The sequence below is a fragment of the Bacillus sp. Xin1 genome (genome assembly GCF_013314535.1).
Lineage (GTDB): Bacteria > Bacillota > Bacilli > Bacillales > Bacillaceae_G > Bacillus_A.
Genome location: NZ_JABUAE010000013.1, coordinates 57,672 through 115,342, shown reverse-complemented (window position 1 = coordinate 115,342; position 57,671 = coordinate 57,672). Strand labels below are relative to the sequence as shown.

General features: G+C 35.6%; 50 protein-coding genes, 1 riboswitch and 2 other annotated features (1 of these 53 only partly in view). Of the genes, 38 read left to right on the top strand and 12 right to left on the bottom strand.

Annotated features, from left to right (window positions below):
• Positions 1 to 219 precede the first annotated feature (219 nt).
• The 3 genes from HRG09_RS14085 (at position 220) to cysK (ending at position 4,523) form a co-directional block, all read left to right on the top strand.
• Positions 220 to 1,794: a Vga family ABC-F type ribosomal protection protein gene (locus tag HRG09_RS14085; protein ID WP_174101389.1), complete on the top strand. Its 1,575-nt coding sequence runs from the start codon at positions 220 to 222 to the stop codon at positions 1,792 to 1,794.
• Between the two features lie 395 nt (positions 1,795 to 2,189).
• Complete coding sequence (locus tag HRG09_RS14080) at positions 2,190 to 3,395, top strand: MFS transporter (protein ID WP_174101388.1); 1,206 nt, start codon at positions 2,190 to 2,192, stop codon at positions 3,393 to 3,395.
• Positions 3,396 to 3,605: 210 nt separating this feature from the next.
• The gene (cysK, locus tag HRG09_RS14075; RefSeq protein WP_174101387.1) at positions 3,606 to 4,523 is read left to right on the top strand and encodes a cysteine synthase A; all 918 of its coding nucleotides are present in this window, start codon (positions 3,606 to 3,608) and stop codon (positions 4,521 to 4,523) included.
• 195 nt (positions 4,524 to 4,718) lie between these two features.
• Here cysK and HRG09_RS14070 read toward each other — a convergent pair whose 3' ends face one another.
• Positions 4,719 to 6,353 carry a putative polysaccharide biosynthesis protein gene (locus HRG09_RS14070; RefSeq protein WP_174101386.1) on the bottom strand — a complete coding sequence of 545 codons (1,635 nt, stop codon included), beginning with the start codon at positions 6,351 to 6,353 and terminating at the stop codon, positions 4,719 to 4,721.
• A gap of 228 nt (positions 6,354 to 6,581) precedes the next feature.
• Positions 6,582 to 6,806 (top strand) — a binding site (T-box leader).
• Positions 6,807 to 7,111: 305 nt separating this feature from the next.
• On the opposite strand from HRG09_RS14070, the gene HRG09_RS14065 reads away from it, so the two are divergent.
• Entirely contained in the window at positions 7,112 to 8,449 is a 1,338-nt protein-coding gene (locus HRG09_RS14065; RefSeq protein WP_174101385.1) for a sodium-dependent transporter, read from the top strand.
• A gap of 51 nt (positions 8,450 to 8,500) precedes the next feature.
• Here the strand turns inward: HRG09_RS14065 and HRG09_RS14060 are convergent, their stop codons facing one another.
• Positions 8,501 to 9,199 (bottom strand): polysaccharide deacetylase family protein, encoded by a 699-nt coding sequence (locus HRG09_RS14060; protein WP_174101384.1) that lies wholly within the window; start codon positions 9,197 to 9,199, stop codon positions 8,501 to 8,503.
• A gap of 330 nt (positions 9,200 to 9,529) precedes the next feature.
• Between HRG09_RS14060 and HRG09_RS14055 the strand changes: the two genes are divergently transcribed.
• From HRG09_RS14055 to speB, 3 genes are all read left to right on the top strand, one after another.
• The gene (locus HRG09_RS14055; RefSeq protein WP_174101383.1) at positions 9,530 to 9,793 is read left to right on the top strand and encodes a CD3324 family protein; all 264 of its coding nucleotides are present in this window, start codon (positions 9,530 to 9,532) and stop codon (positions 9,791 to 9,793) included.
• A gap of 142 nt (positions 9,794 to 9,935) precedes the next feature.
• The gene (locus tag HRG09_RS14050; RefSeq protein WP_174101382.1) at positions 9,936 to 10,574 is read left to right on the top strand and encodes a FusB/FusC family EF-G-binding protein; all 639 of its coding nucleotides are present in this window, start codon (positions 9,936 to 9,938) and stop codon (positions 10,572 to 10,574) included.
• Positions 10,575 to 10,785: 211 nt separating this feature from the next.
• Complete coding sequence (speB, locus tag HRG09_RS14045; RefSeq protein WP_174101381.1) at positions 10,786 to 11,727, top strand: agmatinase; 942 nt, start codon at positions 10,786 to 10,788, stop codon at positions 11,725 to 11,727.
• Positions 11,728 to 12,157: 430 nt separating this feature from the next.
• On the opposite strand, the gene msrA is transcribed toward speB, so the two are convergent.
• Together msrA and HRG09_RS14035 are read right to left on the bottom strand one after the other, a co-directional pair.
• Positions 12,158 to 12,694: a peptide-methionine (S)-S-oxide reductase MsrA gene (gene msrA / locus HRG09_RS14040; RefSeq protein ID WP_174101380.1), complete on the bottom strand. Its 537-nt coding sequence runs from the start codon at positions 12,692 to 12,694 to the stop codon at positions 12,158 to 12,160.
• Positions 12,695 to 12,937: 243 nt separating this feature from the next.
• Positions 12,938 to 13,696: an SDR family oxidoreductase gene (locus HRG09_RS14035; protein ID WP_174101379.1), complete on the bottom strand. Its 759-nt coding sequence runs from the start codon at positions 13,694 to 13,696 to the stop codon at positions 12,938 to 12,940.
• 239 nt (positions 13,697 to 13,935) lie between these two features.
• Positions 13,936 to 14,181, top strand: a binding site (T-box leader).
• A 463-nt stretch (positions 14,182 to 14,644) separates the two neighbouring features.
• Here HRG09_RS14035 and ilvE point away from each other — a divergent pair.
• The 6 genes from ilvE to ilvA are packed head-to-tail and all read left to right on the top strand — an operon-like array spanning position 14,645 to position 21,557.
• On the top strand, positions 14,645 to 15,544 hold the full coding sequence (ilvE, locus tag HRG09_RS14030) for a branched-chain-amino-acid transaminase (protein ID WP_174101378.1): 900 nt from the start codon (positions 14,645 to 14,647) through the stop codon (positions 15,542 to 15,544).
• Between the two features lie 24 nt (positions 15,545 to 15,568).
• Positions 15,569 to 17,293: an acetolactate synthase large subunit gene (gene ilvB / locus HRG09_RS14025; RefSeq protein WP_174101377.1), complete on the top strand. Its 1,725-nt coding sequence runs from the start codon at positions 15,569 to 15,571 to the stop codon at positions 17,291 to 17,293.
• The gene (locus tag HRG09_RS14020) at positions 17,290 to 17,520 is read left to right on the top strand and encodes an ACT domain-containing protein (protein WP_174101376.1); all 231 of its coding nucleotides are present in this window, start codon (positions 17,290 to 17,292) and stop codon (positions 17,518 to 17,520) included. The genes ilvB and HRG09_RS14020 overlap by 4 nt, the downstream gene beginning before the upstream one ends.
• 15 nt (positions 17,521 to 17,535) lie before the next feature.
• Complete coding sequence (locus HRG09_RS14015; protein WP_174101375.1) at positions 17,536 to 18,549, top strand: ketol-acid reductoisomerase; 1,014 nt, start codon at positions 17,536 to 17,538, stop codon at positions 18,547 to 18,549.
• 45 nt (positions 18,550 to 18,594) lie between these two features.
• Positions 18,595 to 20,268, top strand: a complete 1,674-nt coding sequence (gene ilvD / locus HRG09_RS14010) for a dihydroxy-acid dehydratase (protein ID WP_174101374.1) — start codon at positions 18,595 to 18,597, stop codon at positions 20,266 to 20,268.
• 26 nt (positions 20,269 to 20,294) lie between these two features.
• A complete protein-coding gene (gene ilvA / locus HRG09_RS14005) occupies positions 20,295 to 21,557 on the top strand; it encodes a threonine ammonia-lyase IlvA (RefSeq protein WP_174101373.1) in 1,263 nt (420 codons plus the stop codon).
• 45 nt (positions 21,558 to 21,602) lie between these two features.
• Here ilvA and HRG09_RS14000 read toward each other — a convergent pair whose 3' ends face one another.
• Positions 21,603 to 22,697: a CapA family protein gene (locus HRG09_RS14000; RefSeq protein WP_174101372.1), complete on the bottom strand. Its 1,095-nt coding sequence runs from the start codon at positions 22,695 to 22,697 to the stop codon at positions 21,603 to 21,605.
• Between the two features lie 336 nt (positions 22,698 to 23,033).
• On the opposite strand from HRG09_RS14000, the gene HRG09_RS13995 reads away from it, so the two are divergent.
• Positions 23,034 to 23,747, top strand: coding sequence for a DUF554 domain-containing protein (locus tag HRG09_RS13995; RefSeq protein ID WP_174101371.1), 714 nt, complete (start codon positions 23,034 to 23,036; stop codon positions 23,745 to 23,747).
• A gap of 58 nt (positions 23,748 to 23,805) precedes the next feature.
• On the opposite strand, the gene HRG09_RS13990 is transcribed toward HRG09_RS13995, so the two are convergent.
• Both HRG09_RS13990 and HRG09_RS13985 read right to left on the bottom strand, forming a co-directional pair.
• Complete coding sequence (locus HRG09_RS13990) at positions 23,806 to 24,534, bottom strand: ABC transporter permease (protein WP_174101370.1); 729 nt, start codon at positions 24,532 to 24,534, stop codon at positions 23,806 to 23,808.
• Positions 24,534 to 24,926 carry an ABC-2 family transporter permease gene (locus tag HRG09_RS13985; RefSeq protein ID WP_254610079.1) on the bottom strand — a complete coding sequence of 131 codons (393 nt, stop codon included), beginning with the start codon at positions 24,924 to 24,926 and terminating at the stop codon, positions 24,534 to 24,536. Before HRG09_RS13985 ends, HRG09_RS13990 begins: the two co-directional genes overlap by 1 nt.
• 85 nt (positions 24,927 to 25,011) lie before the next feature.
• Here HRG09_RS13985 and HRG09_RS13980 point away from each other — a divergent pair, with 85 nt between their 5' ends.
• The 4 genes from HRG09_RS13980 to HRG09_RS13965 all read left to right on the top strand — a co-directional run bounded on the left by HRG09_RS13980 (position 25,012) and on the right by HRG09_RS13965 (position 29,244).
• Positions 25,012 to 25,683, top strand: coding sequence for a response regulator transcription factor (locus HRG09_RS13980; RefSeq protein WP_174101369.1), 672 nt, complete (start codon positions 25,012 to 25,014; stop codon positions 25,681 to 25,683).
• Positions 25,683 to 27,029 carry a HAMP domain-containing sensor histidine kinase gene (locus HRG09_RS13975; RefSeq protein WP_254610078.1) on the top strand — a complete coding sequence of 449 codons (1,347 nt, stop codon included), beginning with the start codon at positions 25,683 to 25,685 and terminating at the stop codon, positions 27,027 to 27,029. The genes HRG09_RS13980 and HRG09_RS13975 overlap by 1 nt, the downstream gene beginning before the upstream one ends.
• A gap of 13 nt (positions 27,030 to 27,042) precedes the next feature.
• A complete protein-coding gene (locus HRG09_RS13970; RefSeq protein ID WP_174101368.1) occupies positions 27,043 to 27,903 on the top strand; it encodes a GNAT family N-acetyltransferase in 861 nt (286 codons plus the stop codon).
• 126 nt (positions 27,904 to 28,029) lie between these two features.
• A complete protein-coding gene (locus HRG09_RS13965; protein WP_174101367.1) occupies positions 28,030 to 29,244 on the top strand; it encodes a multidrug efflux MFS transporter in 1,215 nt (404 codons plus the stop codon).
• Between the two features lie 58 nt (positions 29,245 to 29,302).
• Here HRG09_RS13965 and HRG09_RS13960 read toward each other — a convergent pair whose 3' ends face one another.
• The gene (locus tag HRG09_RS13960) at positions 29,303 to 30,064 is read right to left on the bottom strand and encodes a DODA-type extradiol aromatic ring-opening family dioxygenase (RefSeq protein ID WP_174101366.1); all 762 of its coding nucleotides are present in this window, start codon (positions 30,062 to 30,064) and stop codon (positions 29,303 to 29,305) included.
• Between the two features lie 228 nt (positions 30,065 to 30,292).
• Here HRG09_RS13960 and HRG09_RS13955 point away from each other — a divergent pair, with 228 nt between their 5' ends.
• The 6 genes from HRG09_RS13955 (at position 30,293) to HRG09_RS13930 (ending at position 36,065) form a co-directional block, all read left to right on the top strand.
• A complete protein-coding gene (locus tag HRG09_RS13955) occupies positions 30,293 to 31,216 on the top strand; it encodes an alpha/beta hydrolase (protein WP_174101365.1) in 924 nt (307 codons plus the stop codon).
• Between the two features lie 116 nt (positions 31,217 to 31,332).
• Positions 31,333 to 31,938 carry a pentapeptide repeat-containing protein gene (locus HRG09_RS13950; protein ID WP_174101364.1) on the top strand — a complete coding sequence of 202 codons (606 nt, stop codon included), beginning with the start codon at positions 31,333 to 31,335 and terminating at the stop codon, positions 31,936 to 31,938.
• A gap of 78 nt (positions 31,939 to 32,016) precedes the next feature.
• Positions 32,017 to 32,463: a GNAT family N-acetyltransferase gene (locus HRG09_RS13945; RefSeq protein ID WP_174101363.1), complete on the top strand. Its 447-nt coding sequence runs from the start codon at positions 32,017 to 32,019 to the stop codon at positions 32,461 to 32,463.
• A 30-nt stretch (positions 32,464 to 32,493) separates the two neighbouring features.
• Positions 32,494 to 32,838 carry a YunG family protein gene (locus HRG09_RS13940; RefSeq protein WP_174101362.1) on the top strand — a complete coding sequence of 115 codons (345 nt, stop codon included), beginning with the start codon at positions 32,494 to 32,496 and terminating at the stop codon, positions 32,836 to 32,838.
• 110 nt (positions 32,839 to 32,948) lie between these two features.
• Entirely contained in the window at positions 32,949 to 34,256 is a 1,308-nt protein-coding gene (locus HRG09_RS13935) for a bifunctional S-methyl-5'-thioadenosine deaminase/S-adenosylhomocysteine deaminase (RefSeq protein ID WP_174101361.1), read from the top strand.
• A gap of 183 nt (positions 34,257 to 34,439) precedes the next feature.
• Entirely contained in the window at positions 34,440 to 36,065 is a 1,626-nt protein-coding gene (locus HRG09_RS13930; RefSeq protein ID WP_174101360.1) for a peptide ABC transporter substrate-binding protein, read from the top strand.
• Positions 36,066 to 36,342: 277 nt separating this feature from the next.
• Here the strand turns inward: HRG09_RS13930 and HRG09_RS13925 are convergent, their stop codons facing one another.
• Positions 36,343 to 37,641 (bottom strand): Nramp family divalent metal transporter, encoded by a 1,299-nt coding sequence (locus HRG09_RS13925; protein WP_174101359.1) that lies wholly within the window; start codon positions 37,639 to 37,641, stop codon positions 36,343 to 36,345.
• A gap of 522 nt (positions 37,642 to 38,163) precedes the next feature.
• Between HRG09_RS13925 and trhO the strand changes: the two genes are divergently transcribed.
• Positions 38,164 to 39,138 (top strand): oxygen-dependent tRNA uridine(34) hydroxylase TrhO, encoded by a 975-nt coding sequence (gene trhO, locus HRG09_RS13920; protein ID WP_174101358.1) that lies wholly within the window; start codon positions 38,164 to 38,166, stop codon positions 39,136 to 39,138.
• Between the two features lie 61 nt (positions 39,139 to 39,199).
• Here the strand turns inward: trhO and HRG09_RS13915 are convergent, their stop codons facing one another.
• Both HRG09_RS13915 and HRG09_RS13910 read right to left on the bottom strand, forming a co-directional pair.
• The gene (locus HRG09_RS13915; protein WP_174101357.1) at positions 39,200 to 39,661 is read right to left on the bottom strand and encodes a YfbM family protein; all 462 of its coding nucleotides are present in this window, start codon (positions 39,659 to 39,661) and stop codon (positions 39,200 to 39,202) included.
• A gap of 352 nt (positions 39,662 to 40,013) precedes the next feature.
• The gene (locus HRG09_RS13910) at positions 40,014 to 40,559 is read right to left on the bottom strand and encodes a GNAT family N-acetyltransferase (RefSeq protein WP_174101356.1); all 546 of its coding nucleotides are present in this window, start codon (positions 40,557 to 40,559) and stop codon (positions 40,014 to 40,016) included.
• Between the two features lie 234 nt (positions 40,560 to 40,793).
• Here HRG09_RS13910 and panE point away from each other — a divergent pair, with 234 nt between their 5' ends.
• Both panE and HRG09_RS13900 read left to right on the top strand, forming a co-directional pair.
• On the top strand, positions 40,794 to 41,726 hold the full coding sequence (gene panE / locus HRG09_RS13905) for a 2-dehydropantoate 2-reductase (RefSeq protein ID WP_174101355.1): 933 nt from the start codon (positions 40,794 to 40,796) through the stop codon (positions 41,724 to 41,726).
• A 258-nt stretch (positions 41,727 to 41,984) separates the two neighbouring features.
• A complete protein-coding gene (locus tag HRG09_RS13900) occupies positions 41,985 to 42,365 on the top strand; it encodes a hypothetical protein (RefSeq protein ID WP_174101354.1) in 381 nt (126 codons plus the stop codon).
• Positions 42,366 to 42,453: 88 nt separating this feature from the next.
• Here HRG09_RS13900 and HRG09_RS13895 read toward each other — a convergent pair whose 3' ends face one another.
• A complete protein-coding gene (locus HRG09_RS13895; RefSeq protein ID WP_174101353.1) occupies positions 42,454 to 42,582 on the bottom strand; it encodes a hypothetical protein in 129 nt (42 codons plus the stop codon).
• Positions 42,583 to 42,726: 144 nt separating this feature from the next.
• A riboswitch (cyclic di-AMP (ydaO/yuaA leader) is annotated at positions 42,727 to 42,872 on the top strand.
• A 146-nt stretch (positions 42,873 to 43,018) separates the two neighbouring features.
• Here HRG09_RS13895 and HRG09_RS13890 point away from each other — a divergent pair.
• The 11 genes from HRG09_RS13890 to HRG09_RS13840 all read left to right on the top strand — a co-directional run.
• Positions 43,019 to 44,845, top strand: coding sequence for an APC family permease (locus tag HRG09_RS13890; protein ID WP_174101352.1), 1,827 nt, complete (start codon positions 43,019 to 43,021; stop codon positions 44,843 to 44,845).
• Between the two features lie 685 nt (positions 44,846 to 45,530).
• The gene (locus tag HRG09_RS13885) at positions 45,531 to 47,015 is read left to right on the top strand and encodes a sensor histidine kinase (protein WP_254610077.1); all 1,485 of its coding nucleotides are present in this window, start codon (positions 45,531 to 45,533) and stop codon (positions 47,013 to 47,015) included.
• Positions 46,978 to 47,652: a response regulator gene (locus HRG09_RS13880; protein ID WP_174101350.1), complete on the top strand. Its 675-nt coding sequence runs from the start codon at positions 46,978 to 46,980 to the stop codon at positions 47,650 to 47,652. The genes HRG09_RS13885 and HRG09_RS13880 overlap by 38 nt, the downstream gene beginning before the upstream one ends.
• Before the next feature lie 219 nt (positions 47,653 to 47,871).
• Positions 47,872 to 48,978 (top strand): hypothetical protein, encoded by a 1,107-nt coding sequence (locus HRG09_RS13875; RefSeq protein ID WP_174101349.1) that lies wholly within the window; start codon positions 47,872 to 47,874, stop codon positions 48,976 to 48,978.
• Between the two features lie 38 nt (positions 48,979 to 49,016).
• Positions 49,017 to 50,117 carry a hypothetical protein gene (locus tag HRG09_RS13870; RefSeq protein WP_174101395.1) on the top strand — a complete coding sequence of 367 codons (1,101 nt, stop codon included), beginning with the start codon at positions 49,017 to 49,019 and terminating at the stop codon, positions 50,115 to 50,117.
• Between the two features lie 799 nt (positions 50,118 to 50,916).
• The gene (gene nheA, locus HRG09_RS13865; protein WP_174101394.1) at positions 50,917 to 52,077 is read left to right on the top strand and encodes a non-hemolytic enterotoxin subunit A; all 1,161 of its coding nucleotides are present in this window, start codon (positions 50,917 to 50,919) and stop codon (positions 52,075 to 52,077) included.
• A 51-nt stretch (positions 52,078 to 52,128) separates the two neighbouring features.
• Positions 52,129 to 53,337 carry a non-hemolytic enterotoxin subunit B gene (gene nheB / locus HRG09_RS13860; RefSeq protein ID WP_174101348.1) on the top strand — a complete coding sequence of 403 codons (1,209 nt, stop codon included), beginning with the start codon at positions 52,129 to 52,131 and terminating at the stop codon, positions 53,335 to 53,337.
• A 183-nt stretch (positions 53,338 to 53,520) separates the two neighbouring features.
• The gene (nheC, locus tag HRG09_RS13855) at positions 53,521 to 54,609 is read left to right on the top strand and encodes a non-hemolytic enterotoxin subunit C (RefSeq protein ID WP_174101347.1); all 1,089 of its coding nucleotides are present in this window, start codon (positions 53,521 to 53,523) and stop codon (positions 54,607 to 54,609) included.
• A 221-nt stretch (positions 54,610 to 54,830) separates the two neighbouring features.
• Positions 54,831 to 55,778: a DNA-binding transcriptional repressor DeoR gene (locus HRG09_RS13850; RefSeq protein ID WP_174101346.1), complete on the top strand. Its 948-nt coding sequence runs from the start codon at positions 54,831 to 54,833 to the stop codon at positions 55,776 to 55,778.
• A gap of 362 nt (positions 55,779 to 56,140) precedes the next feature.
• Positions 56,141 to 56,812, top strand: coding sequence for a deoxyribose-phosphate aldolase (gene deoC / locus HRG09_RS13845; protein WP_174101345.1), 672 nt, complete (start codon positions 56,141 to 56,143; stop codon positions 56,810 to 56,812).
• Between the two features lie 112 nt (positions 56,813 to 56,924).
• Positions 56,925 to 57,671: the 5' portion of a NupC/NupG family nucleoside CNT transporter gene (locus HRG09_RS13840; RefSeq protein ID WP_174101344.1), read on the top strand. The gene runs 435 nt beyond the window's last position; the window shows 747 of its 1,182 coding nt (coding positions 1-747); it begins with the start codon at positions 56,925 to 56,927; its stop codon lies off the right edge, out of view.

The window sequence follows — 57,671 nt, the reverse complement described above, 5'->3', positions numbered from 1 at the left end:
CGAAAGCGAACAATTGAAGGATATTTTTAAACAGATCATTACTCTGTTATTTGTGATGCCTTCAATTTGTGTTTTCAGAATAGGATTGGCTTTGTATAGTTGGATCTAAAAGGGGTAGTCTCTTTTGGTGTACACCTATATAATGATTTATGCCTCCTATTCTGAATGGATATAGGGGCATTTTTTGTCTCCTAAACTTGATAAAAAGGAGATGTTACTATGTTTTTATTAGAAGCAAATCATATAAAGTACTATGTACAGGATCGTTTATTATTAGATGTGGATCAACTGCAAATTCATCAAAATGCTCGAATTGGGTTAGTTGGGAGAAACGGAAGTGGGAAAACGACGTTATTTCAAATGTTAGCTGGAAAAATTTCTCCAGAAGAAGGAATCGTTATTCAACATACTAGGTGTGAACTTTTACCGCAACTGAAACGAACGGATACAACAAAAAGTGGTGGTGAAGTGACGCAAGAATATATCCAAAAAGCTCTTATAAAAGATGCAGAGCTTTTACTGGCAGATGAACCAACGACAAACCTCGATACAGAACATATCGAATGGTTGGAGAAGAAGCTAAATATGTGGCAAGGAGCATTTATCATTATTTCACATGACCGTGCATTTTTAGATGCTCTTTGTACAACGATATGGGAATTGGATGAAGGAAAGATAAAAGAGTATACAGGCAACTATAGCGATTATGTAAAACAAAGAGAAATAGAGCTCAATCAAGAACAATTAGCGTATGAAAAGTATGAGAAAAAGAAAAGGCAGTTGGAAGAAGCATTGAAGTTAAAGGAGAAAAAAGCGGAAAGAGCAACAAAGACTCCAAAAAAGGTGAGTCAGTCAGAAGCGAAAATTACAGGAGCAAAGCCATACTTCGCAAAAAAGCAAAAGAAGTTACAAAAAACAGCATCGGCCATTGAAACGAGATTAGAAAAGCTTGAAAAGGTAGAAAAAGTAAAAGAAATTCCGCCGCTTAAGATGAACTTGCCGAATGCAGAAACATTTAAAAATCGAATTATTGTTCGTGTAAATGATGTAACTGGAAAAGTTGGTGAGCGTGTACTTTGGAGCAAAACGAGTTTTCATATTCGAGGTGGGGATAAGTTAGCAATTATTGGTTCAAATGGGAGTGGGAAAACGACACTTGTCAAAAAAATTATGAATCAAGAGTACGGTATTAGTCTTTCTCCAGCTGTGAAAATCGGCTATTTTAGTCAAAATTTAAACATATTAGATACGGAAAAATCAATTATCGAAAATGTACAGTCCTCTTCAAAGCAGGATGAAACATTGATTCGAACGGTTCTTGCGAGAATGCATTTCTTCAGAGATGATGTTTATAAACTTGTAGGAGTTTTGAGTGGCGGTGAACGAGTGAAAGTAGCATTAACAAAGCTATTTTTAAGTGATATTAATACGTTAGTTTTAGATGAACCGACAAACTTTCTTGATATGGCAGCTGTTGAAGCGTTAGAATCTCTTTTAAAAGAGTACGAAGGGAGTGTAATCTTTGTTTCACATGATCGCCGGTTCATTGAAAATATCGCTACACGAATTTTAGCGATTCATGATCAAGAAATTAAGTTATTTGATGGAACGTATCAGCAATATAAACTAGGTCAAGCGGAAAAGACGCGAGATACGAAAGAAGATAAGCTTCTTTTACTTGACACAAAAATATCGGAAGTGCTAAGTCGCTTAAGTATTGAACCGTCTGAAGAATTAGAAATAGAATTTCAAAAACTTTTAAAAGAAAAAAGAGAATTGGACATAGCTGAATAAGTTTGAACGGTATTCAAAAATAAAGAGTACATCACGACTAATTGAGTGATGTACTCTTTCATATGATAAGCAATATTGATGAGGGGAGGTCACCATTTATCAGTTGCTAAAGGTATGAAAAAGAAATGTTTTGCATAATTTTTTTAGTTTGTTTCTACATTTTATCTGTATTTCAGTGTAAAAAAGACAGAAGCATCCACGATTAAACCTAATATATATTATTTTGGTATAACAATTATATATATGAATATAAAAACGAAGTTGTGTTACTGGAAAAAGAGATAAAACCATTATAGAATAGGAAATATTTCGAAAATCAGAACTTATTACATATTACAGTAAGTGTACTGTTAATAAGTTATACTTTCTGTTTTGAGGGAAGGAGAGAGGGAACTATGCAGGCGGTGTCAAAGGAAAATACAGTAGCCTCACCTACAATTTATCGCATTTTATTTGCAATTAGTTTCGGTCATTTTTTAAATGACTCGATGCAGGCTGTTGTGCCAGCGCTATTTCCTATTTTGGAAAAATCGATGAATTTGTCTTACATGCAAGTAGGGTGGATTGCATTTGCACTGAATATGATGTCATCAATCATGCAACCGGTATTTGGGATGTATTCAGATAAGAAGCCATCGCCATTTTTACTACCACTAGGTATGTTTTCAAGTATGCTTGGGATGATTGGACTTGCGTTCGCACCAAACTTTATTATCGTTATTATTTCTGTTCTATTTATTGGATTAGGATCAGCGGTCTTTCATCCTGAAGGAGCACGCGTTGCTTATATGGCAGCGGGTGCGAAACGTGGATTAGCGCAGTCCATTTATCAAGTAGGAGGGAATACAGGGAATTCTCTTGCACCCATTTTTACAGCGTTAATTTTTGTTCCGTTTGGGCAAATTGGATCACTGGGATTTACAGCTTTTGCAGCAGTAGGTATTGTGCTATTAACTTTCGTTTCAAACTGGTACAAAAATGAGTTAGTAAATGGTGCAGTACGAAGAAAGAAAAGAGCTGCACTTGAGGCTGAAAATGCAATTGTGAGTACACATATTAAATTTGTAATTGTTCTTCTTGTTTTCTTAACCTTTGTTCGTTCTTGGTATGGAGCTGGCATCGGGAATTTCTATCAATTCTATTTAATAGAGCATTACGGCTTGTCTATTAAAAATGCGCAGTACTTTGTGTTTGCATTTATGATTGCTGGGGTGCTTGGCACATTCTTTGGTGGACCTTTGGCAGATCGATTTGGTAAGAAAAATATTATCGTATTTTCCATGCTAGGTTCTGCACCACTTGCACTTTTATTACCGTATGTTTCTTTAGCATGGGTTGTACCGTTATTTTTATGTATTGGTTTTATTAGTTCTAGTAGCTTTAGTGTTATTGTTGTTTATGCACAAGAGCTTGTTCCTGGAAAAGTTGGAATGGTGTCAGGCTTAATTGTCGGTCTTGCATTTGGGCTTGGAGCATTAGGTGCCGTTGTTCTTGGGAAATTAGCAGACGTGTGTAGTCTACAATTTATTATGATATTATGTAGTTGTTTACCATTAATCGGACTTACATCATGGTTACTGCCAAGTGATCGAAAATCATGATATAAAAAACCAAATTAAAAAACACATCAAACCATTCTTTTTAGGTGGGCGAGAGCATCCGGCCATGCATAGAAGCGGGTGGTGCCTTTTTTAGCTCCATGCCGTGTGAAAACAAAAAGAGGAAATAAGTGGAGCCCTTTTTTTGTTTTCATAGCTGCAGTTAATATGTGGGAAAATCAAAATGGATTAATATAGAATAGGGGATGCGCTATGAAACTATGTCATAATGTTACAGAATTAATTGGAGATACACCAGTCGTGCGATTATCACGATTTGTTCCAGAAGATGCAGCTGATGTATACGTGAAATTAGAAATGTTTAACCCATCTCGGAGTGTGAAAGACCGCGCTGCGTACAATTTAATTTATATGGCAGAAGAGCAAGGTCTCATTAAGCCAGGTGATACAATCATTGAACCGACAAGTGGAAATACAGGGATTGGTTTAGCGATGAATGCAGCTGCAAAAGGATACAAAGCCATTTTAATTATGCCGGATAATATGTCGAAAGAACGGATTAATTTGCTTAAGGCATATGGGGCAGAAGTTGTTTTGACGCCGGCAGAACAAAGAATGCCAGGAGCAATTGCAAAAGCAGTAGAACTGCAAAAAGAAATACCAAATAGCTTTATTCCGCAGCAATTTGAAAATCCAGCAAACCCGAATATTCATCGCTATACAACAGCTCTTGAAATTTATGAACAAATGGATGGGGAATTAGATGCATTTGTAGCAACTGCTGGAACAGGTGGAACGATTACAGGAACGGGAGAAACATTGAAAGAGAAACTACCAAATTTATATATTGCAGTAGTTGAACCGAAAGGATCTCCTGTTTTATCTGGTGGTGTGCCGGGTCCTCATAAATTAGTTGGAACAAGCCCGGGATTTATTCCAAAAAACTTAAATACGGAAATATATAATGAAATCATTCAAATCGCTGATGAAGAAGCGCTTAGTACAATGGGAAATCTAGCAAAACAAGAGGGAATACTAGTAGGACCCTCTTCGGGTGCTTCCGTCTATGCCGCAATTATGATAGCGAAACGATTAGGTGCTGGTAAAAAAGTGTTATGCATCGCACCTGATACAGGAGAGCGTTATTTAAGTATGGGATTGTTTGAATAAGAAACATAATGAAAGAGATTGTATGCGTCATATACAATCTCTTTTTTGTATGCTAAGGATATCATTTTAGTCTGTTTTCTTAAGTACTGTTCCTCCCTGTAAGAAATAATTAAATAAAAGTATCTTTCTAAGCACAATAATTTCATAAACAAAGAAGAGGTGTAACATTAATATAAGTTACACCTCTTCTTTGCTTCATTTTACTAGTTTTTTTAATACGGGTAAACGACTAATTCGATCACCAAGGATATGTGATGCTAGCCCACTTGTTAATACGAAAGCGAAATAAACAAATCCGCCAACCGCACCGCATATGATAACGATGAGTAATGATTCAATATAAGGTTGTCCAGGGATTAGCCATCCGATAATTGCTTTTAATCCTATTACGACAGCGGACATTGCTGCGGAGTAAATGATAATAAGAAATACTGTTTTAGCTGTTTCTGCAATATCAAACTTCGTAAATTTAACAATGCAATATAGCATGATGATATCAGAAACGAGATATCCAAGTATTGTTCCAAGTACTGCACCATGTCCACCTAATAAGTATAGAAGTGGCGTATTTACTACGACTTTTACAAGAATACCAACGGAGAAGGCAATCATTGTTTTTCGCTGATAATCAATACCTTGCAAAATGGCTGCAGAAACAGTGAAAATCGCACTTAATACAGCTGATGGTGCATAAGAAATTAAATATTTAGATCCGCCTAAAGCTGTATCAGGACTCATATACACCATGCGGAATGCATCGTATGCGATACTAGCGAGCCCGAATGTAGCCGGGATTGTGAAGAATAATAGCACCTGGAAAATCTTTGTGATTTGTTCTTGTAATTCTTCTAGTTTTCCGCTTGTAAATGATTTTGTTATCGCTGGAATAATCGTAAGTGAAAATCCAGTTGCGAGTGAAGCAGGAATCATGATTAATTTTTGAGCATAGTTCGTTATATAAGCAAAAATCGCGTTTGCTGTTTCAAGCGGTGTTCCAATTGCTCTTAGTGCATCAGCAACTGTATATTGATCCACTAAAGTATAAAGTGGAATGGCGATCCCCACGAAAACAATAGGGATTGCGTAACGAAGTAGCTCCACATAAATACTTTTTAATGAAACGTTTGAAGCCCTTGTTTTTCGTTCGCCTGCAGGTGGTTTCAAATGATTATATTTTTTCCAATACATGATTAAAATTGAAACGCTGGCAATTGCTCCGATAACCGCGCCAAATGTAGCAACCGCAACGGAAGAAGCAACAGATCCACCTAGTAATTTTGAAACGATGAAACTACCAACCAAAATGAAAACGACACGTGCAATCTGTTCTACAACTTGAGAAACAGCACTTGGTTTCATATGTTGGAACCCTTGGAAGTATCCACGTGTGACGCTCATTGCTGGGACAATAATAAGCGCAAAACTTAGTGCGCGCATTGTCAGTGTTACATCAGCGATAAACTCCGGATCTGGTGTTTTTGAGCGAATAATAAATTGGGATACGTAAGGTGCTCCGATAAATAAGATTAAAAATCCAGCGAATCCCATAAGTAGCATGATTTTCACACTAGAATAATACAGTTTCTTACTTGTATTATAGTCACCTAAAGCATTATATTTAGCAACAAATTTTGAAACGGCAATGGGAATACCAGCTGTTGAAAAGCTAAGCAAGATACCATACCAAGAATATGCATACGCATATAAAGCAACCCCCTGTTCACCAACTAATAGTTGAAAAGGGAAGAAGTATATAAAACCTAAAATACGCGAAATCATTGTGGCGCCACTTAGTAAAGCGGTTCCTTTTAAAACTTTTGAAGTAGACAAAACCTTTCCTCCTACTCGTGCTCTCATGCAACCATCCTATATTACTATAAACCTGCTGATGTATTTAATAAAGTATAAACCATAAGTGATGTAATAGTATTCATGGAAAAGTCAGATTTTGAATTTTTATAGCGAAAAATAGGAGTATAATACATAAACATTCAAAAAAATAGTTGACACTATTTTTAATGTATGATAAAAATGATAGTAATCAATTCGGAAAATAATATTTGGGCAATGAAAGGGTAAAGTAGTGAAAATCTCCCTATATCAGAGAGCTGGTGGTTGGTGTGAATCAGTATATAGATTATTCATGAAGTTCGTCCTGGAGCATCTTTCATAAATCTCATATTGTGAGGAAATGAAAGACGGTAGTGGATACCGTTATCAAATAAAGTGGTGAAGAATTTTTTTCACAACTAGGGTGGTACCGCGATATATATCGTCCCTACGTATTTACGTAGGGGCGTTTTTTATTTAGGTCTTACTTTTGTTGTATCTTCATAACTAGGGTGGTACCGCGATATTTTATCGTCCCTACGTATTTACGTAGGGACATTTTTTATTTCGGTAGTTTCTTAGTATTCTTCACAACTAGGGTGGTACCGCGATATTTTTATCGTCCCTACGTTTACGTAGGGACGATTTTTTATTTCTGAAAGGAAGTGGTCGCATTAGAAAGGGAAGAGGATAGAAAAATAGACATAAGGATGAAATGTCATAAAAAGAAAAAATAGAAGAAGAGAGGAGACAGAAAGATGAATTCACAGCAATGGACATCGAAATTAGGTTTCGTTTTAGCTGCAGCAGGATCAGCGATTGGACTTGGAGCAATTTGGAAGTTTCCATATATGGCCGGTATTGGAGGGGGCGGTGCGTTCTTTCTTATTTTCATCGGTTTTACTTTACTAATTGGTTTACCTTTATTATTAGCGGAATTTGTAATTGGAAGAAGTACACAAAAAGAGGCTGTGGATGCGTATAGGGAAATCGCTCCTAAAACATTATGGCCGTGGCTTGGTAAATTAGGGATTGTAACATGTTTCATATTGCTTTCTTTCTACAGTGTTGTTGGAGGTTGGATTTTATTATATTTATGGAATGCAGTTACAGGGAGACTATGGGAAGGAAATGGTGCATATGAAGCAACATTTGGTGAAATCATTTCCAATCCATATTTAGCAGTTGGATCACAGCTATTATTTATTCTTATTACTATTTTTATCGTAAGCAAAGGCGTTCAAAATGGCGTTGAAAAAGTAAATAAATACTTTATGCCAGCGCTATTTGTTCTGTTTTTTGTATTAATTATTCGTGCACTTACATTAGATGGAGCAGGAGAAGGGGTTCGCTTCTTCTTACAGCCGGATTTCTCGCATGTAACATCTGAAATTGTTTTATATGCGATGGGACAATCATTCTTCTCATTATCGGTCGGGGTAGCAGTAATGGTAACGTATAGCTCGTACTTACCGAAAGAAGAAAGTTTACCACGTTCTGCATTTTCAATTGTTGGTTTGACACTCGTTATTACATTGCTTGCTGGATTAGCGATTTTCCCTGTTGTATTTGCATTTGGAATGGAGCCATCTCAAGGACCAGGATTACTATTTATCGTGTTGCCAGCTATTTTCAGTAAGATGGCATTCGGAAAATTATTCTTTATTGTTTTCTTATTACTATTCTTCTTTGCGACTATTACATCAGCAATTTCTATGTTAGAAATTAGTGTTGCTTCTTTAACAACAAAAGGTAAAGGAAAGCGCGAAAAAATGGCATTGATTGTTGGGTTGTTAATCTTTGTTGTGGGAATTCCTTCAGCATTATCGTATGGTGTATTAAGTGATGTGAAGCTGTTTGGAAAAACAGTATTTGATTTAGCAGACTTTGCAGTAAGTAATGTTCTTATGCCACTTGGTGTATTATTAGTTGCGATTTTTGTTCCATTAAAGATGAAGAAAGATGTATTAATGAGAGAGCTTGGTGTAAGTAAAAATAGAGGATATAAATTATTTGTACTATGGTTATTCTTACTTCGCTATATAGCACCAATTGCAATTATTATCGTATTTTTAAATGTAATTGGAGTGATTTAAAATACAAAAGGTCCTAGCATAACGTTATGCTAGGGCCTTTTCATTGTAGAGTTATCTTTTCTGCAATTCATTTACTGTAACAAATTGATACCCTTTTTTAGATAAAGAATCTAAAATACCTTCAAGAGTCTGTAAATATTTTTCAGAATCATCATACATGGAATGTAACAAGATGATAGATCCAGGTTTTACATTTTTGTTTACATAGTTTATTTTGTCAGAAGGAGAAGTGTAGTATGTATCAGGTTCAAGATCCCATGTGATTGTTTCGATATGATGCTTGTTTAAATAGTAGGGCAAGCCGATTAGTTTTTTTCCATTCGGCGGTCGGAAATCAATTTGACCTGTATATCCTGTTGCGTGAATGAATGTATTTGTTTTTTTAACTTCCACTTTAATAAAAGAAGGTGTTTTGAAAATCATTCGATTGTGGGAATAGGTATGATTTCCAAGTTGATGTCCAGATTTTACGATGGCTCGCCCTAACTTTAAGTTTTTCTCTAATTCATTTCCAATTACAAAAAAAGTAGCTTTCGCATTATATTTATTTAAGAGTGGTAATATTTCCTCTACATTTTTTGTAGGGCCATCATCAAAGGTTAGTGCAACAACCTTTTGATTTGTTTCTACTCGATTTGTTAATTCGCCAAATAATTGATATGTTCGTGAATTCATAAGTTTATAGGCTCCGAATAGTAAGATAAAAAGAACGGTTAGTATAATTAATGATATAATGATTCTTTTTTTCATAAAGCGACCTCACATTATTTTTAATTTCAATCCGTATGTATTATATCAAAACGAATAAATTACTGCTTGTTTAAAAATCATAAGGATGCAAGAAAGAAAAAGTTGTCATATAATAAGAGTCAAAAGGTATATTAGGAGGTGTTGATATGGCGATTACAATACAATTGCCAGACACTGCAGCGTCTCATGCAAAGCCAAGTATGGAAATGGCGATACTTTGCGTGAGGTAGACAAGTAATATACAATCGCCAAAATGAGCTCGTATCATTTTTTTATATTTGGCTTTGCACCTTATTGAAATGAACCAGAAAAAATAAGGGGCGAGCAGAAATGAGATACGTAAAAGCAGCGGCTGTTTTACCAGAAAGCTTAATTGTAGAAATTCAAAAGTATGTACAAGGTGAAACAATTTACATTCCAAAACAAGAAACTGCACATTATAAATGGGGTACACGATCTGGTGGAAGGAAGCAAATTGATGCGCGGAATAGAGAAATTAAAGAGGCTTTTAAAAATGGAACTTCCATTCATCAATTAGCAGAGGAATACTTTCTTTCTGTGGAAACGATAAAAAAAATTGTGTATTCAAAATAATAATGAAAAGCACTGATTATTCGATTAGAAATAATCAGTGCTTTTTATGTATACTTTGTTTATGAATCGTTTTTGGCATTTTATAAAATAAGTGTATTGTATACAATAAAAAGAGATAAACAATTTGTATGGAGTGATAGTAATGGAAGCATTTATTAGAAGTGATCAATATAATTTTATAAAATCACAAACTCATATTCTAGCGCATGGACATGCTACAGCAAATGATAGAGGAGTTATTACTGCTCTGAAGTCTCTTGCGATAGAAAAAGTGTTACATGTTTTTGAAAATCTTATTGATGAACAGAAAGAATTAATTGATACGATTTTGACGGTTGAAAATAGGGAGGACGCAGAAGCGTTTTTACTCAAGTTAAATCCGTATGTTATTCCGTTTCAGGAAGTTACGCTGCAAGCGTTAAAAAAATTATTTCCTAAAGTAAAAAAATTGAAGCTGCCTGATATGGAAGAAATAAATATGAAAGAAATGTCGTATCTAAGTTGGATTGATAAAGGAACAGGCAGAAAATTTATTATAGCAAGGAACGGTAATAAGTTTGTGGGTCTGCAAGGAACGTTTCAAAGTATAAATAAAAAGAGTATTTGTTCATTGTGTCATGGTCACGAAGAAGTAGGTATGTTTTTAGTTGAAATAAAAGGGGATGTGCCAGGTACCTTTGTTAAAAAAGGAAACTATATTTGTAAAGATAGTATAGGGTGTAATCAGAATATGATTTCACTTGACAAGTTACATGATTTTATTGAGAGATTGAGAAAATAAACATGGGCAAGTAAAAAAAGAGCGATTATTTTTCGCTCTTTTTTTATGCGTTATAGCATGATTTATTCAGGTTTGCATAGAACGGAAAGGGATAGGACCAAAATGAATCAACATGTTCTATGGCACAATTTTTGCATTGTAATAAAAGAAAATGTAAGTAAGGGAAGTTTCTTTGGATGTAAAAATTATGTTTAAGAAGGGGAAATGAGAAATGAAATATCCACTCACACCAGATGTAAAACCAGAATTTTGTACGACAGGTTCATTTATGAGATTGCCTTCAAGTCATGATCAAGCTAAGGTCGCTATATTGGGAATGCCATTTGATACGGCAGCTTCATTTCGCGTTGGTGCGCGTTTTGCTCCGCAAGCAATTCGACAAGCATCAATGACGTTGTTTCCGTATCATCCAATTCACCGTGTATACCCGTTTGATGATACAAATGCGATTGATATTGGAGATGTTTCTGTAATTCCACATAATATTCATCGCAGCTATGATTTAATAGAGGAAGCTGTTTTTGGATTAATGAAGCAAGGAATTATTCCAATCGGGCTTGGTGGGGATCATTCAGTTACATTAGCAAGTCTACGTGCAGCAGCAAAAGTTCATGGTCCAGTTGCGATGATTCATTTTGACTCACACACAGATACATGGGATACATATTATGAAGAAAAATATTGGCACGGCTCCCCATTTATTCGTGCACATGAGGAAGGGTTATTACAGCCAGATAAAGTATTCCAAATTGGAATTCGCGGAACATTGAATCATCCTGGTGATATAGATGCTAGTAGTGATTTAGGATATAACGTCATTACAACAGCTGAATTATGTCAGCGTGGTTTTGAAAGCGTTCTTCAGCAAATGAGAGAAACGATTGGCGATACACCATGTTTCTTAACGTTTGATATTGATTTTGTAGATCCATCGTGTGCGCCAGGCACAGGTACGTTAGAGGTAGGGGGATTTAATAGTCGAGAGACACTAAATATGGTACGTTCATTAAGTGGTTTTAATTATATTGGTTTTGATTTAGTAGAAGTATTACCGCCATATGACCAATCGCAAATTACGTCGCTTTTAGCTGCCACACTTGTACATGATTTTGCTAGTTTAATTGCGTTGCAGCTGAAAAATGAGGAGAAGTAAGTGGGGGAGGAATTGCCGTCAGATACGGTATGGTACAGTAAAAATTGTAAGATTTTGTACCATACTAAGTATCTGAAACTTCCGTCTTGCTTCCTCCTTTCAATTTTAGTAAAGTAAGCTATAAGAGAAAACTGTTGCGTAAAAGGCACTCTTACTAGTTATTTAACAATTTAAAGATATAAGATACCGTTTTAACGGTACCATAAAGGTATAGCCTTTATGGTAGGGGCGAAGTCAACCGTCCTTATGTTCCACCACACTAAGGTAGGAGAGCATTGCTCGTTCGCACTACTGGGTAGGAATAAGCGTAGTTGTTCTCTGTGAGAGCAGAAACACTGTCAAACTTTGACAGACGCAAGCCCCCACTTTAATCAGACCGTAAGGTCAGATAAGTAGCGGGTTAGTTGACAGACCTTGAAATATTGATTTGTTATCTCTTATCCCAGTTTTCTTTAATAAAATCTTCACGCCCAGACTCTTTACGTTCTTGTACGTATTTTTCGGGATTCTTTTTATAAAAATGTTGATGATATTCTTCTGCTTCATAAAAAGGAGCTGCTGGACGAATTTCCGTTACGATTGGATCTTTAAACATACCGCTTTCTGCCAGAGCTAGCTTTGATTTTTCAGCTAGCTTTTTTTGCGATTCATTATGGTAAAAAATCGCTGTGCGATAGGATGGACCGCGGTCAAAAAATTGTCCGCCATCATCGGTTGGATCAATTTGTGGCCAATATAAATCTAGCAATTTTTGATAAGGAAAAATAGAAGGATCGAAAGTAATTTGAACGACTTCTAAATGTCCAGATGTTCCGGATTTTACTTGTTCATATGTGGGGTTTTGGATGTGGCCACCAGCATAGCCTGAAATAACTTTTTGAATACCTGGAAGTTCATCAAATGGTTTTACCATACACCAAAAGCAGCCACCTGCAAATGTAGCGAGTTCGTATGTTTTTTCTGTCATTGCTGTAATCCTCCTAAATACATATGTTTTATCTAGTATTATATAAATTATTTTATTGCGCAATAAAAAAGATTTGAAACTATATGTTTTTTTTATCCCGCATTAACGGGCAGTAAGACCTCTACCTCAAGATTCAGAGAGAAACAAAGAATGTAGTTGAGGGATTAACTGCCCGTAAAAGCCCGATTGGTGCGGGCTGATAATCAGTGGTGGATGAAGACCCCCACTGATTAAAGTTTCACTTTATAAGCAAGAACCACCGCTTACATCAATCAATTGACCAGTAACCCAGCGACTGTCAGGAGAAGCAAGAAATGCAGCGGTATCTGCAATATCTTCTACTTCTCCTAAACGGCCGAAAGCAGAAATTTCAGTTGCATATCGTTTCATCATGGGATCACTTAAGAGTTCAGCATTCATATCTGTTTTAATAAAACCTGGGAGTATTGCATTCACTGTTATACCTCTCGCCCCAAGTTGTTTTGCAAGTGTAAAAGTCATTGTGTTGATTGCGCCTTTTGTCATACTATAGGCAATGAAATCAGGTAAAGAAATTCGCGTTGCAGCTGATGAAATGTTGATAATACGGCTATTGTCACGTAAACGTGACAATGCTTGTTGGATAATAAAAAATGGGGCTTTTGCATTCACGGAAATCATTCGGTCAAAAAAGTTTTCAGTTGTTTCTTCAATAAAGGCTCCTGGGCCGATTCCGGCGTTGTTTACTAAAATATCGAAATGAGTCTCCCCAGTACGGTTTTGTAATTCAGAATCTAAAGATTTGTAAAGAGATTCTACGCCATGTAACGATTCGAGGTTACCATTTATAGAAAAAGCTGAACCGCCATTCGATTGAATTTCCTGCACGACTTCTTCTGCAGCACTTTTACGATTCCCATAATGAACGGCGACTAATGCACCATCGTTTGCTAAGCGTTTCGCAATAGCGCGTCCAATTCCACGGCTTGCTCCAGTAACCAATGCAACTTTTCCTTTTAACATATTCACATCATCTCCTTAGTAAATTTACATATGTATGAAGCTGTCTTTTCTTATGTGAATAGACTTAAGTAATATATGAGTGTTGGATTGAGATTCATTCCTTTTTTATTTCGATAAAAATATTCTAATTATAAATTAAAAAATAAATTTTCAAAAAACATATTGACAATGAAAAGATCAAAGACCTATAATACGTGTAACAACAAAAAACAATTTAGAATTTTCTGATTTATATATTTTTATATGCAAAGAAGAGGAAAGTAGATGATTATGATAGTTTTAGAGAGCCGTTCCTTGGCTGGAAGAGCGGTAACGATCGAATCATTGAAGATCACCTTGGAGCATCGCTTGCGAAAGGGGAACCGAGTAGAGAGCGGCGGTATCGTCTCCGGTAAAAGGACGGGAGTCTAATAGGACTTACAGAGCTTATATTTCGTGAGAAGTATAAGGAAGCTGAGTGGTAACGCGAAACTCTCGCCTCAGCAATCAAAGCTACTATGATGTAGTAATTGATTGCTGAGGTGAGAGTTTTTACTTTAGAAAAGAGAATAGCAGAATGCAAAGAAGAGGAGAGTAAACGATATAGATTGTTTTAGAGAGCTGCCCCTTGGCTGGAAGGGTGGTAACAATTGTATCAGTTGAAGATCACCTCGGAGTACTGCACTTGAAAAAATTAAGTAGAGAGCAGCGGAGTTGTTCACGATAAAAGAACAAAAGTCTAATAGGACTTACAGAGCTTGTATTTCGCGAGAAGTATAAGGAAGCTGAGTGGTACCACGATTCCCTCGTCTCAGCAATGGATTGCTACACGTTTGTAGAAAATCGATTGTTGAGGCGAGGATATTTTTATAATCAATTAACAGAAGATTTAGATAAAGCATATTCTTCTCAGCAATCGATACAAAGATAGATTGCACATAAAGAGATAAAAAAGAGGAGCGATGTAGGATGAGAAACCAGTATATCTATATGAATGGAGAATTAGTAGAGAAAGAAAAAGCTGTTGTATCTGTTTATGATCATGGATTTTTGTATGGGGACGGTGTATTTGAGGGGATCCGTAGTTACGGCGGAAATGTATTTTGCTTAAAAGAGCATTTAAAGCGTTTATATGAATCTGCGAAATCCATTTTACTAACGATTCCAATGACAATCGAAGAGATGGAACAAGCAGTTTTACAGACATTGCAAAAAAATGAATATGCAGATGCGTATATTCGATTAATTGTTTCAAGAGGAAAAGGAGATTTAGGCTTAGATCCAAGAAGTTGTACGAAACCAAGTGTCATCATCATTGCTGAACAATTAAAACTGTTCCCGCAAGAGTTCTATGATAACGGCCTTAGTGTTGTGTCGGTTGCGTCTCGCCGAAATACGCCGGATGCGCTTGATCCACGCATTAAGTCGATGAATTATTTAAATAACGTATTAGTAAAGATTGAAGCGGCACAAGCAGGTGTGCTAGAAGCGCTTATGTTAAATCAACAAGGATATGTTTGTGAAGGATCGGGAGATAACGTGTTCGTTGTGAAAGATGGAAAAGTAGTAACGCCACCTGCATACTTAGGTGCTCTTGAAGGGATTACAAGAAATAGTGTCATTGAACTTTGTGAAAGGTTAAATATTCCTTGTGAAGAAAGACCATTTACTCGTCACGATGTGTATGTAGCAGATGAAGTGTTTTTAACAGGAACTGCGGCTGAATTAATTCCAGTTGTAAAAGTGGATTCAAGAGAAATCGGAAATGGAAAACCAGGAGAAGTAACAAAACAGTTAACGGAAGAATTTAAAAAATTAACGAGAGAGCGAGGCGTACGTGTTCCGGGACTAGCAAAAAGTTTAGCTTAACAAACAGGGGAAGGAGTTAGTGAAATGGAAAAGAAACATGCAGTGTGCGAAGAAGCATATCGCAGGGAAGGAAAAACAGTAACAGGTGCCGGACATGTGATTCAATGTTTAAAGAAATTAGGAATAACAACAGTGTTTGGTTATCCGGGTGGAGCGATTTTACCAGTTTATGACGCACTGTATGGCAGTGGCTTAAAACATGTATTAACACGTCATGAACAAGCGGCCATTCACGCTGCGGAAGGATATGCGAGAGCTTCTGGAGAGATCGGGGTAGTATTTGCTACCTCCGGCCCAGGAGCTACAAACTTAGTTACTGGTTTAGCAGATGCGTATATGGATTCGATTCCTTTAGTGGTAATTACAGGTCAAGTAACGACATCTCTCATTGGAAAAGATGGATTTCAAGAAGCAGATGTTGTGGGAATTACAATGCCGGTTACAAAACATAATTATCAAGTACGAGATGTAAATCAGCTATCACGTATATTGCAAGAGGCATATTATATCGCTAAAAGTGGACGGCCAGGTCCGGTATTAATCGATATTCCAAAGGATATTCAAAATGCTATTGTAACGAACTTTTTTGAAGGAGAAGTTCAAGTTCCGGGTTATAAACCACGGATTGAACCAGACAAAATGCAGCTGGAGGGCGTGGCAGAGGCAATTTCAAAAGCAAATCGCCCGCTCCTGTATATCGGAGGCGGTGTCATTCATGCAGATGCATCCGAAGAGCTTCTAACATTTGCAAGAGAAAACCGTATTCCAGTTGTTTCAACTTTAATGGGACTGGGTGCTTATCCACCTGGAGATCCGCTATTTTTAGGGATGCTCGGTATGCATGGGACATATGCTGCAAATATGGCAGTAACGGAATGTGATTTGCTTCTTGCATTTGGAGTCCGTTTCGATGACCGAGTCACAGGAAAGTTAGAACTATTTTCACCTCATTCGAAAAAGGTACATATTGATATTGATCCAGCTGAGCTTCATAAAAATGTAACGGTAGAATATCCGGTTGTAGGGGATGTGAAGCGATCGTTACACATGTTAAGAAATATGAGAGTAGAGTGCCAAACTGATGCATGGATAGAGAGAGTAAGAGTATGGCAAGAAGAATATCCACTGTCATACGAACAACAGGGAGGAAAATTAAAGCCACAACATGTAATTGCTTTACTAAGTGAACTAACAAATGGTGAAGCAATTGTGACTACAGAAGTCGGCCAGCATCAAATGTGGGCAGCGCACTTTTATAAGGCGCAAAAACCGCGAATATTTCTTACATCTGGTGGATTAGGAACAATGGGGTTTGGATTCCCAGCGGCAATCGGTGCTCAGCTTGCCTTTGAGGATAAGCCAGTTATCTGTATTGCGGGAGATGCTTCATTTCAAATGAACATTCAAGAATTGCAAACAATTGCTGAAAATAATATTCCAGTGAAAGTTTTTATTATTAATAACAAGTTTTTAGGTATGGTAAGACAATGGCAAGAGATGTTCTATGAAAATCGTTTATCAGAATCACAGATTGGATCACCTGATTTTGTAAAAGTAGCAGAAGCATATGGAGTAAAAGGTTTGCGTGCTACAAATCCGGTTGAAGCAAAACAAGTCATGTTAGAAGCACTTTGTCATCAAGGTCCAGTTGTTGTTGATTTTTGTGTAGAAGAGGGTGAAAACGTATTTCCGATGGTCCCTCCTAATAAAGGGAATCATGAAATGATTATGAAGAGGTGGGAAGAATGAGTCATACTTTTTCACTTGTTGTTAATAACGACCCTGGAGTTTTACTAAGAGTAAGTGGAATTTTTGCTCGGCGTGGTTATAATATTGCTTCTTTAAATTTAAATGAAGGAGAAAAAAGAGAGGTTTCAGAAATGAAACTTACAGCAGTTTGTACTGAGAATGAAGCGAAACTGCTCGTAAATCAGTTAAAAAAGTTAATTGATGTCTTGCAAGTAAATAAACTATAAGGAGTGTATGAAAAGATGAAAACATATTATGAACAAGATGCAAATTTAGAGGTATTAGCAGGAAAAACAGTGGCAGTAGTTGGTTATGGATCACAAGGTCATGCGCAAGCACAAAATTTACGTGATTCTGGAGTTCGTGTTGTAGTAGGTGTGCGACCAGGGAAATCTTTTGAGGTAGCGAAAGCGGATGGATTTGAAGTAATGCCGGTTTCAGAAGCGGTACGAACTGCAGACGTTGTACAAGTATTATTACCAGATGAACAGCAAGCACATGTATATCGAAATGAAGTAGAAAAGAATCTTCGTGAAGGGCAAATGTTACTTTTCTCACATGGATTTAATATTCATTTTGGACAAATTCAGCCACCAAGTTACGTAGATGTAGCAATGGTTGCACCAAAAAGTCCAGGGCATCTTGTTCGCCGTGTATTTCAAGAAGGAAATGGGGTTCCAGCTTTAGTGGCAGTTCACCAAGATGCGACTGGAAAAGCATTTGATATTGCTCTTGCATATGCAAAAGGAGTTGGTTGTACACGTGCTGGTGTAATTGAAACGTCATTTCAAGAAGAAACCGAGACAGATTTATTTGGAGAACAAGCGGTATTATGTGGCGGGGTAACAGCACTTGTGAAAGCTGGATTTGAAACGTTAACAGAAGGTGGATATCGCCCGGAAATCGCATACTTTGAATGTTTGCATGAACTGAAGCTCATTGTCGATTTAATGTACGAAGGTGGATTGACAAAAATGCGTCATTCTATTTCAGATACAGCGGAATTTGGTGATTATGTAACAGGATCAAGAATTGTTACAGATGAAACAAAGAAAGAAATGAAACGAGTTCTTACGGAAATTCAACAAGGTGAATTTGCAAAGAAATGGATTCTAGAAAATCAAGCAGGACGCCCAACGTATAATGCGATGAAAAAGGCAGAGCAAAATCATCAACTTGAAAAAGTAGGAGCTAATCTTCGCGAAATGATGAGTTGGATTCAGCAACCAGAGGGGAAAGGTTTAGTGAAAAAGTAATTGAAAATAGATAAGGGGAAATGAACAGGAAGGGATTTGGAAAAGATGAGAAGCGATATGATTAAAAAAGGTTTTGATAAAGCACCACATCGGAGTTTATTGAAAGCAACTGGCTTAAAGGATGAGGATTTCGATAAGCCATTTGTAGCGATTTGTAATTCTTTTATTGAAATTATTCCGGGACATAAACATTTAAATGAATTTGGTCGTCTGGTGAAAGAAGCGGTACGTGCGGCAGGGATGGTTCCGTTTGAGTTTAATACAATCGGAGTAGATGATGGGATTGCGATGGGTCATATTGGTATGCGCTATTCGCTTCCAAGCCGTGAGATTATTGCGGATTCTGTTGAAACAGTAGTAAATGCACATTGGTTTGATGGGATGATTTGTATTCCAAACTGTGACAAAATTACACCAGGTATGATGATGGCAGCACTGCGTGTTAATATTCCAACTGTGTTTGTTTCAGGTGGGCCGATGGCTGCTGGAAAAACATCAAAAGGTGAGGTAGTAGACTTAAGCTCTGTTTTTGAAGGAGTGGGAGCCTATCAATCTGGAAGAATTTCAGAAGAAGAGTTAAAAGATATCGAAGATCATGGCTGTCCATCTTGTGGTTCCTGTTCAGGTATGTTTACTGCAAACTCAATGAACTGTTTATGTGAAGTGTTAGGGCTGGCCCTTCCTGGTAATGGAAGTATTTTAGCGATAGACCCAAGGCGTGAGGAACTAATCAAACAAGCAGCTGAAAAATTAAAAGTATTAATTGAACGTGATATTAAACCACGCGATATCGTAACAGAGGAAGCAATTGATGATGCGTTTGCATTAGATATGGCGATGGGGGGATCAACAAATACAGTATTACATACGTTAGCAATTGCCCAAGAAGCGGGACTCGATTATGATATGAGCCGAATTGATGCAGTTTCAAGACGTGTTCCACATTTATGTAAAGTGAGTCCAGCTTCGAATTGGCATATGGAAGATATTGATCGCGCGGGTGGCATTAGTGCTATTTTAAAAGAATTAAGTAGAAAAGAGGGGGTACTTCATCTCGATCGTATTACGGCTACAGGTCAAACATTACGAGAAAACATCGCTCATGCAGAAATTCAGGATAAAGAAGTGATTCACTCCCTTGAAAATCCTCATAGTGAAGAAGGTGGCCTGCGTATATTAAAAGGAAACCTCGCAAAAGATGGGGCTGTCATTAAAAGTGGTGCAACAGAGGTAAAACGATTTGAAGGACCATGTGTTATTTTCGGATCTCAAGACGAGGCTCTTGCTGGGATTATGCTTGGAAAAGTGAAAAAAGGAGATGTTGTTGTTATTCGTTATGAAGGACCAAGAGGTGGACCTGGTATGCCGGAAATGTTAGCGCCAACTTCAGCAATTGCAGGTATGGGATTAGGTGCAGATGTTGCACTATTAACAGATGGTCGCTTTTCCGGCGCATCACGTGGTATTTCTGTAGGTCATATTTCACCAGAAGCTGCTGCTGGAGGAGAAATCGCACTTCTTGAGCAAGGTGATATTGTATGTATTGATGTAGAAGAACGCTTGCTTGAGGTGAAAGTTAGTGATGAAGAGCTAGAAAAGCGTAGGAAAGAATGGAAAAAGCCAGAGTTAAAAGTAAAAACAGGTTGGCTTGGGCGCTATGCACAAATGGTAACATCAGCAAATACAGGTGCGGTATTGAAAATACAAAATTTTAATTAAATCCATATGATAAAGGGTGGTACGAGATGGTGCAAAATGTAAGGGAGAGAGTGAAAATTGAAGATATCCTCGTAGCTCACAATCATATGAAGGATATTGTCAATAAAACAGCGCTGCAGCGAGATTCAGTTTTATCTGAGAAATATGAATGTGACGTATATGTGAAACGAGAAGACTTGCAAGTTATTCGTTCGTTTAAAATTCGAGGTGCTTACAACCTTATTCAAAGTTTATCGAAGAAGCAATTACAAAATGGTGTTGTATGTGCGAGTGCTGGTAATCATGCGCAAGGGGTTGCTTATACGTGTAATTTATTGAAGATTCAGTCTAAAATTTTCATGCCAACAACAACGCCTAAGCAGAAAGTATCTCAAGTACAATTTTTTGGCGGTGTTTATGCAGAAATTGTATTAGTCGGAGACACATTTGATAGCTCTTTCCAAGAAGCACAGCGCTATTGTGAGGAGAATAGTATGACGTTTGTTCATCCGTTTGATGATCCTTATGTAATTGCAGGGCAAGGAACGGTCGCTGTTGAAATGTTACATGATATGGAGAAACCTGTTGATTACGTATTCACAGCAATTGGTGGCGGTGGTTTAGCATCAGGTATTGGTACATATGTAAAAGGAGTGAGCCCCGATACAAAAGTAATCGGTGTGGAACCAAAGGGAGCAGCATCGATGAAAGAAGCCTTTTTACAAAATGAAAACGTCGCCCTAGAAAAAATTGATAGTTTCGTTGATGGTGCAGCAGTTAAAAAAGTGGGAAAATTAACTTTTGAAATTTGTAAAGAAGTGTTGGATGATATTGTATTGATTCCAGAGGGGAAAATTTGTACAACAATTTTAGAATTGTATAAGAAAAATGCAATTGTTGCTGAACCAGCTGGTGCTCTTTCAATTGCGGCACTCGATTTTTATAAGGATGAAATTAAAGGGAAAACCGTTGTTTGTACGTTAAGTGGTGGCAATAACGATATTGATAGAATGCAAGAAATGAAAGAACGCTCTCTCATCTATGAAGGGTTAAAACATTATTTTATTATTGAATTCCCGCAGCGTTCAGGAGCATTACGAGAATTTCTTGATAAAGGTTTAGGACCAGAGGATGACATCACTCGTTTTGAGTATATTAAAAAACACAATAAAGAAAATGGGCCAGCGCTTGTTGGGGTAGAGCTAAAACATAAAGAAGATTATGAACCGTTAATTACCCGTTTTCATGAAAACAATATTCAGTTTATGGAGTTAAATAAAAACCCTGTTTTGTTTGATTTGTTAATTTAATATACAAACAGAAAGGAAGCTTTTTACTAAAAAGCTTCCTTTTTTCTAACTACGTTTGTTTTTAATTGTTCCAGTTTCATCAATTTCTACATCTGTTGAAACAGCTTGTAAATATTGTAATGCTTTTTTCTTTTCTTCAGGAGTGACTGGTGAAACTTGATCATTACGAATGATATAAGGGTTGAATGACATTTGTACGTCTTTTCCTTTAAAGGTAAGGGTTAATACACCAGTTTCAGCACTTTTCCCTTTTACATAGTTAGGGAACAAGAAGTTTCCTAACGAATAAGCGACTGGGACTTTGTTGTAGTATTCAAATCCTTGTAACCAATGTGGGTGACTTCCAACAATTGCATCGGCACCAGCCTCAACCATTTTCGGAACATATTGTTTTTGATAGTCTACAGGTCTATTTGATTTTTCAACGCCCCAATGCATGTATACAATTAGATAATCGGCGTCTTTTTTTTGTTCTTCAATTGTTTTTGTTACGAGATTGATATCATATCCATTTGCAACACCAGGCTTATCTTTACCGGCTACCCAAGTAAAGTCAGGCATAAAGCGAACAAAGGAAAGGAATTTGAATTTTTTTCCCTTTACTGTAATTTCTCTAGCTGTGTATGCGTCATCTGCATTTTTTCCAGCTCCGATATAAGGAAGCTTTAGTTTTTCTACGTGAGAGATTGTATCCATTAAACCATCCTGTCCATAGTCAAGCGTATGGTTATTACCAATATTCACAATGTCATAGCCTGTGTTTTTAATAGCTTGTAAGGTGGAAGGATCACTTTTAATCCAGAATAGCTGACCAGGGGCCTTTTTCTCGCGTGTTGTAAATGCAGATTCCAAGTTTACAAAGGAAATATCAGCTTTTGTTATTTCATCTTTTACATGTTGAAACGGATAATCAGCACCGTTTTTTTGAATAACCGGGCGCAACTGCCAATCGAACATTGTGTCTCCAGAAAATGTAAGTGTAATTTCAGGATCTTCTTTTTTCTTTTTTTCGGTTTTCTTTGTTTTATTTTCTTCTCCAGTTGCATCTTTTGCTTTTGATGTAAAGGAGTTATTTATCAATAAAACAATCGGTGTAATAAGAATTACTATTATAATAAATCGTTTAAATAAAGTTGTCATAGTTATCTTTCCTTTTTTCATTTTATATAATGACTGACTTTTAGAAAATCCACTGATAAGAGTTTCATATAATTATGTAAGAAAATGAGTAAGTGCTTAATCGTTTAAGTATGCTAGACATGATATGTAGGATGAAAGATGATTCTGTTAGATTATAGATATGTATTGAGAGCTCATCTCATAGTGTATGCAATATTACGGTAACATGAAACGATGAAAGAATACAATACATAAGTAAATTTCACTTACGAAGTTTCGAAAATTCTGTTAAAATTTCTTGTATTTTGTTGTATGTTAGATGTGAAAATAATGGTTGAAGAGGATGGAGAAAGCAGAATGGTTATATTAGGAGCAGTCGTGAACGGGATTTGTATCATAATTGGTACTATATTAGGTAAACTATTAAGCAATATTCCAGAAAGTATGAAAGGGACAGTGATGCATACAATTGGTTTAGCTGTTACTATACTTGGTCTTCAAATGGGATTGAAAAGTGAAAACTTTCTTGTTGTCATTATAAGTCTTGTTATTGGTGCAGTGGTTGGAGAATGGCTGGAGTTAGAAGAGAAGTTAAAGAGTTTAGGAGATTGGTTAGAAAAAAAGATTGGCTCAAAAGGAGAAGGGAGTATATCTCTCGGATTTGTGACCGCCACACTTATCTTTGCTATCGGAGCGATGGGGATACTTGGAGCTTTAGATAGCGGTATCCGAGGGAATCATGATGTACTATTTACAAAAGCAATTATTGATGGATTTATTTCAATTATATTAACGACAACGCTTGGAATAGGTGTACTATTTTCAGCAATACCAGTCATTCTATATGAAGGAGGTATTGCGATTTTTGCGACACAAATTAATAGTTTTGTACCAGAGAAGCTAATGAATCAGTTTATCGTAGAAATGACCGCGACTGGTGGGATTATGATTTTTGCAATTGGACTCAATTTGCTTGGGTTTATTAAAATTAAAGTGGCTAATTTATTGCCGGGGATATTGGTAGTCGGAATAATTGTTTCTATAATGTATGGATATCATTTGTATGTGTAGTTACGTTGAATAGCCCGAAACTGTTTTAAATAGTTTTGGGCTATTGGTATGTAAAAGGTTAATATGCTTTTTTCATAAAATGAACGAAGCCGCCTATAAACAAAATAACAAAGCTACCAATTACGACAAATACGAGTGTTTCAAAAGAAATATAAAATAGCTGTGAGTCCTCTTTAGGAAGCATAGCTAAAAATGGTTGGGCCCATGGATAAAAAGGACCGAATCTTTCGGAATTTGCAATCATTAGAGCTGGTATGGAAGCTATAGCATTTAAAGCAATCGGCGCAGCAAAACTAGACCAGATGGTTGACACCCATAATTGTAAAGCAATTAAAGGTAGAGTAGCGATAAAGCCCCCTGTAGTACTTTTAAGTGTGGGAATGAGTGGGAAAGAACCGGACAAATGCAAAAGTTGTCCAACACTAACATAGCTTATGATGAAGAGAAGTTGCATTGTACCCACAAATAAGAGAACAAAGAAAAATTTTATGATATAGGTGTGATACCTTGCTGTCGGTTGTACTAAAAGTTGTTTCCATCCACCGTTTGCATGTTCATATCGGCAAATATATGCAGTGAAAATACCTGTTAATAATGGGAGAAGCAATGTACCATGCACCAGTATCATAATATTATAAATTAGCTCCCAATATTGGTAATCAGGATAGTTTAAGGCATTTGCATAAGCTATGCCTCCTGCCAAAATAGGGCTTAAAAATAGTAATGTCCATATTTTAGTTCTTCTCATTTTATAAAATTCGGCTTGCATAGTTTTAAGCCAAAGCATTATTTATGCACATCCCTTCTAGTAAAATCTGCTGTTTCAATACATAACATACATATACCAACAATTAGGCCTATTGCTACACATAGAAGTGGAGATCCCCAGTCAATACGTAGGCTTGGCCATCTCCATATGAACCAATTGGGAAGAGCTACTGAAAACATTGTGAAAATAGTTCCTAAAAGTCCGATTGTAAATGCGATACTTTGGTTTTGAAATGTGATAGCAATCCATAGTTGTAGAGCTACAATTGGTAGTGCCGCCCAGTAAGGATAGAAACTCAATTCAAATATAGAAAGCCATGGAATGGAATCATCGAATTGTAATGTTAAACCTAATCCAACTATGCCAATTAATAATAAAGAACAAGATACAGTAAGCAGGAAAAATACCAATATGAATTTTACTAGAAAAATATGTCGTTTATGAATAGGTAAGGAATGGAAGAGAAAGGCTAAATTTATATATGAAGGTGAAAGAATGACACACATTTTATATGTTGAGGATGATCACGAGATTGGAGAATGGGTCAAACGAGAATTGCAGAAACAAGGGTATGAAGTGACATGGTTTACTTCAGAGGAGGGTACGAATGAAGTATGTGAAATCGCAGATGTCATTGTTTTAGACGTAATGTTACCAGGGCTGGATGGTTTTACACTTGGTCAACGTTTTAAAAGGGAATATCCAGATACTCCTATTATTATGCTAACGGCAAGAACAACATTAGAAGATAAAATATATGGATTAACATTTGCTGATGATTATATAACAAAGCCATTCCACCCAAAAGAGTTGATGGCACGTATTGAAGTTTTATTAAGACGGTACAACAAAGATGGAGCAGAAGTGCAGCATGTGAAGCATCTAAAAGTATCTATGAAAGAATACCGTATTGTTGATGCAGACACGGATGAAGAAATTGTTTTATCAGGAAAGCAGCATCAAATCTTTTTTTATTTAATGAAAAACATGAATCGTACATTAACGAAAGAACAAATTTTTGAGGCGGTGTGGAATGAATCCTACATAGAAGGGGATAAATCATTGATGGTTCATATCCGGCATTTACGCGAAAAAATAGAGAGAAATCCAAGTAGTCCTCAAATAATAGAAACCATACGTGGAATAGGTTATCGGTGTAAAGTATGATGAAAAGTACATCATTATTGCGAAAGTATTTATTTATCATATTTATAGCAATTATATTGTTACCTCTCATTGTTCCGCTTAGTTCGTTTCTCTTCATTAAATCTATTGAGTGGATAGAGGATTTTAAAGTTGCGTATTCAAGTGTGCAAATAGAAGAGGAATGGAGAAACCAAGCGACAGGTTTAGATGGAAATAATCCCAAAGGAATTGAGCGAACTTTTCAAGAATTTCAAGAAAAATATCCAGAAGGATCAATGTTTTGGGTAGATAATAAAGGGAAAACGAACCTTCAAATTCCTGAAAAACAAAATATTCCACAGGAGTGGAGTGCAAGTGATGCAGTTGCATTTATGAAAAGGAGTTTTGAAGGCGATCCATTTACAGTTGTATCTTACATTGGAAAAGAGACGCAAGGGGCATTTATGGTATTTCAAATTCCGAGGAAATATGTGAAGGCACCAATTGTTCAAATACGTGAAAAATATGAAATTATTTTTGAAGTAGTTATTATTGGATGTTTTACGATGTTTATCATTATCTCTATAATCTTTTTTCTTAAAATTAGAAAAAGATTATTAAATCTACAAAAAGCAATGGAACTTCCGCAAGACCAGACACTTCCGTCAAAAGTTTCTATATCAAAGCAGGACGAGATCGGTTTATTAGAGGAGTCTTTTAATCGTATGGTAGAGGCTTTACAGCAAAGTCGATTGAATGAGGAGGAAGAGGAGCAATTTCGTAGAAAATTAATTGCAGATCTTTCTCATGATTTACGGACACCATTAACGACAATGCGTGCACAAATAGATTCATTGAAAGAGGAAGTTGTTTCGGTAAAAGGGTATCAAACAATGCTGCTAATAGATGAAAAAATTAATTATGTGGCAGAATTAATTGAGAATTTATTATCTTATTCTTTAATATCGGCAAAGAAATATCCATATCACCCAGAACGAACAGATATGACACGTTTAATGAGAAAGCTTGTTGCATCATGGTATGACATATTAGATGAGAAAGGTTTTGAGGTTGATATTGTAATCCCAGAAAAGCAATTATTTTGGAATATCGATGAAAATTGGTTTCAAAGAATTATAGATAATGTAATTCAAAATGTAGTTAGGCATGCAGATGATGGAAAGTTTATAGGAATATATATAAATCATGAGGAGAAAACAATTATAGTTGTTGATCATGGGCCAGGTTTTCAACATGTTCATTCGCCAAATAAAGGTGCAGGGATTGGATTATCCATTATTGCTGTTATGGCGAAAGAGATGGAGATTGAATGGGATATTGATTCTGATGATACGGGAGCTAGGTTTACATTTAAAAAATTACTATAAAGGAAGAATACATATGGAAGAATTTAAATTTACAAAACGAGTAAATAGGATTTTTCAAATTGCAAGCAAAGAAGCTGAATGCCATGAGCATATTATTCAACCACTAGATTTATTTATAGGGACGTGTAAAGAAGGGACAGGAGTTTGTAGTGAATTGTATATGTGTTTATTCCGTTATATGGGAATAGATTTTATGGCGAAATTTATACAATTGCAACAGATGAAAATCCAAGATAAAAGATATGTAGAAGTACAAGGGTATAAAGTGTCTTATAAAACAATGGAAGTATTACAGTTAGCTAAACAAAAGATGGCACGATTTAATCAAGTATTTGTAAATGAAGGCCATATTTTAAGTGTGATTCTTCAGCGAGATAGGGAGGTTCAAAAGGTAATAAGTGAAGATGTGAAACAAAGTATTTTACAAATCGCATCAGTACCAAGAGATATGATTGTAAATTTGAGCAGCTATGAAACATCTACAAGTATGAACAATTGTATTTGTAATGTTAGGCAAGCTGTTCAATCTGATTTGAAAGAGCTGCTTCAATTTGTTATGTGTGAATTTGGTGAAAGGTGGATTGAAGCGGTAAATAAGGGATTTCAAAATTATAAAGAAATACCAATTTTTATCGCAGTAGAGGGTGAGAAAATCATCGGTTTTGCTTGTTATGATATTGTAAGAGGAAAAAAAGGACTGTTTGGACCAATGGGAACAGCTAAAAATCATCGTATAAAAGGTGTGGGGAAAGAGCTGTTACATGGGTGTTTGTCTGATATGAAGCAAATGGGTTATGAATATGTAATTATTGGTCAGGCAGGTCCGATTGAGTTTTATGAACATACATGTAATGCTAAATTAATACATAATTAGAAAAACGCACAATTGATAGGGAATATATTACCTACCAATTGTGCGTTTTATTGCGATTTGGATCGTATTACTAAACTTTTTCAGAGGAAGGGTGTAGAATGGGTATCTAAGAAAGAAGGTGTGAAAATGGCGAGCTGGAAAAGAAATTTAATGATTTGTTGGCTCGGTTGTTTTACTACGGCAGCGGGTATGAGTTTAGTGATACCATTTTTATCTTTTTATATTGAGGATCTAGGCGTGACAGGTACATCCGAGATTGCACAGTGGTCGGGAATTGCATTCGGTGTAACTTTTTTAATGGGCGCGATTGTATCGCCAATATGGGGGAAACTTGGTGATATACATGGCCGGAAATTGATGCTCATTCGTGCGAGTCTTGGAATGGCAATTATTATGACACTCATGGGCTTTGTTACAAATGTGTATCAATTAGTTGCACTTCGTTTTTTGATGGGAGCGGTGTCGGGATTCCTTTCGACTGCAATGACATTCATTGCAGCAGAAACACCGAAAGAGCATTCTGGTTGGGCAATCTCTACGATATCAACTGGTGGTGTAAGTGGTTCATTGCTTGGGCCGATGCTTGGTGGGTACTTGTCTGAACTAATCGGAATGCGTCATGTGTTTTTAGTAACGGGTGCTTTTTTGTTTCTTTCATTTTTAATTGTCTTTTTCTTCTTACATGAATCGAATCATTCTGTTCAAGCGAAAAAAGAGCAGCCGAAAAAAGTGTGGACGATGGTTCCAGCCAAACGTTTTATTATGAGTTTATTTGTAGCAACTTTTATGATTCAACTTGCAAATATGTCCATACAACCTATTGTTACGTTGTATGTAAAACATTTGGCGGGTGCTCATACGGATCATATTGAAATGATTGCGGGAGCGGTGATATCTGCGACAGGTTTAGCCGTCATTTTAGCAGCTCCTAAACTTGGAAGATTATCGGATCATATTGACCCGCAAAAAACGTTAGTTGTAGCATTGTTCGTTGCAGGAATTCTTTTTATCCCACAAGCATTTGTGACAGCTGCTTGGCAATTATTAATACTCCGCTTTCTACTAGGAATCGCACAAGCTGGGTTGTTACCTTCTGTACAGACTCTACTAAAACAACATACACCACAACATGTGACTGGACGTATTTTTGGATATAATCAATCCTTTCAGTTTTTAGGAAATATGATTGGGCCAGTACTCGGGGGACAGATTGCAGCACACGCCGGATTTCACTATGTATTCTTCTCTACATCATCGCTTTTATTTTTGGCTTGTATTTGGGTATATTTCAATAGTAAAAGTATAGAAGTGTCAGAAAAAGAGCATTTGGAAGTTAGTTAATAAGGTGAAAATATAAAGGGGTGAAGTATTAAGTCTTCATCCCTTTATTTGATATCAATTAAAACTGAAAGCAAAGATAACTTAATGTGCCAAGTTCATAGCTGCGGTGAATGACTTTTCCTTCAGCATTACCGCTTCCCATGGAGATGAAAAGGGGAACAAAGTGTTCCGCTCTTGGAACGGCTAAATGTGAATGAGGAGCAGCAGTTTCCCAGTTGAACAGTGAATTTTTATCGTTATGTTGCATATGATTTATAATCCAGTCATCGAATTCGACAGCCCATCGTTCAGGCGTTGTTTGATTCCATTTGAGCGCTCGTAAATTATGGACAGTAACACCGCTACCGATTACTAAAATATCCTCTTGACCAAGTCCTTGAATTGCTTGTCCAATTTCATATTGCTCTTTTACGGGAAGGAATGGATTTACTGAAATTTGAACGACAGGTATATCAGCTTTTGGATACATACGATGTAATAGAGTCCATGAACCATGATCTAATCCTCGAGTTGTATTTTTTTGAACTGGAATCCCTTTATCTTTAAATTTTGTTTCTAACATCTTTGCAACGGCTGAAGAACCTTTTGCTTTGTATTGTATTTCATATAATTCAGGAGGGAATCCGCCAAAATCATAAATTGTTTCATATTCTTCATTTGAAGATGAAATAGTTAATACTTCACTTTCCCAGTGTGCTGTGAAAATAACAATTGCTTTTGGTTTATATGTTTCTCCAAGTCTTTTTAAAAAACGTGTATATTCTGTATCTTGAATAGCAAGCATGGGTGAGCCGTGTGCTAAAAATAATGATGGAATCATAATTGCTACCTCCTAAAAATATAATAATTACTTTATGTAAGTAACTATATAATTATATTCATTGTTCGTCAAGATAATAATTTGAGGATTCGTTTAAAAAATACAGTGTTTGTCATAACGGGAACAATTGCATATAATACATAGTAAGAAGAATGAATGGTGATTCATTTTTGGAGGATATAGATTGTTATTGTTCCGAATAGATTATATAGATTGGGGGCCATTAAAATGAACATACAGGAAAGCTTTGTTACGGTATTAGATGGATCAGAAATTTACTTGCGCAAGTGGCTGCCGGAAAGTGAACCTCGTGGAATTGTACAGATTGCACATGGTATGACGGAACACGCTGGTGTATATACAGAATGCATTGATGCCTTATTGAAAGCTGGGTATGGTGTGTATGCTCATGATCATCGGGGGCATGGGAAAACAGCAAAACAAGAAGAGGATTACGGTCATTTCGAACCCAATGTTGGCTGGAACCAAGCTGTTACTGACATAGTATTTGTATCGGAACTGATTCGTAATGAACATACTTGCCCGCTCTTTTTATTAGGGCATAGTATGGGGTCTTTCTTATCAAGACGTGCTGTGCAACTTCGTGGTGAACTATATGATGGATTCCTTATTTCTGGGACGGGTGGAAATCCTGGATTTTTAGGTGTAGTAGGCCATAAAGTGGCAACAATTGAAATGAAGCTTCGCGGTGCAAAAACGAAAAGTCCAATGTTGAACTTTTTATCATTTGGGAATTTTAATTCGAACTTTAAACCGAATCGGACAAAGTTTGATTGGCTTTCTTCAGATACAAATCAAGTTGATAGATACATAGAAGATCCATTGTGCGGTTTTATTTGTTCAACGAGTTTTTACCGTGAATTATTTAACGGTGTGCTTGAAGTGAATAAACTAGAGGAATATAAGAAAACGCCCAAAGACCTTCCGATACATATTTTTTCTGGAGATCGTGATCCAGTGGGAGACATGGGAAAAGGTGTAAAAGAAGTATACAATATGTATAAAAGATGTGGTGTAAAAGATGTAACACTTCGTCTATATGAGAATGGAAGACATGAAATGTTTCATGAAGTGAATAGGGATGAAGTATTTGAAGATTTGATTTCATGGTTAAATGAGCATAGTGTATAAATGGGAAGTCTCACTTTTTGTAGAAGTGAGACTTTTATCATTTAAACCGAGAAGACCCCCGCCTCTAAACGAAGTGAAGGTGGGGGTAGTTCAATTTAAGAAATTGGAGGAGAATCATGAGGGAATTTATAAATAAAGAATATGTAGAAGTAAATTTTCAAGATATAGTCATAAAAGAAGAGGAATTAAAAAATTGTACATTTATAAAGTGTCGTTTTAGAGGGGGAGATGCATCAGAAATTGTAACGGAAAATTGTAATTTCGTAGAATGTGACTTCACAGGCACTCTTTTTAATGCTTCAATTCACAAGGGAAGTACGTTTGCAAATTGTAAATTTTCTGGAGCAAATTTATTTGTTTCGAAGTTTGAGGAATGTAAAATGACGGGTTCTGATTTTAAAGAGGCTAATTTAGATGGAATAACGATTGTATCTGGCGATTGGTTATATACAAATTTAAGATTTGCGAATTTGAGTAAACAAAAATTAAAGGGTATTCGTTTAGCCGAAGCCGATCTGTATGAATGTAATTTAGAAAAAGCTGATTTACGTAATGCGGATTTAACAGGTGTACAATTAGGAAAAGCAAAACTCACAGGTGCAGATTTAAGAGGAGCGGTAGTTGATAGAATTGACTTTAGAACATTTGATTTAAAAAATGTCAGATTGGATATAACACAGGCAGTTGCTGTAGCGAGGTGTTACGGAGCGAAGGTAGATTAAAATGATGAGAGAACTCTTACTATGATAAAGTACAAGTAAGGGTTCTTTTTGTAATGTAAAAGAAAGGGAGAGGGAGAAATGATAGTGAGGAAAGCATCATTAAATGAGGCAAATGAACTAAGTCATATAGCACTAACATCAAAGGCAACTTGGGATTACAGTGAAGAATTTATACAAGCATGTAAGGAAGACTTAACAATTACGGATGATTATATTGTGAATAACTACGTATATGTTTTAGAAAATGAAGGAATAAAAATTGGTTTTTTCTCATTCCAACGTAAAGAAGAAGATGCTCTTGATTTCTTATATTTACATCCAAATTATAAAGGAAAAGGCTATGGGAAACTTTTGTGGCAAAGCGTTGTAGAAAAAGCAGCTGAATTAGGAATTAAGAGTTTTACAATTGATAGCGATCCTAATGCAAAAGGTTATTATATGAAAATGGGAGCGAAATTAATTGGAGAGACACCTTCAACAGTCTTTAAAGGTCGAGTTTTGCCACTTTTACAATATGATGTATAAAACTGATTATACATAGGGGATGCTGAGAAAATGGATGAGTTAGAGGTTGCAGAGATGTACGAAATTTTAATAAAGTCATGGTCAATTGAAACAAGCTCCAAATGGACGATAGAAAATCCAGCAAAAGGACAATGTGGTGTAACATCGCTTGTTGTACATGATTTGCTTGGAGGAGAAATAAAGAAGACGCCAGTTGGTGAGGCTTGGCATTTTTACAATATGATAAATGGCAAGCGCTATGATTTCACAGCAACACAATTTTTTGAAGAGATAGTTTATATGGATATTACTTCTAATAGAGAAGAAGCATTTGCAGACACAAATCAAAGGCAATATTATGCTTTAAAACAGAAAGTGCATATCTTTATGCAGTAGAATTTGTCTGAAATGAAATATCTTTTGACTCTTAATGTCTAATAAGTTACTATAATGGTGGTAACTTATTAAAGGGAATATACTTCATAGAGTCGAGAGGGGAAATACTTTTGAAAACAGCTTATGTAAGCGCTACGATTGCAACGTTAAATGAACAGAATGAAGTGTTTGAAAATGGATATATCATCGTAGAAGATGGTAAAATTATAGAATTACAAAATGGAGAATTTTCTAACCAAGATCAAGTGGATGAAGTAATCGATTTAAAAGGAAAGTGGTTATTGCCAGGTCTTGTGAATACGCATACACATGTTGTGATGACTCTTTTACGTGGCATTGGTGATGATATGTTACTGCAGCCTTGGCTTGAAACAAGAATTTGGCCACTTGAAAGTCAATTTACTCCAGAGCTTGCAGTTGCAAGTACAGAACTTGGTTTGTTAGAAATGGTGAAAAGCGGAACAACAACTTTTTCTGATATGTTTAATCCAATTGGTGTGGACCAGGATGCGATTATGGAAACAGTTCGTAAGAGCGGAATGCGTGCGGCAGTTTCAAGAACTTTATTCAGCTTTGGAACGAAAGAGGATGAAAAGAAGGCCATTCAAGATGCAGAGAAATATGTAAAACGATATTACAGTGAAGATAGTATGCTAACAACGATGGTTGCTCCTCATAGCCCATATACATGTTCTACAGAAATGTTAGAAGAGTGTGCGAGAATCGCGGTAGAAAATCAGACAATGGTTCATATTCATCTTTCAGAAACAGAGCGTGAAGTACGTGATATTGAAGTGCAATATGGAAAACGTCCAGTAGAGTATGCAGCAAGTTGTGGTTTATTTAAGAGACCAACAGTTATTGCTCACGGTGTTGTGTTAAATGAAAATGAGCGCGTTTTCTTAGCTGAACAAGATGTTCGCGTTGCTCATAATCCAAACAGTAATTTAAAATTAGGGTCTGGTATAGCAGATGTGAAATCGATGTTAGAAGCTGGGATTAAAGTTGGTATTGCAACAGATAGCGTCGCGTCTAATAATAATTTAGATATGTTTGAAGAACTTCGCGTTGCAACCTTGTTACAAAAGGGAATTCATAAAGATGCAACGGCATTACCAGTTGAAACAGCTCTTTCACTTGCAACAAAAGGAGCTGCAGAAGTAATCGGTATGAAACAAACAGGTTCCATTGAAGTAGGAAAGTGTGCGGACTTTATTACAATTGATTCATCCAACAAGCCTCACTTACAACCAGCAGAAGAAGTATTATCGCATCTTGTGTATGCAGCGAGTGGAAAAGATATATCAGATGTTGTTATTAACGGAAAGCATATTGTATGGAATGGTGAATGTAAAACTTTAGATGAAGAACGAATTATTTTTGAAGCAAGTCGCTATAAACGAGGACTGAAGATGTAATTGAAATAGAGAGATTGATAAAGAACGCTCTCCTTTTGAATGAAATACAAGAGGAGAGTGTTTTTTTTGTGAATTTTATGTAAAACGAATAAATATTCAATAGAATATCACGACTTTATACTGGTCTTTCTGCTATAATGTATAGCGTTTTATAATATTATTTGAATTTAAGGAGAAAAATTCATGAAGCAGAAAAACAGCCGTTTACTAGTAATTACACTTGTCACGTCCTTGATTTTATCGGCTTGTAGTGCAGCGAATAAAGTTAATAAAGAGGCTCAAAAACAAGTGTTAAACGTAACAGTATCAGAAGAAATCCCTTCTCTTGATACAGCGAAAGCGATGGATGGTACATCCTCACATGTGATGCAAAATATATTTGAAGGATTGTATGTGATGGATAATCAAGATAACCCCGTACCTGGTGTGGCGAAGTCATGTGAGAAAAGTGAAGATGGGAGAAGATATACATTTCACTTGCGTAAAGATGCAAAATGGTCAAATGGGGAATCAGTAACAGCGCATGATTTTATTTTTTCTTGGCAACGGACATTGAATCCTGAAACAGCATCTCAATATGCATACATGCTATTTTATATAAAAAACGCAAAAGAAATAAATACAGGTACATTGCCTACTGATCGGCTAGGAGTAAAGGCTTTAGACAATTATACGCTAGAAGTACAATTAGAGAAGCCTGTTCCGTATTTATTACAATTATTAGCATTGCCTATTTATTTACCACAGCATGAATCATTTGTGAAAGAACAAGGAAATCGTTATGCATTAGAACCAGATAATCTTATATATAATGGAGCGTTTGTGCTTGAAAAATGGAAGCATGAACAGGAATTTCAATTAAAGAAAAATGATACATATTGGGATAGAGAGAAGGTGAAGCTAGATGAAATAAACTTCCATATTGTAAAAGATACCATGACAGCTGTAAATTTATACGAGTCTGGTACTCTTGACCGTGTGCCTATTAATTCTACATTTGTAGAACGATACAAAAACAACAAGGAGCTACATGTATCAAGTGAGTCAGCTATAGCTATGCTGCGATTTAACGAAAGAAATGCTTCACTAGCAAATAAAAAAGTTCGTCAATCTATTTCTTTAGCACTGAATAAAGAGGAACTTGTAAAGCATTTTATAAATAATGGTGCAACTCCTGCGCGAGGTCTGATTCCAAAAGGATATAAAAATGAAGCAACTGGAACGGATTTTAGAAAGGAGAATGGGAATATTGCTAGATATGATTTGCAAAAAGCAAAAAAACTTTGGGAAGACGCTAAAAAAGAACTTGGCACGGAAAGTGTTACAGTTGAGTTCTTGACATTTGAACAAGATAACGCACAGCGTATAGCAGAGTATATAAAAGGAGATTTAGAAAAGCATTTACAAGGTTTAACGGTACAGATTAAACCGCAACCATTTAAGCAAAAATTACAGCTTGAACAAACTGGGCAATATGATATATCTATGGTAGTATGGGGACCAGATTATAAAGACCCAATAAGTTATTTAGAATTGTTTACGACAGATAATCCGAATAATAAGATGGAGTATTCCAATTTTTATTATGATGACCTTATAAAGAAAGCAAAATATGATATTGTATTAGACCAAAAGAAAAGATGGAAGGCCTTACAAGAGGCGGAGCAAATAGTATTGGAAGATGCTGCAATTGTGCCGCTTTATCATACAGGTTCAGCATATATACAGAAAGAATATGTAAAAGATATTGAGAAGCATCAATTTGGTGGGGTGTATACGTATAAAAATGCTTATTTAAGCGAGAGATAGATGAGATAAAAAAGCTAAGGCGTATGTGTCTTAGCTTTTTTGCTATTAGTTTAGAGATAATACAAGTTATGGAGAATAAATTGTGTATTTCAAAGTTCTAATCCTATAGCCATGTTAATATAAAGTGGTGGAATATATTTCAAATAAACATTAAAGAGGATGAACTATAAATCAAAAATCTATATTAATCGTAGATGACGATAGAGATATTGTTCAATTAATTAACGTACATTTGAAACAAGAAGATCTCATCTACATTTGGATGAGATCTTCTTGTTCATTGACCAGTAAATGTCTGATACAGTAAGAAAATATTTAAGGTAATAACGAGCCCAGCAATTAGCCAAGCAATTACGTTTGTAATGCGATGATTCACTAGCACACCCATAATCTTTTTGCTACTTGTAAACATAATAAGAGGTACTAATGCAAATGCGATACCAAATGATAATACAACTTGACTCATGACAAGAGCATGAGTTGGATTTACTCCTAAAGCAATAATAACAAGAGGCGGGATCATAGTAATAAATCTTCTTAAATATAAAGGAATATGCATACGGATAAATCCTTGCATAATAATATCACCGGACATTGTTCCGACAGAAGAACTGGATAAACCAGCAGCTAACAATCCGATTCCGAAAAGGCTAGCTGAGACAGGGCCAACTAAGTTGCTAAACTCATGAAAAGCAACAGCTAAGTCTTCAACGTGTAATCCGTTTTTGAAGAATAAGGCAGCTGCTACAATTAGCATACTTGCATTAATTGCTCCAGCAATCACCATTGCGATAATAATGTCAATAAACTCAAAACGGAAAATCTTTTTGCGTTGCTCATCAGTTGTGCCTACTACACGACGCTGCGTTAAAGCGGAATGTAAATAAATTGCATGTGGCATAACTGTCGCACCTAATATCCCAGCAGCGAGTAGGATACTATCTACCCCTTGGAAATTAGGGATAAATAATCCTGAAAGTAGAGGGCTTAATTCTGGTTTCGCATAAAATACTTGTACACCAAATGCAACAACAACAATAAAGACCATTCCTGTAATAACAGCTTCTAATGGACGGAAGCCTCTACGTTGAAATTCAAGTATAATGAATGAGCCAACAGCAGTAATGAGAGCAGCCGGCAACATTGGGATACCGAATAGTAAATATAGACCTAAAGCAGCCCCGATAAACTCAGCTAAATCAGTGGCCATGATAACAAGTTCGCCTTGTATCCATAAACCAATTGAAATAGGTTTTGGAAAGTGCTCACGAGCGACTTCAGGAAGGTTTTTTCCGGTAGCAATCCCGAGTTTCGCTGAAAGAGATTGAATTAATACCGCCATTAAATTAGAAGCGAGAATGACCCAAAGTAATAAATAGCCATATTGCGATCCTGCTGCGATATTTGTAGCGAAATTTCCAGGATCAATATAAGCAACGGATGCGATGAATGCTGGGCCGAGAAAAGGTAATAATCTTTTGATTCCTTTCGTTTCACCACTTAAAGTGAGGTGAGCGGATTGGGCTGTAGTACTTTGAAGAGGTGCTTGTTCCTCTTTTGTTGTAGCTTTATTCATAGTAGTTTCCCCTTTTGTTTCTTAGCTTGCTGCAATTATTGTATTTATTCTTATTACTTATTTCAATACATTTAGATATTCTAGTTGATATTTTCATTTGAACACAATTGTTTCCTTGGTGCAAATTATATGCCTGATTGCAATAAAAGGTGTGCTCGAAATAACTATGTAACAAAAATAAATAAACCAGCACATACAGTTATAACTTCTATGGTTGTGGGAGAATAAAGAGAATTTACCTATAATATGGAATGGAAAAACGTATTTTTTAATTGTAAAATAGAGCTCGCAGCATATTAATTGCTGTAAACCAATTTGTATGTTATATAATATATTGGGATTACATTACAACCGTATTGGATTGTTGTGTAATCTCGTTTTTCATTTGCGTTAACTTCTGGGAAAACATTGTAAATAGGAGAAGAGATTTGAACAAATCTTTTCTCATTCTTATATGTTCCGATATGATCGTTAACTTATACATGATTTTAAAATATTGAATGAGATAGGTGGTAAAAATAAATGTTAAATACAAAACCATACAGAGTGTTGCTATATTACATGTACACTACGATTGAGAATCCTGAAGAATTTGCTGCACAGCATTTAGAATTTTGTAATTCACTTGAGTTAAAAGGAAGAATTCTTGTAGCAGAAGAAGGGATTAATGGCACTGCTTCAGGTACTGTTGAACAAACAGAGAAGTACATGGAAGCAATGAAGAATGATCCACGTTTTGACGGTATCGTATTTAAAGTAGATGAAGCAGATGGGCATGCGTTCAAAAAAATGCACGTACGTCCTCGTTCAGAGCTTGTTACACTTCGTTTAGAAGATGATATTAATCCGAAAGAAATGACAGGGAAATATTTAGAGCCAAAAGAGTTTTATGAGGCGATGCAACAAGAAAATACAGTTATCATTGATGCACGAAATGACTATGAGTTCGATTTAGGACATTTTAAAGGTGCAGTTAAACCTGATATTCACTCTTTCCGTGAATTACCAGATTGGATTAGAGAAAATAAAGAAGTTCTTGAAGGTAAAAAAATCTTAACATATTGCACAGGTGGTATTCGCTGCGAGAAGTTTTCAGGCTGGTTAGTCAGAGAAGGTTTTGAAGATGTAAGTCAGCTTCACGGCGGGATTGTAACGTACGGAAAAGACCCTGAAGTACAAGGGGAACTATGGGATGGACAATGTTACGTATTCGATGAGCGTATTGGTGTACCTGTGAACCAAAAAGAACATGTAATTGTTGGTAAAGATCACTTTACAAATGAGCCATGTGAACGATATGTAAATTGTGCAAATCCAGAATGTAACAAACAAATTTTATGTTCTGAAGAAAATGAGGCGAAATATTTACGTGCATGTTCACATGAATGCCGTGTACACCCACGTAACCGTTATGTGAAGGAACATGAGTTAACAGAAGAGCAAGTGGCTATTGCGTTAGCAAAAATCGAAGAAGAAAATCAAGTGAAATTAGGATAATCGTTTACTTTAATAAAAACGGATCTTCTCGTAAAAGAGAGGATCCGTTTTTCATTTTTATTTAGCTAATGAAAAAAATTACACATTGCTTGTTTAATACAGCTTGTTTATATAGACCTTTAATTTCTAAAAAGTAGCTATATGTATATTCGAATATCTCATTGGGGTCATCATCTTCAACAAGTGGATAAAGTTGTTCATCCATCAAATCTTGGAAGTTATACATTTCTTTGAAATCAGGTTCTCTTAAATCTTTTATTGCCAAATAAGCTTCTTCGACTTCACTAGCTGTAAGGTAAAACGTACCGAGAGAATCGTTATTGATGATGGAATCATTAAGAGGTACAACATGTCCAAGTGGTGGTTCGCCGCCGCCAATCTCACCGCATAAAATAAAATGAAGTAGTTGCCAGGACTTATCGATATCTAAATCAGATTCTTTAAAATAAATATCTAACTCTTTATTTTTGATTTTATTCAATTCTTCATCTGTAACTAATATATACTGTCCAACCATCCCCATAATAGCCAGCTCCTCTAAAGGTTTTGAATTTAGTATATCATTTTTTATGTAGGTATTGATTGAGGGATGGATAGAATAAGTACTTTGAAACCAAGGAGAGGAAAGGGTATTTCAACTAATTTATAAAATATGAGGGAATATAGCTTGCTTCTAGTAAATTAAAACAAGGGAAATGTTTAAATAAAAGAGTAGGCCATAAAAATTTGTGGCCTACTCTTTTTATAATCGTTCATTTAGATGTTAAAACGTAATTGTTAACAGGAGGTTTCTGTGTTGTTTCTTCTTGAAATTTTGATTTTTATGGTGGAAGTAAAGTTTTCGTATTATTGATATTTGTTAAAAAGAAGAGCAGCTACTTACTATTGTTATAATCAAATCTTGTTAAACCGTAAACAACAGTATCTTCATACACTCCCCAGTACAAACAACTTTGTTTAAATGTTCCTTCATGTTTCAATCCCAATTTTTGCATGACTTTAGAAGAGGCGGGATTTTTAGTGAAAGCATCAGCAAAAATACGATTGAGCTGTAATTCTTCAAATGCATATGTAACGATGACTTGACCAGCTTCAGTACAGTATCCTTTACCCCAATATGATTTACCTATCCAGTATCCTAATTCTCCTTTATTATGTTTTTTATTGATAAAAAGGTATATGCAACCGATGAGTATATTTTGTTCATTAACCATTGCAAAGTGAAAACTGTCTCCCTTATCCATAGCTGTATGGGTAGAGGGAATCCACTCTTCTGCCCAGCCATCTGGATAAGGGTGAGGAATAATTGTAGTAGTTTTCGCCACCTCTTTATCTCCTGCTAATTCTTGAACTTTAGGAGCATCATTTAATTCAAATGGGCGTATTGTTAATCTCTTAGATAAGAACATTGGATATTGCATTTTTTCTCATCCTTTCTAATTTATACAAGTCTTTACTAAATGTATAATTCATAAATTTGAAAATTGAAATGTTACTAATCTATTTGTAAATAAAATGATGAATAATATTATATAGTCCTTAAAATGAAAATTTGTTTAAAAGTTGAATTTTCTGTTTGTTCGATAGGTCAGATGTATAATATAGTTATGCTACAAAGAAGTAAAATTTTCATGTTTGGAAAAGAGGAATTTTATATGCGTATTTTAGTATTAGGAGCTGGTGGAGTCGGTGGATATTTTGGGGGCCGTTTAGTAGAGAAAGGGGAAGACGTTACTTTTCTCGTTCGTAGTAGACGAAAACAGCAATTAGAAGAAAAAGGTCTCGTAATTCGGAGTGCTAATGGGGATTTTTCATTTCAACCGAAATTAGTAACGAAAGAAGATGTCGTTTCTCCATTTGATGTGATTCTATTTTCAACAAAGGCATATCACTTAAAAGAAGCAATAATAGATTTGAAGCCGTTTGTAGGCGATCATACAATGATAATCCCATTATTAAACGGTATTGCTCATTTATCACATTTGCAACAGGAGTTTGGTGAGGAAAACGTAATGGGTGGCTTATGTTTTATAGAGACAACTTTAAACGATGAAGGGGAAGTTGTACAAACTAGTGCTGCTGATAGACTTGTATTTGGAGAAATAAAACACCATGATTCAGCAAGAGCAAAAAAAATTGCTAAAGTATTAACGGGAACGAAAGCGAGTTTTGTTCTAAGTGAACATATTTTACGAGATATGTGGCATAAATATTTATTTATTTCAGTAATGTCAGGTGTGACGACGTTAATGCATGCACCGATAGGACCGATTCGCGAAAGTGATGGTGGTCGCGATTTTATTCGAAGTTTATTTGAAGAAGCAGCACAGATCATGAGGGGATTTGGAGCTCTGATTCAGGAGAATATTGTTGAGGAACATATGAAGACAATTGATAAAATTTCTTATGATATGAAGTCATCTATGCAGCGTGATATGGAAAAAGGTTCGTTCATTGAAGGGGAACATTTACAAGGATATTTATTAAAATTAGCAAAACAATTTTGTATCGATGCACCGTTATTAAAAGTGGTTTATCAAAACTTAAAAGTATATGAAGAAATGACTTTAAATAAAGAACCGGTATAGTTTTTGTAGTACCGAAATGAGTGAAGGATAGAAAAAGTATAATTACTTTTTCTATCCTTTTTGTATTTGGCGAGTAAAAAATTAGAAAGAGCATGATTTATTAACAGGATATCATTGAGGTACTTAGATGATATAACGTAATGATTTTAATAATACATTTTTGTGGGAATTTGGTATTTTATTTCTTATACGTAGAGAAAATGGGTTCTAAAAGAAGGGTCCCTTGAAATATAAATGTGTTGGAAAGGAGGGAGAGTAATGACTATAAGTACTTTTTTAGGGTTATTTTGGGGATGGCTCATATTAATTGTATCAGGTATTCTTTTCTTGCGTCCATCGGTGTTACGTGAATTGAAAAGGTTAGTAGTGGAAGATAGAGGATCTGGAATTATGTATGGATTTTTATCAATATTTTTAGGGTTAAGTACCGTAATTTTGCATCATGTATGGGAGTTGAATTGGCAAGGATTTGTTACACTTATTGGGTGGCTTTCGCTCTTAAAGGGAATCTATATTATTGCATATCCTGAACCTTCAAAAAAGACGGATTTTGAAGTGCGTGTATTTTCTACTCGTATAGTACTCGCAATCATTTCTGCTTTAGCCATTTGGATGCTTGTCATAATTTATATGCAATAAATTTTGATGTTTTAAAAATAAAAAGTCTGTTTTTTAAAAAAAACAGACTTTTTTTACTTGTTGATTATTGTATATTTGCCTTAATAAATTACTTATTTCTTTTATTTTCTTGTGAACAATTTCGTTCGTCAACTGTGTTTCCATATAACTTATTAATTTCTATTGTAATTTCATCTAAAAATGTATCCGATAAAAGTGGCTTCTTTTCTTCAGACAAATCAATGCCTCCCAATCTATATTGATAAATATATTCTGTTCATTCATGTAGTGATACCATACATAATCATCATAACCTTTCTATTTCTAAAAAATTTTTGTTTACTTTTTTAAAATAAAGGAGTATTATAATCCACAGTTTCAAATTTCTAAATCGCTGAAACCGCATGGTACGGGGGACCCGTTTTTGTGGATTATTGCATAATCCAAGGGGTGAATCCTTGAAAAAGGTAGGGCTACTCATAGGCCCGAATCCGACAGCTAACCTCGTAAGCGTTATATTGAGAAGGAAGGTGGAGCTTGTGCGACAAAAAATTTAATGTCTACAAGTCTATTTGTTATGGCTTGTAGACATTTTTTTATGTTCTGAAAAGATAGTTTATGAGCTTTAGCTAGCAGAGAATTGTTCGTACAAAATTATTGGAGAGTGGACAGCAGTGGTTTCATCTATAAAAAAGTTTTTAATTGGACGACCGTTAAAATCAACCGAATTAGGAGAGCAAAAACTTAATAAAACGAAAGCGTTAGCAATTTTATCCTCTGACGCATTATCATCGGTTGCATATGGTCCAGAGCAAATTTTAATCGCTTTAGCGAGCCTTGGCGCAATAGCGTTTTGGTACTCTATTCCAATTGCGATTGGAGTATTAGTGTTATTAACAGCTCTTATATTATCTTATCGACAAATCATTTTTGCCTATCCTCATGGAGGAGGAGCATATGTAGTATCTAAAGAAAACTTAGGAGTTAATCCAGGATTAATTGCTGGGGGATCTTTATTAGTAGACTACATTTTAACAGTAGCAGTAAGTGTATCGGCAGGTACAGATGCGATTACATCAGCCTTTCCTAGTTTACATGAGCATAATGTAATTATCGCGATTATATTTGTATTACTTATTACAATATTGAATTTAAGAGGAGTAACAGAGTCAGCTTCTGTTTTAGCATATCCAGTTTATTTATTTGTTTTAGCATTATTTATATTAATTGGAGTAGGAATATACAATATTGTAACTGGTCACGTTTCACCAAATTTGCATACGCCAATTGGAACACCAGTTGCTGGTATTAGTTTGTTTTTACTGTTAAGAGCATTTGCATCAGGTAGCTCTGCTTTAACAGGTGTTGAAGCAATTTCTAATGCAATTCCAAACTTTAAAGATCCAGCTCCTAACAATGCAGCAAAAACATTGCTTGCGATGGGGGCTTTACTGGCTATTTTATTTTCAGGGATTGTTTATTTAGCTTATTATTACGGAATTACTCCTAGCAAAGAAGTAACCGTAGTTTCACAAATTGCTGAGCAAACATTTGGACGGAATTTTATGTACTTTTTTATACAAGGTACAACAGCTTTAATATTAATTCTTGCTGCTAACACTGGCTACTCAGCATTTCCTTTATTAGCAGTTAATCTTGCGAAAGATAAGTTTATTCCAAGGATGTTTACGATTAGAGGGGATCGATTAGGTTACTCGAACGGTATTATCATACTTGGTATCGCTTCTATTATTTTAATTATTGCGTTTCAAGGTCAGACAGAACATCTTATCCCGTTATATGCAGTAGGTGTATTCATTCCGTTTACGTTATCTCAAACTGGAATGGTAGTAAAATGGATACGTGAAAAGCCACAAGGGTGGATTTTGAAATTAACGATTAATTTAACAGGTGCAGTTATTAGTTTTATTGTTATGAGTATGTTCTTTTTAACGAAGTTCTCACAAGTTTGGACAGTACTTGTTTTCTTACCAGTTATTATTTTTGTGTTTCATCGAATTAAGAAACATTATGATGCAGTTGGCGATCAATTAAGTCTTAAAACTTGTGAATCAATTGTTCCGATTGAAGGGAATGTAATTATCGTTCCTGTAGCCGGTATGACTCATGTAGTAGAAAATTCATTGAATTACGCAAAGTCTCTTTCACCAGATCAAATTATCGCTGTATATGTTGCATTTGAAAGAGAAGATGAAAAGAAATTTGAAGAGAAGTGGAAGAAATGGCAGCCTGAAGTAAGGCTTGTTACATTGCATTCTCACTATAGAAGCATTATTCAACCGCTAACAAAGTTTATCGATACTGTGCAATATAAAGCAAGTGAGTCAAATTATCGAGTTACGGTAGTCATACCTCAGTTTATACCAAAGAAAGGTTGGCATAACATTCTTCATAATCAATCCAGTTTACTAATTCGTGCGTATTTACTTTATCGAAGAAATGTTGTGATTACGACTGTACCGTACCATTTGAAAAAATAAAGATTATAGAACAAGCAATTTCTAAGGTAGCTTTACTTATGTAGAGCTACCTTTTTTTACAAATAAGTTTTATATCTTATCTTTGTATATCCAATCCTTATGCTAAATTTGGTATTTCGAAACTTTTTACCACTTCAAAAGTTATTCTTTCTAACCTTGTTAAAATTCCTATCTGTTTACTTTCACCAATTCTTTGAACGACCCTGGTTTTTAAAATGATTATCTACATTTTATGAATATCTTTAATACTATTAATACAATAAAGATATATAGTTTTGGATTTTTCTTTAAGGAGATTATTCCAAAATTGCATTTTCTACATCTACATTCTTCATTAGGTAAAAGGATGTAGTTTATATATGCTTCTCCATACCAATCTACATTTTTAAGAAGTAATGATAAGACGGAAAAGAATATGGTTTATAGAAAAGCGAGGAGAGGATATACTTGGGCACAAATAATTTTAAGAGTATGCCAGGAAATCTTTGATTTATCAAGAAAAATTAAATTTAAAATGAATTATATAAAGAAGTCTCTTGAGGGGAGGAATATTAAATTACAAAACATATCATATAGTGGGGAGTAGGTTTTAGTAAATGTTGAACAATACAATGGTCACTACATTTTCGATTAGGAAGGAAAGAACATGAAATTTCTATCTCGTTTTGTCCGACATTTCCATCGTTTGCAGTGGAAACTGACTTTATTTTATGTGTTAACAACCATTGGCGTTCTATTGACACTCGAAGTGATGGGCTTTCTTATTTCGCTTAGTCTAGTGAAATATAATGCGGACCAAATGTTTGAACAACAGATAAGCATACAAGCCCAAAATATATCTTCTAACTTTAACGGACCATTGATTAATCAAAATCAGCTGAAGAAAGCGTTAGAAGATTGGCCCATAGAAGTAGGGACTGAATTCGATGGATTTTCTGTGGTGACTGATCCAAATGGGAATTTACTTGCAAGCGCTGGAGAGAATGTGCCTCAGTTTACTGATTTTAAAGCAGAATTCCCTGCGAAAGTTTATCAAAATATATATACAGCTCTGTCACTGAAACCATCCGAAGCACGTAAATTAAAAACATATAGCTATCATAAAGGTGGAGTTTTCTATATTGTTGCTCCGTTATCTAATGAGAAAGATGTTCTTGGGGTATTAGTAGTTAAAGCAGAAAACATACATTTTTCTTTGGTCGATTTTTGGAAGGCTACTTTTCAGTTTTTTGGATTTAGTATTTTAGCTTTCTTTATTGGTGCAGTAATTGTTGGTATTACTTTTGGAATTATCACGTCTCGAAGTCTCGTTCGTCGTATTCAAAAGATATTAAACGCTACAGATCAATGGAGTCAAGGAGATTTCACAACATTTGTGCAAGATCCTTCAAAGGATGAATTGGGGCAGCTGGCACGCAAGCTGAATCAGATGGCGAAACAACTACGTACCTTACTTAAAGTGCGGCAAGACTTAGCGACCCTCGAGGAACGCAATAGATTAGCTCGTGAGCTACATGATAGTGTTAAGCAGCAACTGTTTGCTACATCAATCTGGCTGAATACTAGTAAATCCCTTATCGGAAAAGATGATGACAGCGCTAAAGACCATTTGTTAAAAGCAGAAAATGTGTTACATCAAACGCAGCGTGAGTTGAGTGCATTGATTCAGGAATTACGTCCTATTGCACTTGAGGGGAAGAATCTTGCACATGCATTAAAGGATTATATGGAGATGTGGCAAGAACAAACGGGTATCATGGTCAATTTGGAGACAAGTGGACAGCAACAAGTATCCCCTATTATTGAAGAAACATTTTTTCGCATCACACAGGAGGCACTGAATAATGTTGCACGTCACAGTCAGGCAAATATAGTAATGATTCATTTAGATTGTGAAGAAGTTGTAACTCTTTCTATTTATGATAATGGTTGCGGGTTTGATATTCAAAGAATAGATCGACAAGGAGTAGGTTTGTCTTCTATGCGTGAACGGATTCATATGTTAAAGGGGCATATTGATATCCAAAGTGAGATAGGGAAAGGTGTGAAAATTACCGTTCAATGTAAACAAGCAGATATTCGAGAAGATAACAATCCGAATGCTAATTGCAATTCAGAAGAGGTGGTAGAAAATGGGGAAAGAAGATCCGATTTCGATTTTAATTGTTGATGATCATGCAATTGTAAGACAAGGATTGAATACTCTGTTCACAATTCAATCTGACTTTCATGTAGTTGGAGAAGCAAAAGATGCTGAAAAGGCTACGGCTCTAGCTGCTGAACTTGTGCCAGATATCGTACTAATGGATTTAGTGATGCCAGGTATCAATGGTGTAGAGGCGATTCGAAGAGTTAAGCAAGTTAGTCCTCGTTCTCAAGTGATTGTGTTGACTTCATATCATGAGGATGAGTACATTTTTCCAGCATTACGTGCAGGAGCAATATCATATGTACTTAAAGACATAGAGCCTAATCAATTGGTTGAAACGGTAAGGAGAGGTGTACAAGGCGAATCCATTATGCATCCACGGGTGGCTGCACGGGTTGTTAATGAGATTCGTGCTACGAAACAGACATCTCCAAATCCATTTTCCGAGCTAAGTGAACGAGAATTGGAAGTATTACGATTGATTGCTAAGGGGCTTACGAATGCTGAAATTGCTGAAGGGCTTTTCATTAGTGAAAAGACAGTTAAAGGCCATGTTAGTAACATTCTAAGTAAGCTTCATATGCTTGATCGTACGAAAGCTGCGGTTTTTGCCTGGGAACAAGGGTTTATGCGTCCGAATCAGGAAAAAAATTATTAATATAGATTAGAAAATTTCTTATACCAATTCCATTACGCGGAATTGGTATTTTTATTTTGCGATATTTCCAGTTTGTTAATCTACAACTTTGACTATGAAAATTCTTTTCTAAACGGACCTCTAGAACTGTTTATAAACAGTTCTAGAGGTCCGTTTCAAATTGCCCCTTTTATCATAATATGAACTTACTCATCAATATACAGTAGGGAGTTGAAGAATATGGTTTTTAAATTAAATCATATACGACGGTCGATTGATCACTATTCACAAAATACATTGAAAGATGGGAGGGGAAAGCGGAAAATTTTGCTATCAAATTGGCATCGGTGGATTGCCTATATAACTGCAGTTTGGTCCTTCTTCTATGGATTTCTGGGGCTTTATTGGGCTTTAGGAGGCGCAGGATTCCCTTTTGGTGAAAATGATTCAAGAGGGTTTATGATGGGATCATTTTTAGCAAACATACAATCAGATGTAGGAGGAGTGACAATCGCTTGCATCGGAGGAATTGGATCGATCACTGCATTGGCTACAATCCGAATGTGGGGAAAGATGATTCCGCGGGCAGTCCTGCTCATTTTCGCATGGATAATGTGTATCACTCTAGTTATGGTAATTCCTGATGTCCGGGTATTACAGAATTTCGCTTATTCATTCATGCTACATTTTCAACTCATCGATTGGCCTGTAATAAATCAACTTTTATGTATGGTAGGAGGATTTTTATGGGGAGCGACAGCCTTGGCTTATCAGCGGCGGAGCCGGGAAGCATGTGAGAATTGCGGGCGCCAAAAGGAGACTCAAGACACATCAATTGCCGGAAACAGTTTTGGGAAATATGCAACCTACATTGCTATCGTTATGGCACTTCCTTATGGTATTGTCCGCTTAGCGTGGGCTGCAGGGATTCCATTGGGAGTGAGCGATGCAGCAGCAACATTAATTAGCAATCAATCATTTACGGAACGTTTGATAGAGGCAGTACTTGGTGGATTACCAATATGCGGTGCTATTCTTACATTGGGACTTATCCAAAAATGGGGAGAAAAGTTTCCTCGTTGGTGCCTTTATTTGGCTGGAAAACGTGTTCCTATTTGGTTCGCGGTGATACCAGCAACATGTGCATCTGTTCTTATCACTCTTGCAGGATTAAAAATAAGTCCTATTATCATTTCAAAAATATTGAACGGTTCCATCAATACTGGAAATTGGGGAGAATTAGGGCCTTCACTATTTTGGCTTCCATGGGGAATAGCATTAGGGCTAGCAACCATTGCTTATTATCTAAGAAGGCGGGGACAGTGTAAATATTGTAGAAGGTTTTAGTATTATAACTTTCTAATAGAAGGAGTTGTTCTTTTGTGATGTTAAATACTGAGAAAAAAAACGAAACCGGAATTCATATTTTTAGATGGTTATCATTATGGCCCCAATGGATTGGGTATACTGCGGGTGCTTGGTCATTGATGTATTTGATATTAGGTCAGTATTGGGCGTTGGGAGGAAAAGGTTTTCCACTTGGGATAGGGGATCCACAATCTGAATACTCAATGCTAGCTGGTTTGAGCCCTGAGAGCGGTGCACCTATGATGGTTGGATTTGGAGTAATGGGAGTCATTGTAGCTGTCATGATGATTCGTGGTTTAGGTAATGGAATTTTACGAATTATATTACTCGCGTTTGTGTATATGTTAGTGGTAATTCTACTATTCGCAGTTATTGACTACCGTGTTTTAGTGACTGTAGCATATGGAATTGTATTTCTGGTTGGAGCGCCATTTGATTTTCCGCATGGAGTGAATTTCTTTGAACAGATGATGTACTGGACGATTGTGAATCAATATATTAGTATGCTAGGAGCCTTTTTATGGATTGCTACTGCTTTAGCCTACCAACGCCAAACACGAAATGCTTGTCTGTATTGTGGCAGAAATAGTAACCCTTCTAAATGGACATCACAATCCTCAGCAGCATCTTGGGGAAAATGGTGCACTTACATTGCCATTATAATTCCTATCTGTTATTCCATAACAAGATGGTGTTGGGCGATAGGTATTCCACTGGGAACTACTAAAGAATTACTTGATTCTTTTGAACGTGATTCACCTGGAATTTGGTTAATGGGTGCATCCTTGGCTACAGTAGCACTTGGAGGGGCAATTCTTACGCTGGGACTTATTCAGCAATGGGGAGAAAAATTTCCACGTTGGTTTCCATTTATTGCTGGTAAGCGTGTACCTCTTTCATTAGCGATTATTCCAGCTTCACTGGTTTCCATTATGGTTACTTCAGCTGGCTTGATGTACATCCGGGGTTTTATTAATAAAGGGGGCTTAGATCATAGGGGATGGGCATTAGAAGGTCCCGAGTTATTATGGCCAATCTGGGGAATAGCTCTATTTGGCGCTACGATTGCTTACTACTATCGTAGGCGCGGTACGTGTAAATATTGCAAACGGTTATAAAGTGAAACTTTAATCAGTGGGGTTTTCTTCAAGGGAGAAAAAGTTTTAAAGTAAGGAAATCTGTTTTGTGAAAAGAGTGTATGCATAATTGCATACACTAGGGATAATTATCTCGATATAATTATTTTCGTGGAAATAATTATAAAGATAAAGGTGCTTTTCAATGAAAAGTACTCTTATTAATATTTTATAAAGTTAATGTTATTTTATATTGAAATAAAGACAAAAAGCCTATGGAGTAGCGAAAGAAAAAATACTCCTTTACGATGAAAAATAGCTGTGTTTAAATGATGCTACAGTATAAAACTTGAATTTAAACACAGCTATTTGTTTCATATTTTTATTGGTGAATAGTGAAAAATGAATAATATTTCTGTGTAGCAAATGTAATGTATAAATGGGATTTTTCCTCTCTGTTTTATAGGGAATTGAAAGTATTCTCATGATATACAGTTCATTCAGTGAATAAAGGTATGATGAATAGCTCATATGATTTATTTAAAGTTCAATATACTACATTGTGAATCTAATGGATTGAAAGAGGTGGATATAGTAAAGTATGATTTTGTGTTCTTATTAAGATAATGTTGTTAAATGAATCAAACAAGTAAGGATTGAAATCGCCAATAAGCAAATATAAAAACGAACAGTTAGAAATAGGGTTTACACATATTGGAAAAAGGTTTAATAGATATTATGAGAGCGTTTCCTGGATTTACCTGCTTGATAAGGGATACATAAAGAAACAAAAAATTTATATGAAATATAATTGGATACTAATACATTAGGAGGAGTTAAAGTGAAAAAAACTTTAATCACAGGCTTATTGATTACAGCAGTATCTACAAGTTGCCTAACGCCAATAAGTGCTTTTGCGGAAAGTAATCAATCTGAATTTAAACAAGCAAGTGCTCAAAACATAACGGTTAGAAATACATTATCTAATTCGATAAGAGCTTTAGGATCAAACACTCCTTTAATACAAGCTTACGGATTAGTTATATTACAACAGCCAGATATTAAAGTAGATGCTATGAGTAGTTTGACAAATCATCAAAAGTTCGCAAAAATGAATGTCCGTGAATGGATTGATGAATATAATCCGAAGTTAATGGACTTAAATCAAGAGATTATGAGGTATAGTACAAGATTTAATAGTTATTATAGTAAATTATATGATTTCTCCGGAAAAGTGAATGAAGATGAACAAGCAAAAACAGCTTTTGTAAGCGGTTTTGGTAAACTTCAAAGTCAAGCACAAACGATTCAAGATAACATGGAACAAACTTTATTGGATTTAAATCGTTTCAAATCCTTATTAGTAAAAGATAGTGGGAGTTTATCTCAACAGGCTGAAACAGCAATCCAAGCATTAAAGGGTTCAAATGGAGATATTGCACAGATAAGAGCGGATATTAAAAGAATTCAAGAAGAGATTCAAGCAGAACTTACAAAGATTTTAAATAGACCAAATGAAATTATTAAAGGCTCTATTAATATTGGGAAGCAAGTGTTTACAATTACGAATACAACAGCCCAAACAAAAACGGTAGATTTTGTATCAATTGGATCTCTTAGTGATGAAATTGTAAATGCTGCGGATAGTCAAACAAGAGAGGCTGCTATTAAAATTCAGCAGAAACAAAAAGAATTAGTACCACTTATTCAAAAGTTATCACAATCTGAAATTCAAGCAACGGAAATTATTTTTATTGAAGATCAGGTGAAAAGTTTTGTGGAGCTAATTAATAGACAAATTACTACTCTAGAATACTTGGTAAATGATTGGAAGGCACTGAATGAAAATATGCTTCAAATGAAATCGAATCTTGAAACAGGTGTCTATACTGATAGTGGTACGCTTCAAAGACAATTCAGTCAGCTTAAAAACGTAAGTGATGAGATGACTAAACAAACAAAGCAATTTGAAGATTACGTGACAAATGTAGAGGTACATTAAATATAAGCAGGCGTTACATCATAATAATCAATGATATAGGGAGAGAAAAAAATGACAAAAAAACCTTATAAAGTAATGGCTCTATCAGCAATCATGGCAGTAGTTGCAGCAGGTAATATCCTGCCAGCACATACTTATGCAGCGGAAAGCACAACAAAACCAATTCCAGTTCATGCTAGTGTAACAGATGCATCTGATAAATATTCTGAGTATTCATTAGGACCAGACGGCCTTAGAGCTGCGATGGAAAAAACAGGTTCAAATGCTTTAGTAATGGACCTGTATGCGTTAACGATTATTAAACAAGCTAATGTTAATTTTAATGGTATAACGACTGTTGATGATTCTTTAAAAACAAAAGTCGTTCATCATCAAGATGTTGCTAGAGGAAATGCAAATCAGTGGTTGGATACAATTAAACCACAATTGATTTCCACGAACCAAAATATTATTAATTATAATACGAAATTCCAAAATTACTATGATACTCTAGTAACAGCTGTAGATAATAAAGACAAAGCAACACTAACAAAAGGACTTACAAGATTATCTACTAGTATTACAGAGAACAAAGAAAAAGTAGATAAGTTAGTGGAAGATCTAAAAAAATTCCGAAATAAAATGACAGCAGATACGCAAAACTTTAAAGGTGATGCAAATCAATTAACGTCTATTTTAGCAAGTCAAGATGCTGGAATCCCACTTATGCAAAATCAAATCACAACGTATAATGAGGCGATTGGTAAATATAACGCAATTATCATTGGATCATCAGTTGCAACAGCTTTAGGTCCAATCGCAATTATTGGTGGAGCAGTTGTAATTGCTACTGGTGCAGGTACTCCATTAGGAATTGGGCTCATTGCAGGTGGTGCAGCAGCAATTGGAGGGGGAACAGCTGGTATTGTTTTAGCGAAGAAAGAACTTGATAATGCACAGGCAGAAATTCAAAAGATAACAGGGCAAATTTCACAAGCTCAATTACAGGTAGCTGGATTAACGAATATTAAAAATCAAACTGAGTACTTAACGAATACGATTGATATAGCTATTACTGCACTGCAAAACATTTCAAATCAATGGCATACAATGGGGAAAAAATATGACTCTTTACTTCAAAATGTTGAATCTATTAGCCCTAACGATCTTGTTTTCATCAAAGAAGATCTAAATATTGCTAAAGATAGCTGGAAAAATATTAAAGATTATGCTGAAAAGATTTATGCTGAGGATATTAAAGTAGTAGATACAAAAGCGTAATAAACCACTAATGCTTTATATAGAGATACTTGACAGTTTTTTCTGATATATAAAGTATGTGATGCAGGTCTCCTGTTCAATTTTGAGCAGGAGATTTTTAATCTCATTATTCGTGAGAATCGTTGAGATAAAGAAGATTTTAGTTAATAAAAGTTTCACTTTATACAAAAAGTAGGTGGAGATATGAATAAGAGGTTTTATAAGAAAATCGTGTTGTCAATGATGGTTCTTGGGGTTACGACAAGTAATATCGTACCACTTCATCCTCTTGCAGCAGAACAAAAAAGTCAAATGCATTCATTACAAGAAAGTGAGAAGAACTATTCCCTTGGTCCTGCTGGATTCCAAGATGTAATGGCGCAAACAACATCTAGTGTATTTGCAATGGATTCGTATGCGAAAACAATTCGGGATCAACAAGAAACAGATTTGGGTAAGATAAGTTCGATAAATGGTGATTTAAAAGAGAATATGCTCAAGCATCAAAAAGATGCAAAAGTCAATGCATCTTTTTGGCTAGATGAAATAAAACCTCAAATTATGAAAACAGATCAAAATATAGTGGAATTTAACGGAACGTTTCAGTCTTATTACAGCAGTCTAATAGCAGCTGTTGACCAAAAAGACAGAGAAAAATTGAAATCTGATTTAGGAAAATTATACAATATTATTTTGACTAATCAGAGCGAAGTGGACAAGCTATTAGAAAATCTAAAAACGTTTCGAAATAGAATGGCCGAAGATACAAAAAGCTTTAAAGATGATTCAAATCAATTAACAGCAATTTTGGCAAGTACGAATGCTGGAATTCCACTTTTAGAGCAGCAAATCAATACTTATAATGATTCAATTAAAAAAAGTAATGATATGCTGATTGCAGGGTCAGTGCTTTGTGCGGCGTTAATTACTTGTCTTGCCGGTGGACCGATGATTGCTGTTGCCAAGAGAGATATTGCAAACGCAGAGAGAGAAATCGGAAATTTAAAGGCAAGAATTTCCGGGGCGCAGACAGAGGTAGCAATTTTGACCGATGTGAAAACTAAAACAATAAATATGACGGAAACAATTGATGCAGCTATTACTTCTCTTCAAAATATTTCAAATCAGTGGTATACAATTGGTGCTAAGTATAATAATTTGTTACAAAATATAAAAGGTATCAGTCCTGAGGAGTTTACTTTTATTAAAGAAGATCTGAATACAGCTAGAGATAGTTGGCAGGATGTCAAGAATTATACAGAAAAATTACATGAGGATGTAAAAGTAAAATAAATAGAGAGTAAAGAAAACGTATATGTTGTAGTAAGAAGAACAAAGAGAAGCTTGTTGGTGAAAATTTTCACGCTATAAATCGGTCATTTTGAAGTGATTTATCCTTGGGAAGTTGGCTATTAATTCAGATGGTCGAATTTTCAGGAATAAAGCGGTATAATGCTTGTAAGTACAATGCATGTAATGTTAGAAAATATAGAAAGGATACATAAATAGTTATTATGGATAAAGAGAAACAACAATTAAGCGTTGAAGTTGCAAGATTATACTACCAATCAGATTATAGCCAACAAGAAATTGCAAACAAGCTGAATATTTCAAGACCAACCATTTCAAGACTGTTAAAATATGCAAAAGAAAAAGGGTTTGTTCAAATTCATATAGCGGATCCATTTGCTGATTTAGATAATGTAGGAAACTTACTTAAAGAAAAATATAATTTATTAGAAGCACATGTCGTATTTTCTCCGGTACCAGAGTATGCGACTATTACGGAATATATTAGTAAGTATGCTGCTGAATATATGGAGAAGACTGTTACAAATGGTGATATCGTCGGTGTGAGCTGGGGAACAACTATGTATGAGATTGCGAGAAAAATTGTGCCGCAGCATGTAAAAGGGGTAGAGGTTGTTCAATTAAAAGGAGGCATTAGTCATTCAAGTGTTAATACGTATGCAAATGAAACGATTGCCTTATTTGCGGATGCCTTTCAAACAACACCACGAAACCTACCACTTCCAGTTATATTTGATAACGCAGTTACAAAGGAATTAGTGGAACAGGATAGACATATCCACCATATTATTGAAATGGGAAAACAAGCGAATATTGCAATTTTTACGGTTGGAACTGTTCGAGATGAAGCTCTATTGTTTCGATTGGGTTATTTAGATAAAGAAGAAATGAGTTTATTGAAAGAACAAGCTGTCGGTGATATTTGTTCACGTTTCTTTAATGGTGAAGGTAATATTTGCAGTGAAGAAATTAATCAGCGTACAATTGGTATTGAGTTAGAGGAGTTGCGCTTAAAGAAACGCTCCGTTCTTGTGGCTGGGGGTTCTAGAAAAGTAAAAGCGATAGATGGTGCGTTAAGCGGGGGATATGCGAATGTGTTGATTATCGATCAACATACTGCAAAGGAGCTTTTAAATTATAAAAGAGATTAGAAAAGAAGGTTTCTCAAAAGTATAGATTTGAGAAACCTTCTTTTCGTATATGGCTGTGCAATATATGCGCTTTTCAATAAAAATTTCATGATGAAATAATGGTTGCATAAGAAATTTGTGAAATAGATTTTTTTATCCCGCATTAACGGGTAGTAAAACTCCCACTGATTAAAGTTTCACTTTATGAATGAATTTTGTGTTTTATGAGGGAGCTGTTAATATGACAGCTCTCTTTTTGTGTCAATTTTTAAAACTTATTTCACTATCTCAAAAAAATGTTGAACATAATTTCAAAAGTGTGTTTACATTTGTTCAAAGTGGAGTTAGAATGAAGTTGTTAAAAGATATGAGGAGTGAACAAAATGAACATTGCAAAGTTAATTGATCATACAGTTTTGAAACCAAATTCTACAAAAGAAGATGTTATGAAAGTGATTGAAGAGGCGAAGGAATACAATTTTGCTTCTGTTTGTATTAATCCTACATGGGTAAAATTAGCTGCTGAAGAATTAGCAGGACACGATGTGGATGTTTGTACAGTTATCGGATTCCCTTTAGGTGCAAATACAACTGAAACAAAAGTATTTGAAACAAAAGATGTAATTGCAAAAGGTGCAACTGAAGTAGACATGGTAATCAATGTCGGTGCATTAAAAGATGGCGACAATGAATTCGTTGAAAATGATATTCGTGAAGTTGTACAAGCTGCAAAAGGAAAAGCACTTGTAAAAGTTATTATTGAAACTTGTTTATTAACAGATGAAGAAAAAGTTCGCGCTTGTGAATTATCTGTAAAAGCTGGAGCTGATTTTGTAAAAACTTCAACTGGATTCTCAACTGGCGGAGCAACTGCTGAAGATATCGCATTAATGCGTAAAACAGTTGGACCAGATGTTGGTGTGAAAGCATCTGGTGGCGTTCGTACACGTGAAGATGCAGAGAAAATGGTTGCAGCTGGAGCTTCTAGAGTTGGAGCGAGCGCTAGTGTTGCAATCGTATTAAATGACGAAAAAGGCGCTACAGATAACTACTAATTTACAAAAAATAGAAAGCAATAGATACACAAAATGTTATAGAGCATTGTGTATCTATTGCTTTACTAATTGAAAAACATGTAAGCGGATACGGAAAAGGAGGGAGAATTTTATGAAATATGTAATCGGTATCATAGGATTGATTATTGTGTTAGGCATTGCATGGCTAGCTAGTAATAATAGAAAGAAAGTGAAATATCGTCCTATTGTAACGATGATTGTGCTTCAGTTTATTTTAGGTTTCTTACTATTAAATACAAGCATCGGGAACGTGTTAATTGCTGGGATTGCAGATGGTTTTGGACAATTATTAAAATATGCTGGTGATGGTGTTAATTTCGTATTTGGTGGGTTAGTAAATCAAAAAGAGTTTTCGTTCTTTTTAGGGGTACTAATGCCAATTGTTTTCATATCAGCTTTAATTGGTATCCTGCAGCACATTAAGGTATTGCCAGTCATTGTAAAAGCGATTGGTTTAGCTTTAAGTAAAATAAATGGGATGGGGAAACTTGAATCGTATAATGCGGTGGCTTCAGCAATTTTAGGACAATCAGAAGTGTTTATTTCTGTTAAGAAGCAACTCGGTTTACTATCAGAAAGAAGATTATATACATTATGTGCGTCTGCGATGTCTACAGTTTCGATGTCCATCGTCGGATCATACATGGTTTTATTAAAACCACAGTATGTTGTAACCGCTTTAGTACTTAATTTGTTTGGTGGATTTATTATTGCTTCTATCATTAACCCATACGAGGTTACTGAAGAAGAAGATATGTTAGAAGTACAAGAGGAAGAGAAAAAGACCTTTTTCGAAGTATTAGGGGAGTATATAATTGATGGCTTTAAAGTTGCTATT

Coding starts and splice junctions, on each gene's coding strand:
- HRG09_RS14085 (WP_174101389.1), top strand. CDS start 220: ATGTTTTTATTAGAAGCAAATCATATAAAGTACTATGTACAGGATCGT.
- HRG09_RS14080 (WP_174101388.1), top strand. CDS start 2,190: ATGCAGGCGGTGTCAAAGGAAAATACAGTAGCCTCACCTACAATTTAT.
- cysK (WP_174101387.1), top strand. CDS start 3,606: ATGAAACTATGTCATAATGTTACAGAATTAATTGGAGATACACCAGTC.
- HRG09_RS14065 (WP_174101385.1), top strand. CDS start 7,112: ATGAATTCACAGCAATGGACATCGAAATTAGGTTTCGTTTTAGCTGCA.
- HRG09_RS14060 (WP_174101384.1), bottom strand. CDS start 9,199: ATGAAAAAAAGAATCATTATATCATTAATTATACTAACCGTTCTTTTT.
- HRG09_RS14055 (WP_174101383.1), top strand. CDS start 9,530: ATGAGATACGTAAAAGCAGCGGCTGTTTTACCAGAAAGCTTAATTGTA.
- HRG09_RS14050 (WP_174101382.1), top strand. CDS start 9,936: ATGGAAGCATTTATTAGAAGTGATCAATATAATTTTATAAAATCACAA.
- speB (WP_174101381.1), top strand. CDS start 10,786: ATGAAATATCCACTCACACCAGATGTAAAACCAGAATTTTGTACGACA.
- msrA (WP_174101380.1), bottom strand. CDS start 12,694: ATGACAGAAAAAACATACGAACTCGCTACATTTGCAGGTGGCTGCTTT.
- HRG09_RS14035 (WP_174101379.1), bottom strand. CDS start 13,696: ATGTTAAAAGGAAAAGTTGCATTGGTTACTGGAGCAAGCCGTGGAATT.
- ilvE (WP_174101378.1), top strand. CDS start 14,645: ATGAGAAACCAGTATATCTATATGAATGGAGAATTAGTAGAGAAAGAA.
- ilvB (WP_174101377.1), top strand. CDS start 15,569: ATGGAAAAGAAACATGCAGTGTGCGAAGAAGCATATCGCAGGGAAGGA.
- HRG09_RS14020 (WP_174101376.1), top strand. CDS start 17,290: ATGAGTCATACTTTTTCACTTGTTGTTAATAACGACCCTGGAGTTTTA.
- HRG09_RS14015 (WP_174101375.1), top strand. CDS start 17,536: ATGAAAACATATTATGAACAAGATGCAAATTTAGAGGTATTAGCAGGA.
- ilvD (WP_174101374.1), top strand. CDS start 18,595: ATGAGAAGCGATATGATTAAAAAAGGTTTTGATAAAGCACCACATCGG.
- ilvA (WP_174101373.1), top strand. CDS start 20,295: ATGGTGCAAAATGTAAGGGAGAGAGTGAAAATTGAAGATATCCTCGTA.
- HRG09_RS14000 (WP_174101372.1), bottom strand. CDS start 22,697: ATGACAACTTTATTTAAACGATTTATTATAATAGTAATTCTTATTACA.
- HRG09_RS13995 (WP_174101371.1), top strand. CDS start 23,034: ATGGTTATATTAGGAGCAGTCGTGAACGGGATTTGTATCATAATTGGT.
- HRG09_RS13990 (WP_174101370.1), bottom strand. CDS start 24,534: ATGCTTTGGCTTAAAACTATGCAAGCCGAATTTTATAAAATGAGAAGA.
- HRG09_RS13980 (WP_174101369.1), top strand. CDS start 25,012: ATGACACACATTTTATATGTTGAGGATGATCACGAGATTGGAGAATGG.
- HRG09_RS13975 (WP_254610078.1), top strand. CDS start 25,683: ATGAAAAGTACATCATTATTGCGAAAGTATTTATTTATCATATTTATA.
- HRG09_RS13970 (WP_174101368.1), top strand. CDS start 27,043: ATGGAAGAATTTAAATTTACAAAACGAGTAAATAGGATTTTTCAAATT.
- HRG09_RS13965 (WP_174101367.1), top strand. CDS start 28,030: ATGGCGAGCTGGAAAAGAAATTTAATGATTTGTTGGCTCGGTTGTTTT.
- HRG09_RS13960 (WP_174101366.1), bottom strand. CDS start 30,064: ATGATTCCATCATTATTTTTAGCACACGGCTCACCCATGCTTGCTATT.
- HRG09_RS13955 (WP_174101365.1), top strand. CDS start 30,293: ATGAACATACAGGAAAGCTTTGTTACGGTATTAGATGGATCAGAAATT.
- HRG09_RS13950 (WP_174101364.1), top strand. CDS start 31,333: ATGAGGGAATTTATAAATAAAGAATATGTAGAAGTAAATTTTCAAGAT.
- HRG09_RS13945 (WP_174101363.1), top strand. CDS start 32,017: ATGATAGTGAGGAAAGCATCATTAAATGAGGCAAATGAACTAAGTCAT.
- HRG09_RS13940 (WP_174101362.1), top strand. CDS start 32,494: ATGGATGAGTTAGAGGTTGCAGAGATGTACGAAATTTTAATAAAGTCA.
- HRG09_RS13930 (WP_174101360.1), top strand. CDS start 34,440: ATGAAGCAGAAAAACAGCCGTTTACTAGTAATTACACTTGTCACGTCC.
- HRG09_RS13925 (WP_174101359.1), bottom strand. CDS start 37,641: ATGAATAAAGCTACAACAAAAGAGGAACAAGCACCTCTTCAAAGTACT.
- trhO (WP_174101358.1), top strand. CDS start 38,164: ATGTTAAATACAAAACCATACAGAGTGTTGCTATATTACATGTACACT.
- HRG09_RS13915 (WP_174101357.1), bottom strand. CDS start 39,661: ATGGGGATGGTTGGACAGTATATATTAGTTACAGATGAAGAATTGAAT.
- HRG09_RS13910 (WP_174101356.1), bottom strand. CDS start 40,559: ATGCAATATCCAATGTTCTTATCTAAGAGATTAACAATACGCCCATTT.
- panE (WP_174101355.1), top strand. CDS start 40,794: ATGCGTATTTTAGTATTAGGAGCTGGTGGAGTCGGTGGATATTTTGGG.
- HRG09_RS13900 (WP_174101354.1), top strand. CDS start 41,985: ATGACTATAAGTACTTTTTTAGGGTTATTTTGGGGATGGCTCATATTA.
- HRG09_RS13880 (WP_174101350.1), top strand. CDS start 46,978: ATGGGGAAAGAAGATCCGATTTCGATTTTAATTGTTGATGATCATGCA.
- HRG09_RS13875 (WP_174101349.1), top strand. CDS start 47,872: ATGGTTTTTAAATTAAATCATATACGACGGTCGATTGATCACTATTCA.
- HRG09_RS13870 (WP_174101395.1), top strand. CDS start 49,017: ATGTTAAATACTGAGAAAAAAAACGAAACCGGAATTCATATTTTTAGA.
- nheB (WP_174101348.1), top strand. CDS start 52,129: ATGACAAAAAAACCTTATAAAGTAATGGCTCTATCAGCAATCATGGCA.
- nheC (WP_174101347.1), top strand. CDS start 53,521: ATGAATAAGAGGTTTTATAAGAAAATCGTGTTGTCAATGATGGTTCTT.
- HRG09_RS13850 (WP_174101346.1), top strand. CDS start 54,831: ATGGATAAAGAGAAACAACAATTAAGCGTTGAAGTTGCAAGATTATAC.
- deoC (WP_174101345.1), top strand. CDS start 56,141: ATGAACATTGCAAAGTTAATTGATCATACAGTTTTGAAACCAAATTCT.